This window comes from Streptomyces daqingensis, assembly GCF_014645895.1.
Classification (GTDB): Bacteria; Actinomycetota; Actinomycetes; order Streptomycetales; family Streptomycetaceae; genus Streptomyces; species Streptomyces daqingensis.
This window is the reverse complement of sequence record NZ_BMMP01000003.1, coordinates 442969-495805: the sequence shown is the minus strand read 5'-3', so window position 1 is coordinate 495805 and position 52837 is coordinate 442969. Positions and strand designations below refer to the sequence as shown.

Here is a 52837-nt window from a genome sequence, read left to right as displayed (position 1 = left end):
CCTGAGCCAGGATCAAACTCTCCGTGAATGCTGCAAACAGCACACACGAGAGCGGCACAACCAGGAGGAATAATCCCAGTGTGCACAGCATCCTCGCAGTCTGTATCAAAGAAATCCACGCCCCCCACAAACAAGGGGACGGGGTATCAACATATCTGGCGTTGACTTTTAGCACGCTGTTGAGTTCTCAAAGAACGGACGCTTCCTTCGCAACCCTTTCACAGGCCACTCCGGGCGCTTCCCTCTCGGTGATCCCGACGCTATCAAACTCCTTGCCCCGTAAGGAAATTGGGGCTTCAGGTCCGAGGCCGGGGGCTCGGACCGAGGGACGACAGTAGCGGTCCCCGGGAGCGGGAGCAAATCGGCCGGGTGGAGAACGCCTGGTGGGCGGGGGTGGGGAGGCACACGCCACATGCCGCGCTCACACGGAGCGGGCCGTTGCGATGACTTACTCTGCAGATCGGTGCGCCGTCCAGGCCTGATGGAGACGGCGGCTGCTCGTCCCCCTCGGGAGGCATCCCATGACCACTGTGACGTCCCCCCTCTCCGGTGCCGCTGTCGGGCTTTCCGCGGTGCCCGATCCCGTCTTCTCCGGCTCGATGGTGGGCCCCGGCACCGCTGTGGACCCCGTGCGGGAGCCGACCGTGGCTGTCTCGCCCGTCGACGGCATCATCGTCTCGCTGCATCCGCACGCCTTCGTCGTGGTCGACACCGACGGACGCGGGGTGCTGACCCATCTGGGCATCGACACCGTCCAGCTCAACGGCGAGGGTTTCGAACTCCTTGCCGCCAAGGGGGACTCGGTGGAGCGTGGACAGTCCATCGTGAGCTGGAACCCCGTCGCGGTCGTGGACGCGGGCAAGTCGCCGATCTCGCCGGTGATCGCTCTCGAGGCCTCCCCGGACGCACTGGCGGCCGTCGTCGAAGAGGGACCTGTCGAGACGAGTACGACGCTCTTCAAGTGGAAGTGACGCCGTGCCCTGCCGTCGCGGGGTGAGGCCGGGTACCCGTGAAGCCCAGCGGTGACGGACCCACCGCATCGACAGGAGATGAGAGAGATGGACGCAGCCCTGCGAGGCGTCGGCGTGAGTCACGGAGTGGCGATCGGTGAGGTCCGGCACATGGGAACGGCCGTGCTGGAGCCGCCGGCCGAGCAGATCGCCGAGTCCGAGGCGCCGCGCGAGCAGCAGCGTGCACGCCAGTCCGTCGATGCCGTGGCCAACGACCTGTCCGCGCGGGGCAATCTGGCGGGTGGAGAGGCGCAGGCCGTCCTCGAGGCGCAGTCGATGATGGCGCAGGACCCCGAGCTGATGGCCGACGTCGAGCGCCGTATCGCTGTGGGGAGCACCGCGGAGCGGGCCGTGTACGACGCGTTCGCCGCCTACCGGGCTCTGCTGGCGGGTGCGGGCGAGTACCTCGCGGGGCGTGTGGCGGACCTCGACGACGTACGCAACCGGATCGTCGCGCGGCTGATGGGGGTCACCATGCCGGGAGTGCCCGACAGCGACCGCCCGTTCGTGCTCTTCGCGCGTGATCTGGCTCCTGCGGACACGGCCCTGCTGGACCCGGGCCTCGTGCTGGGTTTCGTGACGGAGGAGGGCGGTCCGACGAGTCACAGCGCCATCCTGGCCCGGGCGTTGGGGGTGCCCGCCGTGGTCGCTCTGCCAGGGGCGTGCGAGGTGGCGGAGGGCACGGTCGTCGCTGTGGACGGGAGCACGGGCGCCGTCTCCGTCTCCCCCAGCGAGGAGGAGCAGGCCGCACTGCGGGCCGAGGCGGCGGAGCGGAGGGCAGCGCTCGACGCCGCGAAGGGGCCGGGAGCCACCTCGGACGGGCACAGGGTGCCGCTGCTGGCCAACGTCGGCGGGCCGGGTGACGTCCCCGCGGCCGTGGAGGCGGGCGCCGAAGGGGTGGGGCTGTTCCGGACCGAGTTCCTGTTCCTCGAGGACAGTACGAAGGCGCCGTCGGAGGAGAAGCAGGTCACGGCGTACCGGCAGGTGCTGGAGGCGTTCCCGGAGGGGCGCGTCGTGGTGCGGGTGCTGGATGCGGGGGCGGACAAGCCGCTGGACTTCCTGACGCCGGGGGACGAGCCCAATCCGGCGCTCGGAGTGCGGGGGTTGCGGACGCTGCTGGACCACCCCGAGATCCTGCAGGGCCAGCTCACGGCGCTCGCGAAGGCCGCGGAAGGGCTGCCCGTGTACCTCGAGGTGATGGCCCCGATGGTGGCGGACCGCGCGGACGCCAGGGCGTTCGCCGAGGCCTGCAGGACGGCCGGGCTGCAGGCGAAGGCCGGGGTGATGGTGGAGATTCCGTCCGCGGCTCTGCGTGCACGGGCAGTGCTGCAGGAGGTGGAGTTCCTCTCTCTGGGCACGAACGACCTGGCGCAGTACACCTTCGCGGCGGACCGGCAGGTCGGTGCCGTCTCCCGGCTGCAGGATCCCTGGCAGCCCGCGCTGCTGGACCTCGTCGCGTCGGCCGCCGACGCGGCCCGGGCCGAGGGGAAGAGCTGCGGGGTGTGCGGCGAGGCGGCGGCCGATCCGCTCCTGGCGTGCGTGCTGACGGGGCTCGGCGTGACCAGTCTTTCGATGGGGGCCGCGTCGATCCCCTATGTACGGGCCACTCTTGCGAAGCACACTCTCGCTCAGTGTTCGCGCGCCGCGGACGCCGCCCGCTCGTCGGACAGCGCGCAGGAGGCCAAGCTGGCCGCGCAGGCGGTGCTCTCCGGCGAATAGGCAGCCGCCGCCCCTGCCGGAGAGCACAGCGGCTGCCCGCCGGGCGGTCTGCGTCAGCAGTGCATCGGGCCTCCCGGGTGAGGCAGGCCGAACCCCGGGGCGTGGTCGACGCCGGGTTCGGGGGCCAGGGGCTCCCTCGTCGCGGGATCGGTGCAGTAGGCGGTGAAGACCTCGGATGCCGTGAGCGGGCGCAGCCAGCACCCGGCTTTGTCGAGGGACCATCCGCGGACGGTGTCGCGCGCCGGGCCCGTCTCTCCCTCCGCGCCGGCGTCCGTGCGGAGGACGACGCCTCCGGCGCTCGCCGTCGCGAATCCCGCCGCCAGTGCGGTGGCCAGGGCGAGGGCCGCCTGTTCGGGGGCGCGGAGTTCCCCTCGCGGCGTACGGCGCACGTCCAGCGCGGTGACGAGGGGCGCCCCCGGGACCGCGACGCTCGCGACGAGATGGTGGGTGCCGCAGCCTGCCCGCTCCAGCAGTGACGTCAGGGCGTGGGCGGCGCGGTCGAACGCGGCTTTGCCGATGTCGGTTCCGCACCGTGCGCACGAGCCCGAGCGGGCGAGGATCTCCGTGCCCGCATGCCAGGTGAGCCGGCATGCGTGTGCTTCTCGGAGCGCCGGGAGCAGGTGCCGGAGCGCCTGGCCGCGGTAGGGCATCGCGGTGCCGGACGCGGCGACCTCTGCGACGTAGCGGACGCGGCTGTCCGGCGTGTCCGGGTCGATCTCCTGGGCCTGGCAGAACAGTTCGTAGTCGACGGGGTCGAACAGCACTACGTGGGCCGGGATCTTCTGGGCTCTCAGCGCGCGCAGCAGCCCTTCCAGCCGGCGCAGGTACCTGCCGTGCTCCTCGAAGGCGAACGAGTCGTACGCGCGCATCCGCGCGAAGTGCGCACCGTCCGCGAGCACCGGGACGATGCTGGGCACTTCGCGGCGCAGCGAACGGCGGGCCCTGCGCTTGCGGCTGCGGGTGTGAGCCATGGTCTCCCCCTGATTCCTGCGGTCACTGCTCACTCACAGTAATCAGGGGGTGTGACAACGGCGTGCCGCCGGCGGGTCAGCCGGTGCGCTCCTTCGACAGCTGCTCGTAGAAGCGCAGCAGCTCCACGTCGTCCACGGAGCCCGGGTTGACGGCCTTGTCCAGGCGGGCGCCCTGCAGGAGGCGCTTGACCGGGACTTCGAGGCGCTTGCCGGTGAGGGTGTGGGGCACGCCCCGGACCGCGATGACCTCGTCGGGTACGTGCCGGGGTGAGAGCGCCTCGCGGATGGTGGCCTTGATCCGGTCCCGCAGGGCGTCGTCGAGTACGGCGCCTTCGGCGAGGTGGACGAAGAGCGGCATCCAGTAGCCGCCGTCGGGCAGTTCGACGCCGATGACCAGGGATTCGCGGATCTCGGGGAGCCGTTCGACCGCTTCGTAGATGTCGGCCGAGCCCATCCGCACGCCCTGCCTGTTGAGCGTGGAGTCGGAGCGGCCGTGGATGACGACGGTGTTGCGGCCGGTGAGCGTGATCCAGTCGCCGTGCCGCCAGACGCCCGGGTACATCTCGAAGTAGCTGTCGCGGTAGCGCGATCCGTCGGGGTCGTTCCAGAAGCGGACCGGCATGGACGGCATCGGCCGGGTGACGACGAGCTCGCCGACCTCGTCGGTGAGGGGTTCGCCCTGCGGGTCCCAGGACTGCAGGTCGGTGGCGAGCGAGGGTGCCTGCAGCTCGCCGGTGTGGACGGGGAGCGTGGGGACCGCTCCCGCGAAGCAGCTGCACACGTCGGTGCCGCCGCTGACGGACGCGATCCACATGTCGTCGGAGATCTCGTCGTGGATCCAGCGGAAGCCGTCGGGCGGCAGCGGCGAGCCGGTGGTGGCGACGCACTTGACGCGGGAGAGGTCGAGGTCGCGTCCCGGGTGGATGCCGGCCTTGCTGCAGGCCATGACGTACGCGGCGGAGGTGCCGAAGAAGGTCGTCCCGGTGAGTGCGGCGACGCGCCACTGCCCGGAGACGTCGGGGTGGCCGGGGCTTCCGTCGTAGGTGACGACCGTGCATCCGGTGAGCAGGCCGGAGACGAGGTAGTTCCACATCATCCAGCCGGTGGAGGTGTACCAGAAGAACCGGTCGCCGGGGCCGATGTCGTTGTGCAGGGACAGCTGCTTGAGGTGTTCGAGCAGGATGCCGCCCTGCGACTGGACGATGGCCTTGGGAAGGCCGGTGGTGCCGGAGGAGTAGAGCACCCAGAGGGGGTGTTCGAAGGGCACCTGCTCGAATACGGGCGAAGCGTCCTCGGAGCCGGCCGGGGCGGCGACGAGGCCGGACCACTCGAGCGTGCCTTCGGGGGCGTCGGTGCCGAGGAGCGGCACGTGGACGACGGCGCGCAGAGTGGGCAGCTCGCGGCGGAGTTCGGCGACGGTCTCCCTGCGGTCGTGCTCCTTGCCGCCGTACCGGTAGCCGTCGACGGTGAACAGCACGACCGGCTCGACCTGCTGGAAGCGGTCGAGGACGCTCCGCGCGCCGAAGTCGGGTGCGCAGGAGGTCCACACGCCGCCGACCGCGGCGGTCGCGAGGAGCGCCACCGCGGCTTCGGGGACGTTCGGCAGGTAGCCGCTGACCCGGTCGCCGGGCCGCACGCCGAGGCGGCGGAGTTCGGCGGAGAGCGAGCCGACCTGACGGCGCAGCTCGCTCCAGGTCACGGTGCGCGGCTCGTGCTCCTCGTCGACGTGCAGCAGGGCCGGCTCACCGGCCCGTGCGGGGTCCTCGGAGGCGCGCAGCGCGTGCTCGGCGTAGTTGAGCGTCGCCCCGGGGAACCAGGTCGCGCCGGGCATCGCCGAGTCCGCCAGCACGGTCTCGTACGGGGAGGAGAAGCGCACCTCGAACCACTCGGTGAGGGCCTTCCAGAAGGCGGCGAGTTCGTCGACGGACCAGCGGTGCAGCGCCGCGTAGCTCGCGGCGGGGTCGTCCGGCACGGCGGCGGGGGCGCCGTGGTGCTCGGCCGCCCAGGACTGGAACCGTGTGATCTGCGCAGCAGCGACGCGGTCCGGGCCCGGCTGCCAGAGGGGCTCCGGCGTGACGGGCTGCGGCTGCGGTGTGCTGTGCGCGGTGGTCATGGGGGCGGCTCCCGGTCCGGCTCGTCTGGCGGTACTCCGCATGGGCGCGGCGTACCGGTGGGCGTACGTACGGATGGTCAGGACGATGCCACGCGATCACCCCATGCGCCAGGGCGGACGCCACATGCCTCCTTGATCCGGAATGTGGCGCCACCACGGTCCGGAGTGCTGGACGCGGCGGCAGCACGGCCCGGGCGGTCCCGAGTGGAGCAAGGCGTTCCGGGGGCGCAGGGGCGCACGTCAAGAGCTGATGGGGGCTGGATGAACGCCAGTTGAACGCCCCTGACGGGCTCCCCCGGTCCTGGCACTCTGAGGAGCATGGATGCGCGTGACCTCGTGCGGTCGGTGATATGGGTCGGGACGGCATGGCGGGAGAGGCAGGCGCGCACTCCGTGGGGACGCCGGCGCGAGGGTGCCGAGGCGCTGCGGCAGGCCAGGACGGAGCGGGCCCGGGTCCCCGGGGCCGCGTGCGGCGCGCAGGCGCGGCCGGGCGGCGGGGTGATCCGGTTCGAGCGCTCCACGCTGTGCGTACGGGTGGCGGTCGGCGGTGCCGTCTTCCTCGGCTGGGACGGGGCGGAGCCGGCGCCCTCGTACGCGCTGGCCGATCCCGTGCCGGAGCCGGACGGGCGGGCGGAGCTGGAGCCGGACAAGGCAGGCGGATGGCGGGTGGTCTCCGAGCGGCTGCTGGTGACGGTCTCCCGGCACGGGGCGGTGGAGGTGCGCACCCCGGGGGGCGAGCTGCTGCGCAGGGAGCTGCCGCCGCGGTGGTGGGAGAGCACGGCGACGGGCGGGGAACGCGGTCCCGCCGGCGGGCACCGGCCCGGAGGTGGCCCCGTAGCGCCCGGTCACACCGGCGGTGGGGAGCCGCCGCCCGGCTCCGCGGGGCGCGCGAGGTGGCTGCAGCGGTCCGAAGTCGCCGCCGACGCACGCTTCTTCGGGCTCGGTGCGCGAGCATGCGGCCCTGCGCTGCGCAACGGCTCGTACCGCCTGTGGAACGCGGACCACGGCCCGGCGGGTCCGGACACCGGTCCGCTGCCCGTCACGATGCCGCTCCAGCTGGTCGTCGCGGACGTGGGAACCCATCTGGTCTTCCACGACAACTCCTGGGACGGACGGGTCACGATCGCGGAGGGCGAGGAAGGGCGCGGCTCGGGGCACGACCGTCCCGGCCGGAGCGAGACCCGGATGGACGGCGGTCCGCTGCGCTACTGGGTGATCGCCGGTCCCCCGGCGCGGGTGCTGCACGGATGGGCGCGTCTGTCCGGTGCGCCGGCGCTGCCGCCCGGCTGGGCGCTGGGGCATCAGCACAGCGGCAGCGGTACGGGCACCGAGCGGGAGGTCCGTGCCACCGCTGCCGCCTACCGGGACAGGGGGCTCCCTCTGGCGGCCGTGCATCTGGGTGCCGAACACCTCGACGCCTGCCGCGCGTTCACCACGGACACCGCGCGCTTCCCCGATCTGCCGTCGCTTGCCGGGGAGTTGAGAGCCGGTGGCGTGCGTCTGGTGTCGGTCGTGGATCCCGCGGTGGTGCCGGAACCGGGCAACGCCGTGTACGACAGCGGCACGGCCGTGGACGCCTTCGCGCGGGACGGAGACGGACGGCCCGTCCAGCCCGTGCCGCGGCGCCCGGGGAAGGCGCTGCTGCCGGACTTCACCGAGCCGCGCGTACGGCAGTGGTGGGGCGAGTTGTACGCGGAACGGCTGGCGCAGGGCTTCGCCGGAGTGGCGCACGAGTTGAACGAGCCGTCCCGCCAGGCGGCCCCGGGCGGTGACGAGCGGACGATGCCTCGGCCCGCGCGGCATTCGATGGAGGGGCGGGGCGGGGACCACCGCGAGGCGCACAACGTGTACGCGCTGGCGATGGCGCGGGCCGCTCATGCGGGGCTGATGCGGCTGCGGCCCTCCGAGCGCCCGTTCCTCCTGTCGCGGTCGGGCTGGGCGGGCATGCAGCGGTACGGCGGAACCTGGCCGGGAGAGTCCGCCGCCGACTGGCAGGCGCTCCGGGCGTCGCTGGCATGCGTGGTGGGACTCGGGCTCTGCGGGGTGCCCTATTCGGGGCCGTACATCGCGGGCGTCGCATCCGCACCGTCGCCGGAGCTGTATCTGCGCTGGTTCCAACTGGCCGCATATCTGCCGTTGTTTCGCACCCGCGGGGCCAAGGGTGCGGGCATGTCCGTCCCTTGGGGGTTCGGGACGCAGGTGCTGGCGCACTGCTCCGCCGCGATGGCCGAACGGGAGCGGCTGCGCCCGTACTTCAGCACGCTCGCGCAGCTCGCCCACCGCACGGGAGCGCCATACGTACGTCCACTGTGGTGGCAGCATCCGCGTGACCGCGCGCTGCGCGAGTGCGGCGACGCGTTCCTGCTGGGCGACGCGCTGCTCGTGGCGCCGGTTTTCGAGGCCGGGGCGCGGCGGCGGACGGTGCGGCTGCCCCACGGCCGCTGGTACGACACGGCCACGCGCGCGGTCCACGAGGGGCCGGGCGAGGTGCAGTTGGACGCTCCGCTGTCCCGTATTCCGGTACTCGCGCGGGCGGGCGCGGCCGTGCCGGTGGCGAGTCCGGAAGGGGGCACGGAGCTGGAGGTGTGGCCGCCCGCACCCGGGCGCAGAGGCAGCGGGCTGGTGATCCCCGACACGGGCGAGGGCTGGGAGCGGCAGCCGCCCGAGCGGTTCACGGTCTCCGTGGAGGAGGGCAGGACGGTGGTGACCCGGCAAGACGGCACCGCCGCGGGGTACCCCGTGCGGGTGCGCAACTGATAGACGATGGCCATGCCATTCAAAGGATCGTTCCGCGCGGCACGACTCGCCGCCGCACTGCTCGCCTTCACCGCCCTCGCGTCGGCCGCGCCCGCTGCCGCGGCGCCGTCGGCGGGAACCGTCCAGGACGCCCGGGACCGCGGCACGGCCGAGACCGGGCGAGGGGCCGAAGAGCCCTCCGCCCCCGAAGAGTTCGTCGCTCTCCGGGACGTCGCTCCGACGATCCTGGAGGAGATGCGCTACCGCACGCGGCACAACTTCGTCGGTGAACGCGTCGACGGATACCGGCAGCCCATGTGCATCGTCACCCGGGACACGGCGAAGGCGCTGAGCGCCGCTCAGCACGCCTTCCTGCGGAAGGGCTACTCGCTGAAGGTCTACGACTGCTACCGGCCGCAACGAGCGGTCGACCAGTTCGTGGACTGGGCGAAGGACCTGGACGACGAACTGATGAAGGACGAGTTCTATCCCCGGGTGGAGAAGGACCGGCTGTTCGAGGACGGTTACATAGCGGAGAAGTCGGGGCACAGCCGCGGCAGCACCGTCGATCTGACCCTCGTCGAGCTGCCTGCGAAGCCCACACGGCCGTACCGGCCGGGAGAGCCGCTCGTCTCCTGCTTCGCGCCCCAGAGCGTCCGTTTCCCGGACAACTCCATCGACATGGGCACCGGTTACGACTGCTTCGACACCCTGTCGCACACACTCGATCCCCGGATCAAGGGAAAGCAGCGCGAGAACCGGCTGCTGCTGAAGGACACCCTGGAGGGGGCTGGCTTCACCAACCTCCCCGAAGAGTGGTGGCACTTCACGCTGGAGGACGAGACGTTCCCCGAGACGTTCTTCGACTTCCCCGTCTGGCGGCGGGCGTTGCACAGGCATTGAGCAGGACCGTCCCGGCCGGATGTGTTCTCCGCGCGGCCGGGGCGACGGCGGCACGGAATCACCCCCGTGGTTCCCGTGCCGCCGTCTGCTGATGGGGGACGCCGCGACACGGGCTGTGGTTCGGCTCACCCCGCGTCCGGACACGCGTGTGCGCCTTCGGTGACCTGCCCGTGACACTTGTTGCCGCGGTGCAGCTCAGCGGCCGTTCCGCAGCCGCCCCGGCGGCACGGCGGCACGGCGCTCCCGCATGACGCGAGCGTGAGCGGGCCCGCGCGGGCCCGCTCACGGCGTCAGAACGGGTAGTGGGCGTGGTTGCCGGCGAGGGTGACCCAGCGGGTGTTGCTGAAGGCCTCGATCCCCCAGCGGCCTCCGAAGCGGCCGTACCCGGAGGCTCCGATCCCGCCGAACGGCGCCTGCGGTTCGTCGGCGACCGACTGGTCGTTGACGTGCACGATGCCGGTCCGGATTCGGCGTGCCACGCCGAGGCCGTGGGTGGCGTTCTCGGTGATGATGCCGCAAGTGAGGCCGTGCTCGGTCGCGTTGGCGAGTTCGACGGCCTCGTCGTCGTCGGCGAACGTGGACAGCGCGCACACGGGGCCGAACGCCTCCCCCTCGTACAGCTCCATCTCCGGCGTGACACCGGTGAGGACGGTGGCCGGGTGGACGGCACCGCTCGGCTCCCCTCCCCCGGTCAGCACCTTCGCGCCCTTCTCGACGGCGTCCCGGACGAGGGCCGCTACGCGGCGGGCCGACGCGGAGCTGACCAGCGGGCCGATGACGGTACCCGGATCGGTGGGTGCGCCGTGCGGCAGTGAGGCGACCTTCGCGGTGAACTTCTCCGTGAACTCCTCGGCCAGGGAGGCGTGTACGAGGATCCTGTCGCCCGACATGCATATCTGGCCGGCGTTCATGAAGACGGCGAACGTGGCGGCGTCGACGGCGTAGTCCACGTCGGCGTCCTCGAGTACGACGACGGAGTTCTTGCCGCCCAACTCCAGTACGGCGGGCTTGAGATGCTGCGCCGCCAGGTTCCCTATGCGACGCCCGACGCCGGTGGAACCGGTGAAGTTGACGGCGCGCACGGCCGGGTGGGCCACGAGCGCTTCGGCGACCTCGGCCGCGTCCTCGGGGGCGTTGCTGACGACGTTCAGCACGCCGTCCGGCAGTCCGGCCTCGCGCAGTACGTCCGCGACGAAGTACGCGCAGGCGAGCGGGGCGTCCTCGCTGGGCTTGACGACGACCGTGTTCCCCGCCGCCAGGGGTGCGGCGACAGCGCGGGTGCCGAGGATCACCGGCGCGTTCCACGGGGCGAACGCGCCGACGACACCGACGGGTTCGCGGACGGCGAGGCTGAGCGTCCCCGCGTCCTGGGAGGTGAGGACCTCTCCCCTGGGGGCGGTGACCGCCGCGGCGGCCTCCCGCAGCATTCCGGCGGCGAGCTGCACGTTGAACAGCGCCCAGGGCCGGGTGCCGCCGGCCTCGCGGGCCATCAGCTCCGCTGCTTCCTCCGCCCGGGACTCCAGGACGTCCGCGGCCTTGAGGAAGATCCCGCGGCGGGTGGCGGGGGCCGTGGCGGCCCACGCGGGGAACGCGGCGTCGGCCGCCGCGGCGGCGCGGGCGACGTCCTCCGCACGTCCCGCCGCGACCGTGGCGCAGGCCTCGCCGGTCGAGGGGTCGAGGTCGTCCGCGGTGCGGCCGGAGGCCGCCGGGACCTCCTGGCCGCCGATGAGGAGGTCGCGGTGGTCGGTCATCGTCGGTCCCCTTCCGAGGCGGCGTGCGGTCGTGCCGGTCCGCGCTCCGTGCCGGCGCTTCGGGCCGTCTCCCGGCCGGAGGTGTCCCGGGCGGGAGGAGCGGGACCGCGGTCGCCCGGGCCGGTGGATCAGCGCCGGGCTCGCCGGAGTCTCCGGCCGCGGGTGTCCCGTGTCAACGGTACTTGCGACTTCAACCGTCCGGCGGGCTCCGTACGCGGCGTCCGACCCGCTCCGTCACCCCGGCTCCGGACGACTTCGCGGGGACGGACGCGGAAGGATCCGGCAGATCCCGGCGGTCATTCCGGGGCCCTGCCGAATGCCGGCCGGGCCCCGCCGGAATACGGGGGAAATACGTCTCCGATCACGCCGACACGGCAGGGATGTCAATGACCGGCGCTGTCTCCACGATTCATGATGTCCCTGGCCACGACGGTCTTTTCGCTGTGCAGAACGACGAACAGCCGCACCGCCGGAAAAGGCCGGCGGGACGCGGGTCACGACGCCGGCCGCACCCGACGTCCGCGCCCCGTGACCAGCTTCGGAAACCGTTCGCGAGGGCCTGGCCAGGACCGGGAGCCGGGCGGGCCGGATTCGGGCCGGCGCCCGGCCGAGACGACGAGGAGCCGTGATGAGAGCACGCCGATACGGGCTCCCCGCCGGTCACGTCCCGCCTCCGTCGCCCGGCAGGCGAAAGGGCTCTCCGGAACCACCACGGCGGCGCCCCGCAGCCCGCTTTCTGATTCTCCCGGGGCCTGCCGGTCCTCCGGGCATTCCTCAGCAGTAGATCCGGAAAAGGGGAACGCGTTCATGTCGGACAAATTCGTCGCCGCCATCGACCAGGGCACCACGTCCAGCCGCTGCATCATCTTCAACCAGGACGGCGCGATCGTCGCCGTCGACCAGCGTGAACACCGTCAGATCTTCCCCAAGCCGGGCTGGGTGGAGCACGACGCCACCGAGATCTGGTCGAAGGTGCAGGCCGTCGTGGCCGGCGCGATCGCCAAGGCGGGTCTGCGGGCCGACCAGCTCAGTGCCATGGGCATCACCAACCAGCGCGAGACCACGGTCGTGTGGGACAGGAAGACCGGGAAGCCGGTGCACAACGCCATCGTCTGGCAGGACACGCGGACCGCCGGCCTGTGCGCCGAACTGGGCGGCTCGGACGGCCAGGACCGCTTCCGCGACCGCACGGGCCTGCCCCTGGCGAGCTACTTCGCCGGGCCGAAGGCGCTGTGGCTGCTGGAGAACGTCTCCGGACTGCGGCAGCGCGCCGAAGCGGGCGAGCTCGCTTTCGGCACCATCGACTCCTGGCTCATCTGGAACCTCACCGGCGGCACCGACGGCGGCGTCCACGTCACGGACGTCACCAACGCCGGGCGCACCATGCTGATGAACCTGGAATCGCTGGAGTGGGACCAGTCGATCCTGGACGCCATGCGCATCCCGGCCTCGATGCTTCCCGAGATCCGGTCGTCCTCGGAGGTGTACGGGACGGCTGTGGGCCAGCTCGCCGGTGTTCCCGTGGCGTCCGCGCTGGGCGACCAGCACGCCGCGCTCTTCGGGCAGACGTGCTTCTCGGTGGGCGAGGCCAAGAACACCTACGGCACCGGTTCGTTCCTGCTGCTCAACACCGGGGCCCGCCCCGTCGCCAGCAAGAGCGGGCTGCTGACCACGATGGGCTACCAGCTCAGCGGCGAACCGCCGGCGTACTGCCTGGAGGGGTCGATCGCGATCACCGGCGCGCTCGTCCAGTGGTTCCGCGACCAGCTGGGCATCATCCGGGAGGCCGCCGAGATCGAGACGCTGGCGGCGAGCGTCGAGGACAACGGAGGCGCGTACATCGTCCCCGCCTTCTCCGGGCTGTTCGCCCCGTACTGGCGCTCGGACGCGCGGGGCGTCGTCGCCGGGCTCACCCGGTACGTCACCAAGGGCCACCTGGCGCGTGCCGTGCTGGAGGCGACGAGCTGGCAGACCAGGGAAGTCGTGGACGCCATGTACAAGGACTCCGGAGTGGAGATCACCAGCCTCAAGGTCGACGGCGGCATGACCGGCAACAACCTGCTGATGCAGCACCAGGCGGACGTCCTCGGCGTGCCGGTGATCCGGCCGGTGGTGGCGGAGACGACGTGCCTGGGAGCGGCGTACGCCGCGGGGCTGGCGACCGGGGTGTGGTCCGACCTGGACGAGCTGAGCGCCCACTGGAAGCGGGACGCCGAGTGGACGCCGGACATGACGCCGGAGGTGCGGGAGCGGGAGTACCACAACTGGCGCAAGGCGGTTCAGCGCAGCTTCGGCTGGGTCGAGGACGGCGACTGACACGGGCCGCACGGCGGTACGGCGTGCGGGGCCGGGCGGCCGCGCGTCGCATGGGACGGGACGGGGCCGCGGCCTCGTCCCGTCGCCGCGTTCAGCGCGCGGGAGCGGGTTCGTGCTGCTGGGCGGCTGACGTCGCCCTCCGCATCGCGTGTTCGACGACGGAGACCAGGATGTCGCGCGCCGATTCGCGGTTCCGCGCGTCCCCCACCATGATCGGCACCTCGGGGTCGAGGTCCAGGGCCTCGCGCACCGTCTCGGCGGGGTAGACGTCGGCCCCGTCGAAGTGGTTCACCGCCACGGTGAACGGGATACGCCGGCGTTCGAAATAGTCGATCCCGGCGAAGCTGTCCTCGAGTCTGCGGGTGTCGACGAGGACGACGGCGCCCAGGGCGCCCTGGGCCAGCTCGTCCCAGAGGAACCAGAAGCGGTCCTGCCCGGGCGTCCCGAACAGGTAGAGCACCAGGCTGTCGTTGATGGTGATGCGGCCGAAGTCCATGGCGACGGTGGTCGTGGACTTCGCCTCCACGCCTGCCGTGTCGTCCACGGGGCGGCTTGCCTCGGTGAGCGTCTCCTCGGTGCGCAGCGGTTTGATCTCGCTGACGGATCCGACGAGGGTCGTCTTGCCGACGCCGAATCCGCCCGCCACCAGGATCTTCAGCGTCACCGGCTCTGCAGGCGACGCCGCGGCGCCGCGCTTAAAGCGCCCGAAGGCCATCGATTACCTCTCTGAGAATGCTTTCGTCCGGCAGCTCCGCCGGAGGGACGGGGCGGCTCACGCGCACCCATTCGGAGTCGATGAGGTCCCCGACGAGAACGCGCACCACACCCACCGGCAGATCGAGTTCGGCGGCGAGCTCGGCCACGGACTGCGGCGCATGCCGGCAGCGGAGGACGATGTCGACGTGCTCCGGGGCCAGCGTGCTGTCCGCGATCACGTCGGCGTCGCGGTGGCTGCCGCCGTCGGGACGGACGGCCGCACCGCCACCGTCACCCTGCCCCGAACCGGCGGCGTCCTCCTGGGGTTTCGCGTCTCCTTCACCGTCCGGACTCTGCGCGATCACCAACGCGATGAGGTCGAGACGTGCCTCGTCCGAGCTGCTGCGTGTGCGGCCGCGCGTCATGGCGTACGGCCGCACCACGGGCCCTGCGGCGTCGTCGAACCAGGGGTCCGTCATCACTGCGTCCCGTCAGATCCCCTCGGCGCCTGCTTGCGTCACCCTTCGGACCCCGAGCGGGGAGCGGTGCCGAGGTGCACGCCGACGCGCTTGACGAGGAGCGTCATCTCGTAGGCGATCAGGCCGACGTCGGCGTCGGCTTCCGCGAGCACGGCGAGGCAGCTGCCGTCGCCCGCGGCCGTGACGAAGAGGAAGGCGTCCTCGAGCTCCACCACCGTCTGCCGTACGCCACCCACGTCGAAGTGGCGGCCGACGCCCTTGGCGAGGCTGTGGAAGCCGGAGGCGACGGCTGCCAGGTGCTCGCCGTCCTCACCGGTCAGCTCCTGCGAGGCTCCGCGTGCCAGTCCGTCCCCGGAGAGCACGAGTGCTTTGCTGATGCTGCCGACGCGCTGGACCAACTCGTCCAGGAGCCAGTTGAGTTCACCGCTTCCCGGGGCAGTGTTCGCTGTGGCTTTCGGTGCGGTCATCGACCGTTCCCCTCCGGTGTCGTTCCTGGTGCTGACTCCGCCGCTTCGTCGGCGGACTCCTCGGCGTTCTGCCGGCGGCCCCGCTGCCAGCCCCGCTGCAGCGAGGCCATGCGGTTGCGGACCTCTTCCGCGTCCCGGTCCGACAGGCCGTCGGAAGCCGTCCCGCGGTCGTCCTGAGCTGACACGCCGTCGCCTGTGTCCCGCTTGAGCTGAGGTGCGAGGCTCGCCTGGCGCACACGGCGCGGCAGACCGCTGACCGTACCGGATCGTGTCCCTCCGGCCGACCGACCGGGTGCCGCATCCGTCTCCGGCGGGCTCTCCGGGCGTTCCCGCCGCTCTTCGCTCTCGCGGCGCTCGGACGCCTCACCGGAGGCGCCGGCGCGAGAGGGCCGCTTCCCGCCTCCGACGGTGCGGCCGTGATCCGAGACGAGCACAGGGGTGTTCGGGCGCCGCCGCGGCAGGGGGGCGAGGCCGTCCCTCCGTGCCTCTCCCTCACCCGAGGGCCGGGCGGACTCGGGCTCGTCGTCCGCCTGCTGGTGCTGCTCCAGCCCCGGCCTGGGCGCACGCAGCGGCACGGGGCCGGAGCGGCGCACGGGCGTGGCGGCCCCGTCGTCGTCGGACTCCGGCGTGCTGTCGCCGTCGACGGCGAACGGGCGCGAGGCGACGCGGTCCGCCTCCTCCAACTCCCCCAGCGGGCCCTCGAGTTCGATGGGTCCGTCCAGGGCGGGCCGGCTCCCGGAGTCAGAGCCGTGCAGCGACGCGGCCGGCTCCTTGCGGGTGAGGGCCTCGAGCCGCTGCCCGGTGACACCGCCCCGGAACGGGAAGCTGCCGGTGTCGCGGCCGGACTCGGACTCCGGCGCCCCGGAGCTCTCGGAGAGGATGCGGCCGGGGATGAGGACCACGGCCGTGGTCCCTCCGTACGGCGAGGGCTGCAGGGAGACCCGCACGCCCTGCCGCTGGGCGAGGCGGGCCACGACGAAGAGCCCGAGGCGGTCGGTGTCGGAGAGCTCGAACTCGGGTGTCTCGGCCAGCCGCAGGTTGGCTTCGAGGAGCGCGTCGGCCGCCATGCCCAGTCCCCGGTCGTGGATCTCCAGGGTGAAGCCGTTGGCGACGCGCTCGCCGAGCACCTGCACGGCGGTGTGCGGCGGGGAGAACACCGTGGCGTTCTCGAGGAGTTCGGCGATGAGGTGCGTGAGGTCGGCGACGGAGCCGCCGTCGACGGCGAGACGGGCCAGGCGGCGCACCTCGATGCGCTCGTACGCCTCGACCTCCGCGACGGCCGCCCGTACGACGTCCATCAGCTGGACCGGCTTGCGCCACTGCCGGGACGGAGCCGCCCCGGAGAGGATGACGAGGCCCTCGGCGTGCCTGCGCATGCGGGTCGTGAGGTGGTCGAGCCGGAAGAGGTCGGCCAGCTCGTCGGAGTCCTCGGTCCGCCTCTCCATGTGGTCGAGCAGCGTGAGCTGGCGGTGGAGCAGGACCTGGTTGCGCCGGGCCAGGTTGACGAAGACCTCCGAGACGCCACGGCGCATGCCGGCCTGCTTGACCGCCGCCTCGACCGCCGCGCGCTGCAGGGTGTTGACCGCCTGGCCGACCTGCCCGGCCTCGTCCTGCGGGTACTCCAGCCGCGGAGCCTCGGTCTCGATGTCGATGGTCTCTCCGGCCGCGAGGCGGCGCATGATGCTCGGCAGCCGGACTCCGGCGGCCTCCTGCGCCTCCCTGCGGAGGGTGCGCAGATCCCGAACGAGGCTGCGGCCGACCCGGAAGGAGATGACGATCGACGCGAGGACCGCCGCGGCGCCGAGCACCGCCGCCGCCCCCGCCTGGATCAGCACCTTGGTGGCGGCGGGCTGCACGCGCTGCTCGTACCGGTCGCCTGCCTCGAAGTTCATGCGCTCGAGGTCGGTGAGGACGGTGGACGTCGCGGACGACCACCGTTCCGCGTTGACGCCTTCCGTGCCCCGGGCGCCGGCCGCGATGATGGCGTCCTCGTAGCTGCGCAGCGTGCGGCCGTCGGTGCCCTCCCAGTAGGTCAGGTAGATCTGCCGTTCCTCGGCGGGCAGTTCGGAGAGCGTCGTGGTGTAGGTGAGGCTGCGCTCGGCCACCCGGTCGGAGAAGGCCCGCCGGTCGCCCTTGGTCATCTTGCCCGAGGCCAGCGCCGCGGCCATCAGCGCGTCCTCGCGGGCGAGATATTCGCGGGCCCTGTCCAGGCCGACGAGGGCGCGGCCCTGCTTGTCGAGGTCGACGTCGTTCAGTCCGCCGAGAGCGGCGACGAACGCGTAGCAGGGGTCGACGAGTTCGTTGTACGCCTGGAAGGCGCCGCCGCGGGTGATCGTGTTCTCCTCGACCTTGCCGCGGATGTCCTCGAGCTCGCCGAACTTCTCCAGCATGGAGTCGAGGCGGGCGTGAGCGTCGATGGAGAGGTTCGAACGCATGCCGGGTTCGCGGGCGTTGGCGCGGAGCCTGCCGACCTGGCGGTCCGTGGCCTGCTGTTGCTTCTTGAGCAGGGTGAGCGCTTCCGAGCCCCGCGGGTCCGCCAGGTAGACCAGGGTCCGCCGCCGCTCCTGCTGCACCGCCTGGGCGGCCTCCTGCGCCGGATCACCCACCTCGTCGACGGTGTTGACGACGTTGAGGAGCTCCTGGGCCTCGAGCCCGGTGATGTAGGTGGCGAAGGCCCATATGGACACCAGTGACAGCAGCGGCACCAGCAACAGCGCCACGATCTTCCGGCGGATGGACCTACCGCGAAAGCGCATGGCCTCCCCTAGTCAACCCCCTCCGCTTGGGGGCGAGTTTCGACAGCAAACGGCGTGAGCCTACTACTGACGCGTGACGTAGTCGTAGATGTGTCCGAGGGGCAAATCCAGCCGTCCAGGGTGCCTCGTCCACAGATGTCACCTGATGCCCGGACCTGCTCAGCCGATTGTGGCGCACGCGACGCCGGTGGAAACGTGCAAGCATGTGGGAGTTGTTGAGCGGGGAAGTGAAGAGACCATGTACGCAAAGCCTCGGCTGCCGGATCCGGTTCGTACGGCCGCGGTACGCGCGCTCCTCATAGTGGCGGTCACGCTGGTGCAGCTGATGGTCGCCGTGCTGTGCTCCCTCGCCGCCGTCTGGCTCGCCTTCCCGATGGTGATCTCGACGGTGGCGAGCACGGTCGTGGCGACGTGGGCGGTGCTGGACGTGTGGGTGACGCGGCAGGTGTGGCGGCAGCGGCACGGCGTGCTGTCCGAACCCAGCAGTGCGGCTCGTCCGCGCCCGCGCGTGCGGGTGAGGCGCGGCGGGGCCGACTGACGGCAGCGCCGCGGCGGTTGAGGGCGGGCGGACGAGCACACCGGCGGGGCGGGAGCGTGGACGTCGGGGCGGAGCGACGTGTCCGCCGGACCGAGCGGCCGGGGCCCGGGGACGGCGCCCGGGCTCGGCGGCTCGCCCCCTCAGGACTCCCCGCGCGGGTCCGCCTGCGAGGGGACCCTGGGCCGCCCCTCCCCCGCCTCCGGGCGGCGGAACATGCGCGTCGCCGTGATCTCGCCGTGCACTGTCTCCCCTTCGGGGTCCTGCGACGGCAGCCCGGGACGCAGATGCTCCTCGACGCTGATGTACTTCAGCCCCGCCCGCAGGTCGGCGTCGTTGCGCAGCCGGATGACGAGGGGGAACTCAGCGAGCGCCGTGGTGTCGAACAGTCCCGTCGTGTACAGCAGTTGGACGCCGAGCGCGTCCGCGACCGCGCGCTGCAGCTCCAGCAGATACGTGGCGTTGGCGCGTCCGATGGGGTTGTCGAGGAAGAGCGTGCCCGCGTGCCGGTGCCGGTCGTGGCCGCGGTCGTTGCTCCGCAGCGCGGCCATGGTGCAGTACAGGGCGATGGCGGCGGTCAGCAGCTGCCCGCCGGAGAAGACGTCTCCCATCTGGCCGACCGGCACGCGCTCCGCCCGCAGCACCGCGTCCGGTTTGAGGATCTCCACGGACACGCCGCGCGGCTCCAGCGCGGCGTGAACTCCCCGCAGGAGCAGTGACATTCCGTCCCGCCGCAGGTCGGAGTTCTTGCGCACGGCGGCGCGCGTGGCCTCGTCGATCACTTCGCCCAGCCGCTCCGCGAGCAGGGCCTGGTCGGGGTCCTCGAAGCGGATGCGCAGAAACTCCTGTCCCGACCACTCCCCCAGCCCCTCCGGCAGCCGCGACAGCCGCTGAGCCGCGCGGAGCGTCGCCAGCGACGACTCCACCAGCCCGCGCAGCCGGTCGACGATGCTGTCGCGGTTGCGCTCCAGCTGCTCCAACTCGTCGGTGAGGACACGCAGCCGGGGAGCGAAAGCACCGGCCCACGCCGCGGCGTGCTCCGGCAGTGCCGACGCGGGCAGTTCGCGGATCTGCTGCCGCGCGGGCGTGCGGACCTGCTCGAAGCGTGCCGAGTTGGCGTGCCGTACGAGCACCTCGCAGGCCTCCCTGACCGCCTGCTCGGCCGTCGACAGGTCTGCCGCGCACCCGCGCAGCGACCGCCGCGCCTCGGCCGCCGCCTGACGGGCCTCCACGGGTGTGCCGGGATACGGCTCGGGAGGCTCCTCGTCGTCGGCGGCTGCGGCGCTCTGCGGATCGCGCAGCAGGTCGCGGAGCATCGAGCCGGTCTCCTCGAAGCCTTCCGCGGCGTCGAGGGCGGCCTGGTGGGCGCGGGTCAGCTGCGCGTGGGCAGCACGCGCGGCGTCCAGTTCGTCGCTGCGGGCGGCGAGTTCGCTGTTCGCGGTGCGCAGCAGGCTCTGGGCGTGCTCCGCGTCGTCGGGGACCAGGGAGTCCGGCAGTGCGGTATGGGCGTCGCCCTCGGCCGGGGCGAGGCGCTCCGCCTCGCCCCGCAGCCTGCCGAGCTGCTCGCTCGCCGCGGCGGCACGGGTCTCCAGCATCTGGACGAGGGACTCCGCTCGCGCCGCGGCTGCCTGCCGCGCCGGCCCGTCCGCCCCGTCCGGGCCCTCCAGGAGCTGTGCGGCGCGGGTGCGGACCTTGTTAGTGAGCCGGTCCAGGGCGGCGAGCGCCGCGGACTCGTCCCCCTCCGCACGCGCCTGTTCGGCTCGCAGGTCGGCGCCGACGCCGACCTGCTCGTACAGCTGGGAGGCGGACCTGTAGGCCTCCCGCAGCGCGGGCAGCGAGCCCTCCGGCGGCGGCGCGCTCTCGTCGACGTCGTCGGGCACGCCCGCGACCTGAGCGCGCTCGGCGCGCAGCGTACGTGCCGTCCGGCGGGCGTCGTCCGCCGCGCGCTGCGCGGCGCGCCGGTCCTCGTCGGCCGCGCGCGCCCGCGCGAGGCAGGACTGTGCGCGCTCCTCCGCCTCCGCCGCCTCGTCGGCAAGGCCGCGCAGCCTGGTGAGCCACTTCGCGCGTTCGCGCAGCCGGAACGCCAGCCCGGCCAGGGCGTCCGCCGCGCGCCGCGCGCGCTGGGCCGCCTCCTGCTTCTCGTCCCGTACGCGGGCGGCTTCGGCGGCCGCCTCCTCGGCTTCCTGCCGCGCCGTGCGGGCCTGGACGAGGTGGCCGCGGGCCGCCTCGGCGGACTCGCGGCTCTCCTCCGCCGCTGCCGCCAGCTCCGCGAGGCGGCCGGGCGGGCATCCCGTACGCCACGACGCGAGGCGGGCCGCGAGGGTGCGGTCGGCGGCCAGACGCGCGGCGAGGGTGCGGATCTCCTCGTCGCGGGCCTGTGCGCGCAGGCGCAGCTGGGTGCGCTCGTCGTCGGCGGCCAGCTCGTCGTGCATGGCGGGGTTGGGCGGGACGAGGAACACGTCCTCCCGGCGGGCTGCCGCCGCCTCCGGGGAGGGCGTCGGAGCCAGGAGCGCCGCCGCCGTGCCGACCGCAACGGCCGAGCGCGGCAGCAGGGCGGCTCCGGCGAGGACTTCACGGGCGCGGGCGTGGCTGCCGGGGTCGGTGATGATGACGCCGTCGACCAGTTCCGGGCGCGCCGCGAGGACGTCGGCGTGGTCCGCGGGGTCGACGGCCTGCGCGAGGTAGCGCCAGCCGGGAAGGGCCGGGACGCCGTGCTCGCCGAGGAACTCGACCGTCGCCGTGACGTCGGGCCCCGGAGGCAGCAGGCCGCCGTCGCCGAGAGCGCCGAGCATGCGGGAGTCGTCGGCCGCGGCCGTGCGCAGCTCGAAGAGCTGGCGCTCGCACGTGCCGACCGCTGCCTCCAGCAGCTCCGTGAGGGCGTCGCCTCCCCTGTCCAGCTCCTCCGCGGTGAGCGGGGCCGGGGAGACCTCCGCGCCGTCCTGGGCGGAGGACTCCGGGCCCGGCGCGGCGCCGTCCTGTCCGGCGCGGACGTCCCCGGCACGGGGGCCCGGCACGGAGGCGGAAGCGGAGGCCGGCGAGGCGTGCGGAAGCCCGAGGAGCTCGGCGAGGCGCTGCTCGCGGCCGAGTTCCTCTGCCGTGCGGCGCTCGGCGGCGTAGGCGGACGCCGCGGCTTCGGCCGCGTCGTCCGCGCGGGCCGCGGCGAGTTCGGAGCGGGAGAGCTCCGCTGCGGTCTCCTGAGCGCGCTCGGCCGTGCGGCGGGCGGTCTCGCGGGCCTGCTCCCATGCCGCGACGGCGCTCTTCTCGGCGTCGCTCGCGGCGAGGGCCGCCCGTGCGGGGTCGGCTTCGCCGTCGCCACTGCCGGAATCCTCGATCCAGCCCGCCCGCACCGCCTCGTCGGTCTCCCGCTCGACCTCCGCGAGGCGCTGCCGCAGGTGTTCGCTCTCGCTGCGGGCGCGCTGGGCCTCGGTGGCGGCGGCCGTCGCGTCACGGTGTGCCGCCTCGCTGTCGGCCTGGAGAGCCGCGGATCGCTCCTCCTCGGCTGCGGCCGTGCTCTCCCCTTCCTCCGCCGCGGCGTGCAGGGCCCGTACGAGGTCGGCGGCGGCCGTGGCCCTGGCGGCCAGGGCGGGCGCCGCGTCGCGCTCGGCCTCGCGGATGGCGGCGGAGACGCGGGCCGCCCGGTCGGCCGCCGCGCGGTGCTGCAGTACGGTCTCCGCCGCCTGCCACGCCGAGTGCAGCGTACGGGCGTCGGTCAGCTCGCGGCGTTGCGCGGTGGCGGCCTTCTCCGCGCGGGCGAGCGCCAGGGACGCGTGCCTGTAGGCGAGTTCGGCCGCGGTGAGGGAGGCGGTGGCACGGGCGTCCGCGGCGCCGGCCACCGCGCGGTCGGCTTCCCCGACCTGCTCGGCGAGTTCGGCCCCGCGCCGGCGTTCGTCCGCGCCGCGGGCGGCGAGCCGTCGGACGAGGGCCCGGGTGCGCTGCTCCGCACCGGCGTGGATGTCGCGGGCGCGCTCGCGCTGCTGCGCGGATTCCGCGATGCGGTTGAGGAGTTCGAGCGAGCCGGCGGTGAAGTCGCGTTCGGCGGTGAGTTCGCTGCGGCGGCCCAGCTTGTGCGCGAAGCCGTGCAGCAGGTCGGCGAGTCCGTCCGTATCGCGGGTGTCGGTGACGGCACGAAGCAGCAGGTCCGTGAAGTCGGAGTCGTTCTTGACCGCGAAGAGGCCGGCGGCCTCGCCCTCGTCGGCGTTCATCTCCCGCTGGTAGCGGAAGAGTTCGGGGTCCAGGCCCAGCCCCGTGAGACGTTCCGTCCAGCGTTCGTGGATCTCCTCCCAGGCCACGTCGAGGTTCGGGTACGCCTTGCCCGTCTCCGTCAGGACGTCGCGGAAGCCCTTCATCGTGCGGCGGCGTCCGCGTGCCGTCGAGGTGCCCTCGACCGCCGGGCGCAGGGCGGCCGACTCCGCCACGGGCAGCGAGTCCAGGTTCATGCCGGGGCCCGGCCGGAAGGAGTACCACGCCTCCGCGAACTTCCGCGGATCGTTGGAGACCTGGCGCCCGCGCCACTCGCTGACCTTGCCGACGACGACCGTCTCGCCGGTGCGGGTGTGCTGCCATTCCAGCGCCACGTGGCCGCAGTCGTCGGCGAGCAGGAACTTGCGCAGCACGCCGGAGCTCGCGCCGCCGAGGGTGTTGCGGTGCCCGGGGAGCATCACGGAGAAGATCAGCTTCAGCAGTACGGACTTGCCGCCGCCGTTCTCCAGGAAGAGGACCCCGGCGGGAGCCGGGCGGCACGGGGGCCCGGCCGGCTCGTCCTCGAAGAAGTCGGCCTGGGCGGGGGCCGGGCTGGGCACCGGGCCGCCGACTCCGCGCAGGTCCAGGACGGTGTCGGCGTAGCGCGCACCGGCGGGCCCGATGGAGTAGAGGCGGATCCGGGACAGCTCGTACATGGCGGGGGCTCTCGTCGTGTGGATAAGGAACTTCGTGCGGGCGGACGGACGGTGCTTGCGTCGGGCGGACAGCGGGACGGCGGGACGTGGTGCGAGCGGACCGGGGTCCCTCGCGGCCGGGGCGGTTCAGGAGTGGAAGGGAAGCGCGGCGTCCCCGGCGATCTCCGCTTCGCCCTCGCCCGGCGGCAGCAGGCTCGCCGTGCCGTCGCTGACGGATACGACGCCCAGCTCCAGCAGCTCCGACATCGCGGCGCTGCCCGCCATGTCCCGGACCTGCAACTGGTAGCGCGGCGTGGTGCGGTAGGTGCCTCCGGCGTCGTCACCGGTGCGCTGGAGGAAGCCGGAGTCGACCAGGAAGGCCACGGCCTTGCCGATGATGCCGGTCGTCGAACCGGCCAGTCGCCGGGCGTCCTTGGTGGCTCCGGTGGCACTGCGGCGCGCGTACACACGCCAGGCCGCTTCCAGGCCGGGCGCTCCCGTGACCGGGTCGGCGTTCTCCCCCGCCTCCTCGGCGCGCTCCTCCAGCCTGCGGCACGCCTGCCGTACGAAGCCGTCCACGCCGTTGACGGTGATGCGGCCGATGTAGCCGTCGTCGGCCAGGTCCTCGGGACGCGGGAAGGCCATCGCGGCCACGGCGAGGTGCGCGAGCCCGTGGAGGAAGCGGTCGGCGGAATCGGCGGTGGCGCGACGCGAATAGTCGCCCATGCGCACGGCGAAGACCGACTCCTCGTCGGCGGCGAGCGCCATGCCGGCGCGGGTGGAGACCTCCAGGACGACGAGGCCGAGGCCGGTGGCCACGGCGTCCGCGAGGCGCGCGAAGGCGGGCTCGTCCCGGTAGCGCCGGAGCAGTTCGGCGTACTCGGCGTCCCGGGCAGGCAGCAGCTTGGGGTGGAGGCCGAAGGACACGAGGCGGGCGGCGTCGGCGGTGTCGGCCGGCGTGACGGCCGTCCGGCCCGCGTCTCCGGTGTGCCCGGCGCGGCCGGTGTGCTCGGCGCGGTCCCCCTCGGACGAGAGGGCGCTCGCCCCGAAGTCCTCGGTGGGGGTGGTGGCTCCGGCGGCGTAACCGGCGACGGCGTCACCGGCCGGGCCGTCGTCTCGGGCCGCCTCGTCACGGTGGTCGCTCACGGGTGCGGTACTCCTCGTGGATCTCTCCGGCCGCGGACCGTGCCGCGGCCTGCTCGCTGGGTGGGCCGGACGCGAAGGCCGCACGGACCGCCGCGGTACCCCGAAGCGGCGTGCGCCCGAAGGGACTTCGCCAGACCGGGCCGGGGCCGCCTCATGCCACCTCCGAGCGGTCCGAGGCCATGCCCTCCGCGTCCAGCAGGGCCGTGCCGACGATGAGGTCCGCCCCGCCGAACTCGGGGTCGTCCAGCTCCTCGCCGTCGTCAACGGCGAAGAGGAGGCGCTGCTCGCCCTGCCGGTAGGCGGTGCCCACTGGCGGCGAGGCCGCGTGGACCGCCAGCAGGGAGACGAGGTACGGGAGTTCCGGATCCTGACGCCTCGCCTCCGCGAGGAGGCCGGAGAGGCGGCGCGGCGCGTCGGCAGGCAGGTCCAGCAACTCCATGGCCCGCTCCAGCTGTTCCTCGCTGAACCTGCTGTCGTCGGGGGTGGCGATCAGGTCCGGCTCGGGCATCTCGGCACCGAGGTGCTCGCGGGGGGCGGGAGGCGTGAGGAGCAGGTCGATCAGATCGCCGACGCGGACGGCCCCGGGGGTGCGCAGCCCCGCGCCCCGTGCGAAGAAGGCGTCGGTGACCCGGCCCGCCTGCTCCAAGGGCAGCGGCAGCAGGGGGGCGAGCAGTTGCCCGTACAGGTCGAGCCCCGCGCGGGCCGCCGGCGGCGCGAAGGCCTGGCGGTCCTGCTCGGCCCGGAAGAGCGGCCCGGCCGCCAGCAGCCGGGACTGGAGCTGGGTGTGGCGGCGGATGCAGTCCTTCACGATGTCGACGAGCTCGGCGGCGCGCCGCTTGTGGTCGGGACCGCGTTCGGAGGCCGCCTCGTCGCGTGCGCGGCGGATGTTGGTCAGGATCGCGTTCTCGTGGCGGTAACGGTCCGCGACATGCTCCAGCGCCTCGCTGATCATGTCCGGGACGGTGCGCAGCCAGTCGACGGCGCGTACGTCCCGCCGGGTGGCCTCCAGCGTGCGGCGGAGCGTCTCGGCGTACTGGACCGTGCGGTAGCGCGCCTGCTCGGCGGCGAGTTGGGCGTCCGCCAGGCGGCCGCGGCTGATGAGGACCTCCAGCTTGACCTCGGCGGCGATCTGGGCGCTGGTCACGTCCGTGTCGAGGGCGCCGACCAGGACGTTGACCGCCTCGTCGGTCGTGCGGAGGTAGACGCTCCCGCCGGGGCCGGGGACCTCCTCGATGAGCTTGAAGTCGTAGTCGCGGCGGACGTAGGCGCCGTCCGGCCCGAACGTGCCGTAGACGGCCCGGAATCCGCGGTCGACGCTGCCCACGTTGACCAGATTCTCCAGTACCCAGCGGGCGACGCGCTCGTGCTCCGCGCCGGGACGGCCGGGCGCCTGGGCCGCGATGCGGGGCAGCAGCCGGGCCACCACGTCCTCGTGGTCGGCTCCGGTGTCGAAGTCCATCTGGAGGGTGACGACGTCGATGGCGCTGAGAGCGACCTCCGCCATGGCGTAAGTGCTGTACTCCCCCGCGAGGTTGGCCTTGCGGACGTCCAGGTCGTGCAGCGGAGCGGTGCAGGCCAGGGCGCGCAGCCGCCGTGCCAGGCCCTCGTCGGCGGCGGGGCCGGGAGCCGGGGACTGGATGATCGGCGGGGCGTGCTCAGTCACGACGGACACACTATGCGGTCACACCGACAACGCCCGAAACGGCCCCTGATGCGGCGTTACATCCCTCGGGCTAGCCGCCGCACCGGCGGGAAGCCTCCACTCGCGGCGCTCTCGGCGTCCCGCGTCCGGGCCGGATCTTCGGCGTCCCGCGTCCCCGGGCTGAGCCTTCAGCGTCCCGCGTCAGGACTCAGCCTGCCGCGGACCGCGCTCTGCACGCCCGCCTCCTCGGCGGGGTCGGCGGCCAGCCGCCGCAGGCGCTCCACGACCCGCTCGTCCCCCGTCGCCGCGTACTCGGCGGCCAGGGCGCGGGTGGTCTCCTCGCAGTCCCACAGGCACTCGACGGCGAAGCCCGCCGCGAAGGAGGGGTCGGTGAGAGCGAGAGCGGCGGCCGTACGGCCCCGCAGCTGCGAGGAGGCGGTCTCGCGGTAGACGTGCCGCAGCACGGGCGCGGCGCAGTCGACGCCCAGCCTGCCGACTCCGTCGACCAGCGGCCACAGCGCGCCGCTGTCGGGGCCCTCGTCGCGGACGGTACGACGCAGCGCGCGGAGCACGGCGTCGGCGTCGTGCGCGCCGCCGCAGCAGGCGAGCATCTCGGCGGCGGCGGTCTGCAGGCCGCCGGGCAGCGTCCCCTCCGGCGCGGCCGCCCACTGCCTGGCCCGGACGACCGCCGCGGTGCTGCGCATCCGCGCGAAGGAGGCCAGAGCGGCCTGGGAGACCAGCGCGGCGGGGTCGGCGGCGGCCTCCTCGATCAGGGTGAGGGCGTCTTCGTCCCCCCGCTCGGCCAGGTGGCGCAGCGCGGCGGCCCGTGCGGCCTCGCGCGGCCCGCGGGCGGCGGCGAGCAGCTCGGCGCGGTCCTCGGGGCCGGCCACGGCCGACAGGCAGCGGGCCGCCGCCGATTCCCGTGCGACGCGCGGATGCTGGTCGTGGCCCTCCTGCGCCCAGTCGAGGACGGCGCGGACGCTCCAGCCCGGGCGGGGGCCGGAACCCCGCAGCTGCCGCTGCCAGCGGTCGAAGGAGCCGTGTTCGCGCACGCGCAGCAGCCGCTCGCCCTGGCCGGGACGTGCGGAGTCCTCCGCCCACAGCCGCCAGGGGCGAGGTTCGAAGGCGTTGCGGGCCGCGGCGGCCAGCGCCACGTCTCCCCGGCGGTCCTCCGGGAAGCGAGCGAGGACGGCCGGGCCGAGCGCGCGGAGCGCCTCGTCGTCGTCGCGCACTGCCAGTTCGTCCAGAGCCCACTGCCAGTTCGCGCCGGACTCGGCGTAGCGGCGCAGCAGTTCGAGCGCGCCGCCGTCCCGGTAGGAGGCGAGGTGGCCGAGCACGGACAGCGCGAGACCCGTGCGCACTTCGGCGTCGTCCTCGGCGGTGAGCTGGTCGTCCGGATGGAAGAGGTGCTCCTCGATGTCGTCGAGGGCGGCGTCCAGCTCCATGTGCAGACGCGCGTAGTACAGGGAGCGGTGTTCGATCTGCCAGTCGCGGCGTGGGTCGTTGAGTACGCACTGCCTGAGCGCGGCAAGGGCTTCGGCACGCGGCGCCGCCAAGGCGTGCAGCGTGCCGTCGCCGCGGCCTCGCTGCAGGAGGCCGAGCAGCGTACCGCTGGGCGCTATGTCTGAATCGACGGGCTCGACGAACATGAGGTCAGCATCCGGTGCGGGGTCTCCGACTGGCAACGGGATTTCCGTTGACCAGCATCCTTGCCGTTGCACGCGGTTCTACTCCTGGGTTTCCCGGCGGTGCGGAACGCGCGTGTCCGGCGTCGGGAGCCTACCGGGAATCAGCCCTTCCGCGACGCGCCGAGGACCCTTCCCCGGCTCCAACCGGCCCCGGGCCGCGGACAAATGCCCGCAGCACCACCGGATCGGGTATGGCAAAACCACTTACGGCCGGTCGCAGCCTGTGCAACAGTCGTAACCGAGCCCTCATCCCGTATCGGAGAGAACGCATGCCCTCCCACCTCGATGCGGACCGCCCGGCGTCCCAGCCGCCCGAGCGCGGCACGCTGGACTCGCTCATCACGCAGGCGCGCCGACTGCGCGGCGGGATCGACGCAGTCCGCTCGAGCGCGGCGGGCGCGGGCGGGGAAGAGGCGGGCGACCCCACATCGCGGTGGAAGCGGGCGCTGTGCGATCTCGCCGCCCGCCACCTGGACGGCCTGGGCGAGCACTTGGGCCAGCTCCGCGCGGGCGCCCCGGCAGCGGGCGCGGACGCCCCGGAGTGGCACGGCGCGGACGGCGGGGCGGCGGAGGGTCTCGCAGCCGCAGGTCAGGCGCCTCCCGGAGACCGGTTACCGGCGCGGTCCGGCAGCGCCGAGTGGAACCTTCTGACCGACGACGTCTCCTGGTCCGCGGAGCTGTACGCCATCTTCGGGCGCGCACCGTCCGAGGGCCCGCTCTCCCTGGACGAGCTTCCCTCGTGGGTGCTGCCGGACGACCAGCCGCTGCTCGCCGCGGCGGTGACGGACTGCCTCGTGGACAGCCGCCCCATCGACCGCGAGTTCCGCATCATGCGGCCGGACGGCGCCGTACGCACGCTGCATCTCCTCGGGGAGCCCGTCCTCGACGACCACGGCGGCACCGCGGCCATGTGGGCGGTCGTCCGGGACGTCAGCGAGCTGCGCCGGAGCGAGCTGGCCGTCCTCGAGTCGCGCGAGACGGTGCGGCACGAGCAGCACGCGGCGCAGGCCGAGCGGCGCATCGCCGTCGAACTGCAGGAGTCGGTGCTGCCGCAGTGGAGGGGCTCCCGGCGCTTCTCCCGCTCCGACGGCTCCCTCGACATCGCCTCGCACTACCTCCCCTCGGCGACGAGCACCCTCATCGGGGGCGACTGGTACGACGCACTCGAACTGCCCGACGGCGCCACGCTGCTGTCCGCGGGCGATCTGACCGGCCACGGAGTCGCGGCGACGTCGGGGATGGCCATGCTGCTGGGCGCGGTCCGCGGCATGGCGGTGGCGGGCGTCGAGCCGGGGGCGCTGATGGGTCACCTGAACCAGCTCCTCGACTCCGCCGCACAGCCGGCCCTGGGCAGCGCGGTGTGCTGCCGCTACCGGCCCGCGGACCGCACCCTGACGTGGTCGCAGGCCGGGCATCCCGCACCGCTGCTCTTCCGCGGGGGCGAGGGGCGGGTGCTGCGGCCGCCGGAGGGCGTGCTGCTGGGCGCGGCCCCGGGCGCCGCGTACGGGCAGCGCACCGAGGTGCTGGAGGCGGGCGACCTGCTCGTCCTGCACACCGACGGACTCACCTCGTACGGCGACGCGCCCTCCGGGACGGGCCTCGATCCCCTGCTGCCCGGCGGGCACGTGCAGGACGGCGGCTCACAGCGGCTGCTGGCTCTCGCCGGCCGGTTCGCCGCGGCGCGTACGGCTCAGGAGTGCGTTCGCGCCGTCGTCGAGGAGTTCGGCGACCGCGAGGGCCGGGACGACGCCTGCGTGCTGGTCGCCCGGGTCGGCGGCTGACGCCTGAAGGCCGGCGCCCCACTGCCGCGTCCGGTGTGTGCCTCCCGCGCAGGCGCCGCGCGTCCGCAGTCCGAGGGCCGGCCGTCGCGAAACCGACCCCCGGCAGCCCTTGACACTGCCTGGCTCAACTTTTATGCAGGAAGTGTAGGCATTCGCCGCGGCCTTGCGGCAGTGGGGCGCGGCAGACCGGTCCCGGTACCGGCCATGGCCCGTTCGCCTGCTGCTCCGGGGCCGCTCGCCGATTTTCGCGACGGTGACGGCGTAGGAGAGGTGAGTCGAGGTGGCCCGAGCAGTCGGAATCGACCTGGGGACCACGAACTCCGTGGTGTCCGTACTCGAAGGCGGTGAACCCACCGTCGTCCCGAACGCCGAAGGAGCCAGGACGACCCCGTCCGTGGTGGCCTTCGCCAAGAGCGGGGAGGTCCTCGTCGGCGAGGTCGCCAAGCGGCAGGCGGTCACGAACGTGGACCGCACCGCGCGGTCGGTGAAACGCCACGCCGGAGATCCGGAGTGGCGCTTCCCGGAGTCCGGCGACGTGGACGGCAACCGGTTCACCGCGCAGGAAATCTCCGCCAGGGTGCTGCAGAAGCTGAAGCGGGACGCCGAGGCGTACCTCGGGGAGGACGTGACCGAGGCGGTCGTCACGGTCCCCGCCTACTTCAACGACTCCCAGCGCACCTCCACCAAGGAGGCCGGCGAGATCGCGGGCCTGAACGTCCTGCGGATCATCAACGAGCCGACGTCGGCGGCCCTGGCCTACGGGCTGGACAAGGAGAACGACCACACGGTCCTCGTCTTCGACCTCGGCGGCGGCACCTTCGACGTCTCGCTGCTGGAGATCGGCGAGGGCCTGGTGGAGGTGAAGTCGACCTCCGGCGACACCGGGCTCGGCGGCGACGACTGGGACCAGCGGGTCGTCGACCACCTGGTGAAGCAGTTCAAGAACGGCCACGGCATCGACCTGTCGAAGGACAGGATGGCGGTCCAGCGGCTGCGCGAGGCAGCCGAGAAGGCGAAGATCGAGCTCTCGTCCGCGACCGAGACCAACGTCAACCTCCCCTACATCACGGCCACGGACGAGGGTCCGCTGCACCTGGACGAGAAGCTCACGCGCGCCCAGTTCGAACAGCTCACCGCGGACCTGCTGGAGCGCTGCAAGGAGCCGTTCCACGCGGCGGTGCGGGACGCCGGCATCGAGGTGTCGCAGATCGACCACGTGATCCTGGTCGGCGGCTCCACGCGGATGCCGGCCGTGACCGGCCTGGTGAAGGACCTCACGGGCAAGGACCCGCACAAGGGCGTCAACCCCGACGAGGTCGTCGCCATCGGGGCCGCGCTGCAGGCCGGAGTGATCAAGGGCGACGTGAAGGACGTGCTGCTGCTCGACGTCACCCCGCTGTCCCTCGGCATCGAGACCAAGGGCGGCGTCATGACCAAGCTCATCGAACGCAACACGACCATCCCGACGAGGCGTTCCGAGGTCTTCACCACGGCGGCGGACAACCAGCCGTCGGTGACGATCCAGGTCTTCCAGGGCGAGCGCGAGATCGCGGCGTACAACAAGAAGCTCGGCTCCTTCGAGCTGACGGGACTGCCCCCGGCGCCGCGCAACGTCCCCCAGATCGAGGTCACCTTCGACATCGACGCCAACGGGATCATGCACGTCTCCGCCCGCGACCAGGGCACGGGCAAGGAGCAGAAGATGCAGGTCACCGGCGGCTCCAGCCTGCCGAAGGAAGAGATCGACCGCATGATGCGGGAGGCGGAGCAGTACGCGGAGGAGGACCGCCGGCGCCGCGAGGACGCGGAGACGCGCAACCAGGCCGAGCAACTCGTCTATACGACGGAGGACTTCCTCAAGGAGAACCAGGAGAAGGTCCCGGGCGACGTCAGGTCGGAGGTGGAGGAAGCCGTCGCGGACCTGAAGGAGCGCCTCAAGGGCGAGGACACCGCCGCCATCCGCCACGCGAGCGAGCGGGTCGCCGCCGTCAGCCAGAAACTCGGCCAGGCGATGTACGGCGACGCCCAGGCGGGCGGCGCGGGCGGTGCCGCCGCCGGCGGGGCAGCGAGCGGGACCGAGCCCCCCGGGCCCGGCGGAGAGGACGCCCAGGAGGACGTCGTGGACGCCGAGATCGTCGACGACGAGAAGGGGGAGGGCACGGGGGACGAGAAGGGCGCCGCGTAACCGTCCGCCCCAGGTCGTCGGGCAAAGGCCGGAGCGCCGGGCACTCGCCCCGAGTGCCCGGCGCTCGGCGTGCGTCGAGAACCTTGACGGCGGCTCACCCGGAAAGGGGGCCGGCGCCTCAGGCGGACGGAGCGGACAGCCGGCGTGCGTGGGGTCGACAGCCTCGCTTCGCCCCGGCCCCGCTGCCGGGAGCCGGGTCGGGAGCCGGACCGGGCTCGGGACCCGGCGTCGGGGGCTGCGGGTTCGGCGGTACGGGATCGGGCCCTCCCGGCCCCGGCGGAGGCGGCGGCACCGGATCCGGGCCGGGGGCGGGGGCCGGTCCCGGTGCGGGTCCGGGCTCGGGACCCGGAGGGCCCGGCCCCGGACCGGGTGTGGGAGGGGCGGGTTCCCTCAGAGCCGGGCGCGGCGCCCCGTTCGTCCTCGTCGCGCTTTCGCGGGTGGACGGCGTCATCTGTCCTCCTCGGTACCTTCGGCCGCGCGCACCCTGCGGCGGCCGTACCGGACCGGGTACCCGGAATCCGGGGCGCGTGCCCCCGCCGGCACCGGAATGGCAGCGCTTCGCGGAGGGCGCCGGTGTCACCCGAGGCCTGCCGCCCCGCGGCGCCGGCAGCCAGGCGTCCCCGGTCCCCGGTCACACACCGGGAGCCCGGCCCGTCCGACTCCCGGGCAGCGCCGCCGTCTTGCGAAGAAGGAGGGCCAGGGAAAGGGGTGAGCGGTCCGCGACAGCGGAGCGCTCAGGGGGCGATGTGCGGCGGCCGGCGGGTTTGCCGCGGTACGCCGCCGGCAGCTGTGCGCCGACGTGGAGCCGTACCGCCGCAGCGTGGATCGGCGGGGCAGCCAGACGCCTGCGCAGCGGTCCCCTGACTGCCCGCCGGTAAGCGGGACATGCCGTGCACTCCTCTCAAATTCCGCTTCCGCGTTCATAGTTTGGAGTCACACCAGGCTCTCTTGACGCAGAGGTCTTCCGAGGTAAGGCTTTCGCTCACTCATGCGGAGGCCGTCAGGACGGACGCCTTCACATGGTGAACACATCTGAACGGGCCTTGTGGGGGCCCGACTTCACGCCTCACCTGGAGGACGCGTGTCTACGAACTCCCGCCGGAACTTCCTCCGAGCCGCACTCGTGGGGGCGTCGGCCATCGCCGCCCCCGTGCCGCTGGCCGGCACCGCCTCGGCAGCCGGGCAGTCCGGTACGCGCAGCGGCGCGGCAACAGCGGCAGGGGAAGCACCGGGAGGTCCGGGCAAGGACGCGCGCTTCGACCCGGCGGACAAGGTCGGGTTCGGCACCGCCCGCGGAGAGCGCAGCCTCGCGTGGTTCACCCTGCAGGGCGGCAGGATGAGCGAGACCTACTACCCCGACCTCAGCACGCCCGCCAGCCGCCACACGGAGCTCGTCGTCACCGACGGCAGGACGTTCGTCCAGCGGGTCGGGCAGGCGGACACGCGTACCGAGCTGGTCGGCCACGGCGGCGCCCCCCGGTACCGGCAGACGAGTCAGGGCGAGGGCTGGTGCGCCGTGACGCACTACGTCACGGACCCGGAGCGCTCCAGCGTCGTCATCGACGTCGAGGTCCGGTCCCAGAACGGCACGCCGCTGCAGGTCTACGTGCTCCACGACCCCGCGCTCTCCGGTGACGGCAACGACGACGAGGCGTACCCGCAGGACGGCGCACTCGTCGCCCGGGACAAGAACGCCGCGAGCGCGCTGCTGGCAGAGGACGGCTTCGCCGAGTCGACCGTGGGCTATCTCGGCGTGAACGACGGCTGGACCGAACTCTCCGAGAACGACGGCCGGTTGAAGAACCACTACGCCACCGCGGGACCCGGCAACATCGTCCAGCTGGGACGGCTGAGGATGGACGGCCGCTCCCGCACCCGGCAGACCGTGGTGCTGGGTTTCGGCAAGCGCGCCGACGACGCGGTGAAGACGGCCCGCCGTTCGCTGCGGTCCGGGTTCCACGCCTCCGCACATTCGTACGACGCCGGGTGGACCGCCTACCTCGCGACCCTCCCGCAGCCGCCCGCGTGCCTGCGCACTCCGGGGGACCGCGCGCTCTACACGGCGTCCGTGGTGACGCTGGCGGCGAGCGAGGACAAGAAGAACCCCGGCGCGTTCATCGCCTCTCCCTCCATGCCCTGGGACTTCGGCTCCCGCCACGTGGTCCCGGAGACGGGCCCCTACCACCTCGTCTGGCCGCGCGACCAGTACCAGATAGGCACCGGGCTCCTCGCCGCGGGCGACCGCGCGGCGGCCGGCCGCGCACTGGACTACATGCTCCGGACCCAGCTTCCCGACGGGCACTGGCCGCAGAACTGCAAGGTCGACGGCGAGCCCTTCTGGACGAACATCCAGCTCGACGAGACGGCCGCGCCGATGCTGCTGGCCTGGCTGCTTGACCGCCACGACGACAGCACGCTCGAACAGCTGGAGCGGGCTGCGGACTTCATCCTCGGATACGAAAGCGAGGAGGGCTACAAGGCGCCCTACACCCAGCAGGAGCGCTGGGAGGAGCAGTCGGGCTACTCGCCCGCGACGATCGCCTCCGTGATCGCCGGGCTGGTCTGCCTCGCGGACCTGCTGGACCGCGGCGGCCAGGGCTCCAAGGTCGCCAAGTACCTAGAGGCCGCCGACAAGTGGCAGGAGTCGGTCGAGAAGTGGACCGTCACCACCAACGGCCCCGACTCGGACGAGCCCTACTACCTGCGGCTGACGAAGAACGGGAAGCCGAACTCCGGCAAGAAGTACGAGCTCGGCAACAACAGCGAGACCCCCGTCGACCAGCGCACCGTCGTGGACGCCGGCTTCCTGGAGCTCGTCCGGCTGGGAGTCAAGGCCGCCGACGACCCGGTGGTCCTCAACTCCCTCGACGTCGTCGACCGCAAGATCGCCGTCGACACGCCCTCGGGCCGCCACTGGTACCGCTACACCGGCGACGGCTACGGCGAGCAGCCGAACGGCGAGCAGTGGACCGTCAACCGCCCTGAGGTGAAGACCACGCACGGCCGGCTGTGGCCGATCTTCGCCGGTGAGCGCGGAGAGTACGAACTGCTCCGCGGGGACCGGCGATCGGCGGCGGGCAGGCTGCGCGACATGGCCCGCACCGCGAGCGAGACGCTGACGCTTCCGGAGCAGGTCTGGGACGAGCGGCCTCCGGTTCCCCGCGAGAAGCCGGGCACAGCCACCGCCTCGGCGACTCCTCTGGCGTGGACGCACGCGCAGTACCTGCGTCTCGCGCGGTCGCTCGAGCACGGCGCGCCGGTGGAGTTCCCCTCCGTGGTCGCCGAACGCTACGTGCGCCGCTGACGCACACGGGAGACCCCGCTACGGCTCCCCGGCCCGCTCCGGTGCCCTCCGGCCTGCGCTCAGACGCTGCGCAGGCCGCGAGCGCCGGGCAGGCGGGGAGGCGCCTGCTTGTGGTGCCTCGGCATCGCGAGCTGGATCTCCTCCCGCAGGTCCGCGATTCCCGCGTGGCTCGCGTACTTGCCCGTCAGCCGGTACATCTCCCGCAGCCGGTCCCACGTGCGGTGGGAGGAGTTCTCGCCGATGCTGACGAGGGCCAGCCGGGCGTAGCGGTCCGCCTGCTCGGGTTCGTCGGCGATGAAGTAGGCCGAGGCCAGGGAGATCCAGTCGAAGATCTTCGAGCGCTGCCGCTCGTGCGCCCGCAGCTGCAGCGCCTGCTTGGCGTGGCGTTCCGCGGAGCCGGCCGCGGCGGGCTCGTGATCGGCGAGCGTGCGGTAGGCCAGCGCCTCCATGCCGTGCAGATCCGCCTCGTCGAACATCTGCATCCAGCTCGGCGGCGGTACGTCGCCCTTGTCCGACGCGAACAGCTCCTCGGCCTTGCCGAGGGTGCGGCGCATCGCCTGGCCGCGCCCCATGGACGCCTGCGCCCAGGCCTCGATGGTGTGCAGCATCGCCTGCGTACGCGGCAGCGTCTCCTCGCCTGAGCCCGCTCGCGCGAGCTTCATCAGGTCGAGGGCCTCGTCCGGGCGTCCCAGATGCACCATCTGGCGTGCCGCGCGGGAGAGGGCCTCGCCCGCACGCGGACGGTCCCCGCCCTCGCGCGCGGCGTGCGCGGCGATGACGAAGTACTTCTGCGCGGTGGGCTCCATGCCCACGTCGTGCGACATCCACCCGGCGAGCACTGCCAGGTTGGCGGCGACGCCCCACAGCCGCCGCTGGAGCCGGTCGGGATGGTGGTACGCGAGCATGCCGCCCACCTCGTTGAGCTGGCCGACCACGGCCTTGCGCTGGAGTCCTCCGCCGCGGGCCGCGTCCCAGGCGCGGAAGACCTCGACCGAGTGCTCCAGCGCCTCGATCTCCTGGGACCCCACCGGGGCCGCGTCGTACCTGTCGATGGCGGCCTGGTCCGCGTAGCGGACCGGGCCGGGGCCGAAGGAGCCGGAAGCGGGGGCCGGCGCCGTACGGAGCCAGTCGTACATGGCACTGGTGAGTGCCGATCCTGCGGTGAGCGCGGCGCCCGCACCCACCAAGCCGCGTCGGTTGAGCATGAGGTCCATTCCCGTGAATTCGGTGAGGACCTCGGCTGTCCGGTCGGGTGCCCACGGCATCCCGTCGAGACCGGAATGCTGCCGTCCGGCAGCTCTGCCCGGCTTGCTGAACCCGAGGTCCTCGATGGTCACGACACGGCCGAGTCGCTCGGTGAAAAGAGCCGCAAGCACCTTCGGCACCGGATCACGCGGGGTCTCCCCCATGTCGATCCACCGCCGCACCCGCGAGGTGTCGGTCGCCAGCTGCGCGTGGCCCATGGCCGCCGACTGCCGGTTCACGAGTCTCGCGAGTTCGCCCTTGGACCATCCGGCCAGCCCGAAAAGGTCCGCGAGGCGGGTGTTGGGTCCCTTGGTCACGTCAAGCCCCCAGGTTCTCGGCTTAGTTGACATTAACCCCCGCCCAACTGCCCCGGAACTATTCGCCAGGGTTCGCCAGGGTCCGCCAGATGGTGTGCCACCCGCGCGCCCGGGTGTGCTGTATGCACGCGCCACTCCGGCCAGGTCCCGGGACGGCCCGCATTCCCCAGGGTGCGGACCGCACGGGGCCGTCCGGCGGGCGCGGCGACCTGCCGGCGCACGAAGGGACCCTGCTCACCATGCATCCAGCGACGTCCTCCGTGTCCGCACCGTTGCGGCCGCTCGGAAATCCGACCTACGCCGGAGGCTCTCCGGCGTTCCCTCCCACCACGGGCCGGGGCCCTCTCACCCGCGGGCCTGCGCGGGGCAGGCTCTCCGGCGCCATCGGAGCCCAGTCCGTCAGCGGGAGGCTGGACCTGACCGGCCCTCAGGGCGAGCGGATCCGCGCGGCCCTCGACTCGGTCCAGCGCATCTGCCCGGAGTTCCAGCCGGTCCAGGTCCTGCGCCGCGTCGGCCGCTCGGTGCTGGTGGCGGGCACGGCCGGGCGCAAGAGCGTGGTCGCCAAGTGCCTCGTGGACCGTGCGCAGCTTCCGACAGAGCGCTTCAGGCACGAAATAGGGGCCTATCGCACATTCGTGCGGCACCGTCCCCCCGTGCGTGTGCCGAAGCTCGTGGCCGCCGACCCCGAGGAGTGCGTTCTCGTCATCGAACGGATGCCCGGGCGGGTGGCGGCCATGAGGCGCCATCTGCTCGACGCGCCGCCCCGCTCTGATCTGCGCGCCGCTCTCGGGGCGGTCTGCAGGCTCAACCTGTGGCAGCCTCCCGTCTCCGGATTCGAGCGGCCCGTCGACTATCCGGCGAAGCTCAGCCGCTACCACGAGCAGGGGCTGCTGACGGACCGCGACCTCGGCGATCTGCAGAAGCTGCTGCACGGGATCGCCCGTACGTACGGGAGCGGCACGCCCTGGCAGTTCTGCCACGGGGACGCACTGCTGACGAACGTGCTGCTGGCCCCCGCCGGCCCGGCGCTGGTCGACTGGGAGCACGCGGGCTGGTACCTGCCCGGTTACGACCTGGCGACGCTGTGGGCGGTTCTGGGTGACGCGCCCATAGCGCGCCGGCACATCAGCCAACTGGCGCAGGCTCAGGGACGCGCGGCCCGGGACGCCTTCCTCGTGAACCTCATGCTGGTGCTGACCCGGGAGATCCGCCACTACGAGACGGCCGTGCAGCGCACCATGCGCGAGCCCGCGCCTCCCGTCGCGTCGCAGGGCGCGGCCGAGCGGCCCGGCGGTATGGCCAGGGGTGAGGAGCAGCGGCTTTTACTCCGCAGGCTGCACGACGACTGCGCCCAGGCGCGGGGTGCCGTGCGGGCGGCTGTCGGCACCCGCTGAACGGGCGGCCGCGCACCGGGCGTTGACGATCCGGGGGGGGCGGGGCGAGCGGGGCGCCATCGGTCCACACCGATGACGCCCCGCAGGCCCGGCCGCCGCCGGCCCTGACGTCGTGCCCGCCGGTCCTCACCACCGCGCCCGCACGGATCGGAACCGTGAGGCAGAGGGGACGGGGGCAGAGGAGCCGGGGGGGGGCCGAACGTACGCCGCTGACGTGCGACTTGTGCCCACCCCACGGTCATTGACGGATGATCGTACAACCGATACCTCTGAGGCCTGCTCGCGTCCGCCGCATGCGACGAGCCCAGTCCGAGGAGGCTTCCTTGCCCGGTTTCCATGAATCGTCCGGCCCCGTTCCCGACGCCCCAGACCCTCTCAGACGCCGCCTCAGGCGCGCACTGGACCGGCTGCCCGTGCGGGGGCGCTCCGCGCGCGCCCTCACGGTCACCGCCGCCGGTGCCGCGGCGGCGGCGCTGCTGCTGCCGCTCGCCTCGCCCGGCCCGTACGCCACGGCCGGACAGCGCGACTCGTCCAAGCTCCAGCAGCACTTCACCGACGCCGCGGAGCAGTACAAGGTGCCGCGCAGCGTCCTGCTCGGCGTCTCCTACCTGCAGTCACGCTGGGACGCACACGACGGCGCGCCCAGCGTGACCGGCGGCTACGGCCCCATGCACCTCACCGACGCCCGTACGGCACTCGCCGAAGCGTCACCGGCGGGCCACGGCCACGCGGGCACGGAGGACGCCCGCGGCGACACCGCGCGCGCGGCCCGCACCGCGGCCGCCCACGCGGCGACGCTCGGAAAGGGGAAGGTGCCCGCCAGGCTGCGCACCGCCGAACGGGCGGCCGAACTGACCGGGCTCTCCCGGAAGGAGCTTCGCAAGTCGGAGGCGGCCAACGTGCGCGGCGGTGCGGCGCTCCTCGCCGACGCGCAGAAGCGGCTGGGCCGCCCGCTCAGCTCCGACCCGGCGGACTGGTTCGGCGCTGTGGCCGCCTTCCCCGGCGCCTCGGAGCGCGCGGCCGGTGAGGCCTTCGCGAACGACGTCTTCGACGTGCTGCGTTCGGGCGCGCGGCGCACCAACGACACCGGCCAGCGGGTCACGCTCGAAGCGGCGCCCTCGCTGCGCGCCGACGACGCGCGGACGGCCGGGGACACGTCGAAGCGGGAGGGCTCCGCGGCGGCGAAGGCCGGCCCCGAGTGCCCGCGGAACGTGTCCTGCGAGTGGCTCCCCGCCCCGTACGAGGAGTACACGGACGACGAGGGCGAGCCGAACTACGGCAACCACGACAAGGCGAACCGGCCCCGGTCCGCCTCGATCGACTACATCGTGGTGCACGACACCGAGGGCCCCTGGAACGTCGTGATGGACCTGATCCAGGACCCGACGTACGTCTCGTGGAACTACTCGCTCCGCTCCTCGGACGGCCACATCGCCCAGCACGTCCGTGGCAAGGACGCGGCGTGGCACGCGGGCAACTGGTACGTCAACGCCAAGTCGGTGGGTCTGGAGCACGAGGGCTTCCTGACCGACCCCGACGCGTGGTTCACCGAGGCGATGTACCGCTCCTCCGCGCGGCTGGTGAAGTACCTGGCGGCGAAGTACGACATCCCCCTGGACCGGCAGCACGTCATCGGCCATGACAACGTGCCCGGCACCACCTCCGCCAACATCCCCGGCATGCACACCGATCCGGGCCCGTACTTCGACTGGCAGCACTACTTCACCCTGCTCGGCAAGCCCTTCAAGCCCGGTGGCGGCGCCGGCAGCGACCTGGTGACGATCAGGCCGGCCTACGGCAAGCACCAGCCGGAGTACACCCGGTGCGACGACTCGGGCGACCCGTGCCCGGCGCACGGCTCGGGCGCCGTACGGCTCCACACCGCACCCGACGCCTCGTCGCCCCTGGTGAAGGACGCCGGCCTGCGTCCCGGGGGCGAGGACTCCACGACCGGCGTCAACGACACGGGTGCCCGTGCCAGCACCGGCCAGCAGTACGCCGTCGCCGGGCGCAAGGGCGAGTGGACCGCGGTCTGGTACCTCGGCGAGAAGGCCTGGTTCCACAACCCCCGGAAGCAGCCCACCGCCGTCCCGGCACGGGGCCGCATGGTCACCCCGAAGGCGGGCAAGGACGAGATCCCGGTGTACGGGCGGGCCTACCCCGAGAAGGAGGCGTACCCGGCGGACATCCCGTTCCAGGAGCTCTCCCCCCTGCCGTACAAGATCGGCAAGGGGCAGGCGTACGCCGTCGGCCTGAAGACGCGCGGCGAGTACCTGTACGCGAAGGACTACGACCCGAAGGCGGAGAAGTTCAAGGTGGTTCGCGGCGACCTCGTGTACTACCAGATCCAGCTCGGTCACCGCGTGGCGTTCGTCAAGGCGGACGACGTGAAGCTGATCCGTTCCTCCTCGTAGCCTCACCGGTCGCCACGAGGGCCCGGCATCCCCGCGGGGGTGCCGGGCCCTCTGCGCGGCGGCACTGCGTCTGCCGGGCTTGGTCCTAGGGCGTGTCTGACAAATCCCGCCTGGCTCGCCCCGCCCTCCGGGCGAACGGCGCCATTTGTCAGACAGCCCCTAGTGCTGGAACATCTCCGCCGGGAGCGGCTTCAGCAGGGCGTAGAGGTCGTTGGTGATCGGACGGTCCCAGCTCGCGATGGTCACGAGCACGCCGTCGCTGCGGTCGAACTGCACGCAGGAGATGCGCTCCTCCGTGCACTTCACGCGGCGCACGATCAGCAGGTTGTCCTCGTGCATGACGGGGTCGTCCTCGACTTCGGTGACCTCGACCGGCTCGTCGTTCTCCAGCGCGGACATCAGCTGGGCCACCTCGAAAGGCACCTGGCTGCCGCTCACCTCGCGGGCCGGCGAGCCCTCCGGCAGATTCCCGATGATCATGGCCGGTCCGCGGCCTCCGAAGAGGTCGTAGCGCAGGAAGACGCCCTGGCAGCTGCCGTCCGGGGCGGGCAGCAGACCTGCCCCGAGATTGCCCGGCCAGTCGGTCGGGTCCATGGCCAGGACATCGAAGTCGGGGCCCGCGGGCACGGACGCACTGCGACGGCGGAGGAACGACATGCGGACATGGTACGTGCCCCGGCAGGACGCCCCGCCGGGCGTCCCCGCTCACCGGACGCGGGAACCGGGGCGCCCGTGCGGCCCGGAGCCTCCGGGAGCCGATGCCACACCCGGCACTCCGTGCGCGCCGGGCCGGGACCGCGGAGCGTCCCGCGGGCGTGTGCGCGCGGGGCAGACCGCTTGGGAGACGCGGCACGCAGCCGGGACTGCGGGGGAAGGAGCGGCAGTGCCGTACGGGAGTACGCGAGATCGGGTGACCGCTGACCGCTGACGCGGAACACCGGAGCTGTTAAGCTCGACGGTTCACGTGCATCAACTTCCTTGCACAGCACGTCCGTTGAGGAGTTTAGCATCCCCATGACCGAGAGTCAACCGGCGGCCCCTCTGGCCGCGGCCCTGCATCAGGAGCAGAGATACGCGGACCTCCTCTACGACCGGCTCGAGGAGGAGCGCGCCGCCACGGCGAAGGTGCTCGCCGAAGTGCACGCCCGCGGTACCGACGGCGGCACACGTCAGGCGGCGACCGAGCGCGAGGCGCTCTCCGACGAGTACTCCCGCCGCCTCGCCCAGCTCGACTCCGTGGAGAGCGGACTGTGCTTCGGGAGGATCGACGCGGTGGACGGCGAGGCCCTCTACGTCGGCCGCATCGGCCTGCGCACGCCCGCGATGGACCCGCTGCTCGTCGACTGGCGGGCCCCGGCGGCCGGACCCTTCTACACCGCCTCGCCCGCCCGGCCCTCCGGCCTCGCGCGGCGCCGCCACCTGCACTCGCAGAACCGAACGGTCACCGGCATCGACGACGAGATCCTCGACCCGCGGCTGCTGCGGGAGCCGGGCCCGGAGTCCGGCGACGAATCCGGGCTCGTCGGCGAGGCGGCGCTGCTCCAGGCACTGGACGGCGCGCGGACGGGCAGGATGACCGACGTCGTGGCCACGATCCAGGCCGAGCAGGACCGCGTGATCCGCTCGCCCCTGCAAGGGGTCCTCGTCGTGCAGGGCGGCCCGGGGACGGGCAAGACGGTGGCCGCGCTGCACCGTGCGGCCTACCTCCTCTACACGCACCGCAGCACGCTCGCCCGCCGGGGCGTGCTCGTCGTCGGGCCCAACGCGGTCTTCCTCCGCTACATCGGCGAGGTGCTGCCCTCCCTGGGTGAGACGGACGTGGTGCTCACGTCCCTCGGCGGGCTCTTCCCCGGTGTGGAGACGAGCGCGGAGGACACCGCCGCGACAGCCGTGATCAAGGGCTCCCTGCGGATGGCCCGGGTGCTGGCCGAGGCCGTGCGGCTGCACCAGCACGTCCCGGACGGCGACCTGCCGGTGCCGCTGGACGAGGAGGAGACCAGCGTCCGCGTGCCCCACGAGGTGTGCTTGCGCGCGCTGCGACGCGCGCAAGCGCTGGAGACGCCGCACAACGCGGCACGCAAGCGCTTCGTCACGGACATGCTCGCCGCCCTCGTACGGGCACGCGCGGAGCACACCCAACGTCCGCTGGACGACGAGGAGTTGCGGCACGGCCCCCGAGAACTGTGGCGGCAGCGATCCGTGCGGTCGGCGCTGGACCGGCTGTGGCCGCTGCTCACTCCGGCCCGGCTGGTGGACCGGCTCCTCTCCGACTGCTCTCTGCTGGCCGGGGCGGCGGCGGACCTGCTCGATGACACCGAGCAGGCTGCGCTGCTGCGCCCGCCGGGCGCCGAACTCACGGTCGGTGACGTGCCCTTGCTCGACGAGGCCGCCGAACTGCTGGGCGAGGACGACTCGTCCGCGCGTGCCCGCGCTCGCGCGGCGCGTGCTGAGCGGGCCGAGGAGGAGCGGTACGCCCGGGAAGTCCTGCAGATTTTGGGGCTCGACGAGTCCGGGCTGGTCGAGGCCTCGGACCTCGCCGTCGGGATGTGCGGCCCCGGGGCGGCGCGTACGACTGCGAACCGGGCGGTGGCCGACCGGAGTTGGGCGTACGGACATGTCATCGTCGACGAGGCGCAGGAGCTGTCCCCCATGGCGTGGCGCATGGTGATGCGCAGGGCACCCTCACGCTCGATGACGCTCGTGGGGGACGTGGCACAGACCGGTAACCCGGCCGGCGCCCGCAGCTGGGAGGGGGTGCTCGCCCCGCACGCGGCGGGCCGCTGGCGGGAGGAGCGCCTTACGGTCAACTACCGCACGCCCGCCGAGGTGATGGAGCCGGCGGCGCGCGTGCTCGCTGCCGTGTCGCCGGACCAGGAGCCGCCCGGGTCGGTGCGGCAGGAGGGCGTACGCCCGCACGCGGTGCGCTGCGAGACGGGATCGCTGGCCGCCGGGGCCGTACGGTGCGTGACCCGTGAACACGGGGCGCTGCGCGAGGCGGGCGGCGGCAAGCTCGCGGTCATCGCCCCCGACGACCGGGTCCCCGCCCTGTGCCGGGCCCTGCCTCGGGCGGCCACGGGCAGCGGCAGCGCCGCGCTCGACGCCGAGGTGGCCGTGCTGAGCGTGGCCCAGGCGAAGGGCCTGGAGTTCGACCGGGTCGTGCTGGCCGACCCGGCGGGCATCCTCGCCCAGTCACCGCAGGGCGGTCACGACCTGTACGTGGCGATCACGCGGGTCACGCACCGGCTCACCGTCGTGTACGAGGGTCATCTGCCGGAGGCGCTGGTGCAGTTGGACCGGTCGGCCCGAGGAGACAGCCCGCAGGCGCACGCCCCCTGGGATCCGGACCGGGCACCCTAGGTGAGGTCGAAGCGCCCGTCGCGCGCGCCGAGGACGAAGGCGTTCCACTCCCCGGGGGAGAAGATCACGGCCGGAACCTCGGGTGTGCGGCCGTTGCGCATGGCGATCCAGCCCTCGACGAAGGCGATCTCCACGCCGCCCATCTCCTGGGTGCCCGACTGCCAGCGGGCGTTCGTCAGGTCGAGGTCCGGCCTTACCGCCGTGCTGGTCACGGTGCGCTCCGCCACGTGCGATCCTCCCGCGTCTCGCTGTCCGGACGATCAGCGTAACCAGCGCGGGCGGCGCCCCGACAGGCCTGTGCGGGCCCGGTTCGCCCCGGGCCCGCACACGGGGGCAGGTCAGACGATCTTGTTGCCGTCGAAGAGGCCGAGGTCCTCTCGGTACAGCTCGACGGGGACGCCGTTGGGGTCCCGCAGATACAGGCTCTCCTCCACGCCGCGGTCCGGGCCGGCGTACTCGATGCCCGCCTCGTCCAGGGCGCGGCGGGCCGCCGCGTGCTCCGGGCCGTCCATCGCCAGGGCCAGATGCTGCACGCCGCCCACCGTCTCGGTGAAGGGGGGATGGTCGTGGCCGGGGAAGTCGAAGAACCCGAGCAGGTTGCCGTTGCCGATGTCGAAGAAGAAGTGCGTGGAACCGCGGTAGTCGCGGTTCTCGACCATCTCGACGAGGGGGAAGCCGAGCAGGTCCTGGTAGAAGCGGACGGTCTCCTCGACGTCCCGGCAGATGAAAGCCACGTGGTGGACTCCGCGCGCCGTGGTCGCCGGTCGCTGCGCGCCGTCTCGCAGGTAACGCGTGCGCACAGCCTCACGCCTGACACGCAGTTCCTCCAGCGCCGTGCCTTCGGGCTCAGCCATCAAGGACCTTCCTCGCAGAAGTGCTTTGCTGTTCAACTATCACTCTACGGGTGTCCACTGCCCCGCACGGGAAAACCGTCAGCGACTGACTCGTCGAAGCCGGACCGTCGTAGCGGACCTTCCGGTGCCGGACCGCCGGCGAGGCGGAGGGGCTGCCGCTGCCTGCCTGCGCGGCGGCCGCTGACCTGCGGGCACCGCTCCGGACGTCACCTGCCGGAGGGGGAACCGCCCGCGAGGAAGGTCTGCACGGCGGCCGCGAACTCCCCCGGCCTGTCCTCGTGCACGAGGTGGCCGGCGTCCTCGACGGTGACCAGCGAGGCCTCCGGAATGCGCTCCGCCATGACCGCCATGTCCTCCTGCGGGAGATGGCTGGAAGGACCGCCGCCGATCAGCAGCGTCGGAGCGGTGATCTCCGTGAGCCCCTCCCACCAGCGCGGGTCCGGGTCGTTGCGCTGGCGGTCGAACTGCCTGCGCACCTCCCAGTCGAAGGCCTGCGGCCCGTCCGGCTTGTCGCGGATCTCCCGCGGCGGGTCCAGCGGCAGCATGGCGGGTGTCTCCTCGAGGACGAGCCGCTCCACGCGGGACGGGTGCTTCCCGGCGAGGATGCCCGCGACGACCGACCCGTAGGAGTGGCCGATGAGGATGACGCGGTCCAGACCCAGCACGTCGAGGAAGGCGAGGACGTCCGCGCTGACGGCGTCCAGCCCGTACTCCCCCGGCCAGTCGCTGCGGCCGTGCCCTCGCAGGTCCGGGGCGAAGACCGGGTGAGCGGCCGCGAGCCGGCTGATCAGCGGACCGCGCCAGTCCTCGCCGTCCTCGCCGAGGCAGTGGAGCAGCACGACGGGAGTGCCCTCCGCGTTGTCCTCCGCCCAGGTGCGGTAGGCGATTCGGAGGCCGTTCACGGAGACGGTGCTGACTTCCTCACTCATACGCCCGACGCTACTCCTTGCCCACGCCTGTCTCCGGCGGCCGCCCGGCCAGCTCCGAACGGCGGTAGGAGTACCCGAAGTAGATGACCAGGCCGATCAGCAGCCAGACGGCGAACCGCAGCCACGTCTGCCAGGCCAGGAACGTCGTCAGCCACAGCGAGAAGCCCACGCCGATCGCCGGCACGAAGGGCATGCCGGGGGCGCGGAAGGTGCGGGGAAGCTCCGGCCGCCGATAGCGCAGCACGATCACCGCGGCGCACACCACGACGAAGGCCAGGAGGATGCCGATGTTGGTGAGTTCGGCGACCTGCTCGATCGGCAGGAAGCCCGCGATGGCGGCGGAGGCGACGCCCACGATCCAGGTGACGCGGGTGGGCACGTGACGCGTCGGGTGGGTTTTGGCGAACCACTTCGGCAGCAGCCCGTCGCGGCTCATCGAGAACCACACGCGGGTCACGCCCAGCATGAAGGTGAACATCACGGTGAGGATGCCGATGATGGCGCCCACCGCGATGAGGTCCGCGATACCGGACAGGCCGACCGACTTGAAGGCGGTGGAGAATCCGCTCTCCTTGTCGATCTCGGTGAAGTTCTGCATGCCCGTCAGGACGAGGCAGGCCAGCACGTACAGCACCATCGAGATCGCCAGCGAGTAGATGATCGCCTTGGGCATGTGGCGCTGGGAGTCCCGGGACTCCTCCGCGGCCGTGCTCATCGCGTCGTAGCCGAAGACCGCGAAGAAGACGGTGGCCGCGCCGGTGAAGGCGCCGGAGACACCGAAGGGGAAGAAGGGTTCGTAGTTCGCCGTGTCGACGTAGAAGAAGCCGACCACGACGACGAGCAGGACGACCAGCACCTTCAGCGCCACGACGAAGGTCTCGAACCGGGCGGCGCTCTTCATGCCCCGGCTGAGCAGGAAGGCGATCAGCAGGCAGAGCACGACGGCGAACAGGTCGACGCGGTGCCCGTCCCCGGTGCCAGGAGCACCGAGCATCCACGCGGGCACCTCGGCGCCCGCCTGCTGCACCAGGAAGGAGAAGTAGCCGGAGATGCCGATCGCGACCACCGCGACGATGGCCGTGTACTCGAGCAGGAGGTCCCAGCCGATGAACCAGCCGGCGATCTCGCCGAGAACGGCGTACCCGTAGGTGTACGCGGAACCCGCCTTGGGGATCAGGCCCGCGAACTCGGCGTAGGAGAGGGCCGCGGCGGCGCTGGCGACCCCGGCGATGAGGAAGGAGACCAGGACGGCGGGCCCCGCCTTCCCGTTGGCGACGGTGCCGGCGAGCGTGAAGATGCCGGCACCGATGATGCCGCCCACGCCGATGGCCGTCAGCTGCCACAGGCTGAGCACCCGTGTCAGCTGGTGAGCGGCCCCGTCCTCACCCTCGCCGATCTGCTCGATGGGTTTGCGTCGCAGGACACCCTGCGTGCTCCAGAGCCCGGCCATCGAGGTCCTCCTCAAGGTGTCTGTGCCGACGGCAGTACCGGCCCGCCCGTCGGACTCATCATGGCGGGCGCCCGCGCCCGGACGAAGGCACCGCACTGTGCCCGTGACCAGCGGTCACGGGCATCCGCTCGCCGCGCCCGTCGGGTTCCCCTCGCCGTGCCGCCCTCAACGAGGGCAGCACCGGCCCGGCACCGCCTCCGTGCGCCTACTTGTCGTTTCCTTCGTTCTCCAGTACCGCCATTGCCGCGTTGTGTCCACCGATGCCGCTCACTCCGCCGCCCCGTACGGCTCCCGCCCCGCAGAGCAGCACGTTGGCGTGCGCGGTCTCGACGCCCCAGCGCCCGGTGCCCTCCCCGGCGACGGGGAAGGACAGGTCGCCGTGGAAGATGTGCCCGCCGGGGAGGCGCAGTTCGTCCTCCAGGTCCATCGGGGTCTTGGCCTCGATGCAGGGGTTTCCGTCCTCGTCCAGGGCGAGGCAATCGCGGATCGGCTCCTGGAGGTGCTCGTCGAGTTCGGCGAGGGTCGCCGCCAGTGCCATCTCCTTGAGCGCCTTGCCGTCCTGTCCGTCCCCTGCTGACGGCTCGAAGCACTCGGGAGGCGTGAGCAGTCCGAAGAGCGTAAGCGTCTGGTAGCCCTCGGAGGCGAGTTCGGACCCGAGGATCGAGGGGTCGGTCAGCGAGTGGCAGTACAGCTCCGACGGCGGCACCTCGGGCAGAGTCCCCTGCTGGGCCTGCCGGTACGCGTCGGCCAGCTGCTCGTAGCCCTCGGCGACGTGGAAGGTGCCGGCGAACGCCTCCCGTGCGTCCACCGCGGAGTCCTTCAGGCGGGGGAGCCGCCGCAGCAGCATGTTCACCTTCAGCTGGGATCCGGCGGCGGACCCGGCCCGGTCCGCCGGTGTCTCTCCGAGCATCTCCGCGAGCGCCTCGGGCGAGGCGTTGACCAGCACGCGGCGCGCCGGCACGCTGCCCTCGCCCTCCTCCGTGCGGTAGTGGACCTCGGCGGTGTTCCCGTCGGTCTCGATGCGGAGCACGGTGTGGCCGGTGGCGATGTCCGCCCCCGCCGCCCGCGCGGACTCCGCGAGTGCCTCGGTGAGTGCGCCCATCCCGCCGACGGGGACGTCCCAGTCCCCCGTGCCTCCGCCGATGACGTGGTAGAGGAAGCAGCGGTTCTGCAGCAGAGACGGGTCGTGGGCGTGGCTGAAGGTCCCGATGAGGCCGTCGGTGAGCACGACGCCGCGCACGAGGTCGTCGGTGAACCGTTCCTCCACGGTCTCGCCCAGCGGCCGCTCGAACAGCGCGCTCCAGGCGGCGTCGTCGCCGACGCGCTCCTTCAGCTCTTCCCGGGTGGGGAGAGGCCCGGTGAGGGTGGGGAATACGCGCTGGGCGACGCGCTGCGTCATGGCGTAGAAGTCCTCCCACGCCTCGAACTCCCGCGTTCCTCCCGTGAGTCGGGCGAAGGACTCCCTTGTGCGGGCGGTGCCTCCGCCGACGAACAGGCCGGTCCGCCTGCCGTCGCGTACGGCGGGCGTGTAGGAGGAGACGCTCCGCTTGCGTACCGCGAAGCGCAGCCCCAGGTCGTCGACGATCTGCGGGGGAAGCAGGCTCACCAGGTAGGAGTAGCGGGACAGCCGCGCGTCGACGCCGGCGAACGGCCGGGTCGACACGGCGGCGCCGCCCGTGTTGCCGAGGCGTTCCAGTACGAGGACGCGCTTTCCGGCACGGGCCAGATAGGCGGCGGCTACGAGGCCGTTGTGTCCTCCGCCGACGATGACGGCGTCGTGGACTGCTGAGTCACCGGAGGTGCGGTGGGGGGCGTCAGGCATGCTTCTTCGTAGCACGTCACGAGCCCGTCCCACACGCTCATTCGTCGAGATCGGCTTCGAGCGAGACGTCCATGCCCAGGACGCCCGGGGTGTTGAACATCTCCGACGCCATCTGCCGTACGTCGGCGGTGCCTTCCAGACGCAGCACGACACGGGCCGTCTCCGCCGCCTCCTCTTCGAGGGGTTCCTCGCCGGTCGTTCCGAACCTGCCCCGCTGCGGTGCGCGGGGCAGCCGGTCGACCCTGACCCCCAGGATGCGGAAACCCCTTTCCGTGCACATCTCCATCAGCTGCGGCAGCAACGCCTCGCCCGTGCGGTAGCGCAGCCGTAGCGCGGACTGCGCCGGCGTCCTTCCCGCCGCGAGCCGCGAGGCGACCAGGGGGTAGCCGCGGACGACGAGGAAGTGCAGCGCGGTGGTCACCGTGGCGAGCAGCGCCAGCCCGCCGCCGCAGGCCATGCCGACCGCGCAGGTGAGCCAGACCGTGGCGGCCGTGGTGAGACCGCGGACAGCTCCTCTGCTGACGAAGATCAGTCCGCCGCCGATGAAGCCGATACCGGTGATGATCTGCGAAGCGACCCTTGAGGGGTCGAAGGAGGCGTTCTCCACACCCAGCACGGCGCTGAATCCGAACTGGGAGATCTGCATCATCAGAGCGCTGGCGATGCCCACCAGGGCGTGCGTGCGCAGCCCCGCGCTCTTCTGCTGGGAGCCGCGTTCGAAACCGATGAGCGTGGAGAGCACGAGGGCGAGGCCCAGCTCGCCCAGTTCCCGCAGTCCCTGATTGTTCTGCACGTCCCACAGAGGAGCCGCCAACTCCTGCACGAGCGCCTCCTTTTGAATGGTTTCGTCCGGAAACTACCAGCACCTGAGCCGCGAAAGCGGAAGTGGCCCGCATCACACCGGGGCGTGTCATACGGGGAGGCGGCCGCGCACGTGTGGCGGGTACAGGCCCGGACCGCCCGCAGTGGAATCCGAAACGGCACGACCGCAGCGGGAGAGGCTCCGGAACCGCGTGCGGACTCCCTCCGCACGCCCAACGGGAGGAGAAGCACCATGCAGCGCACCATGCGGAGCAGGAGGGCGACGGCCGCGGCAGCGGCGGCACTCGTCGCGGCGGGCACCCTGCTCACCGCCCCGTCGGCCGTCGCCTCCCAGTCCGGTACGGCCGGCTCGTCCGCCTCCGCCGAGGACTCGGGGCACGGCCTGGAGTGGTTCCAGGCGAAGCACGGCCTCAAGACCACGGGCGAGGTCGACGGGGCGACGGCCCGGGCGCTCCAGGACGCCCCGGACTCGGAGTTGCACAAGGTGTTCGTGACACCGGCGGACCTCGGACCGGAGGAACTGGCGAACGCCCGGACGGTGATCGGCGTGGGCAAGGGCGCGCAGATACCCGAACAGGGCCAGGTCATCGCGTTGATGACGGCGATGCAGGAGTCGAAGTTCGTCAACTACACGGAGCCCGTCGACCACGACTCGCTGGGCATCTTCCAGCAGCGCCCCAGCACCGGGTGGGGTACGCCTGAGCAGATCACGGACGTCCCCACGTCCTCCAAGTCCTTCTACGGCGTCGCCCCGTTCGGCAGCAATCCCGGCCTGATACAGATCCAGGGCTGGGAGACGATGCCTCCCGGCGAGGTGTGCCAGGCCGTTCAGAGGTCGGCCTATCCGGACCGGTACGCGCAGTGGGAGCAGTTCGCGCGGGACCTTCTCGCCCAGGAAGGCCCGACGGTCCCGCCGATTCCCTGACGGATCGGCACGCTCCGGGCCGCGGCCCCTCCCCGCGCCGCCTCGGCGGCGCCGGCGGAGAGCCGCGGCCGCCGGAGCCTCCGCCGCACCCCTCTCCCTGACCGCCGCGTGAGGCACCGGAACTTGAGAGCGCTCTGAGAATTCCCGTAGCGCGACCGCCTATCCGACGGGCGGCAACTGAAAAACCACGCAGGGAAAGTTCGATTTTCAAGGAACAGCAATCCCTTACTACTCGAACAGCCCTCCCGGCACCGCTGTCGAAGTCGCAGTCGCCCGCTTCGGCCACTCCGCGAAAACGCTGTACTCACCACGCGTGTTCGGCTCTCCGGATGTGCGCCGGCCACTGCCGAATTGGCGCAGCAGCGGGCTGACATATGCTCACCACATACCCCAACCCCCTCTAGAGGCCCAGAGGAGACACCTAAGTGGGGAGGAATGGGCAGCGTTGCCATAGCGATACGGATCGGAGGTTCCGGTCCGTCATGACGCTGAGTAGGGTGTGCGTTGCTGCCAGGCACTGGATGAGTTCCGGTCGAATTCGGCTTGCCCGAATTGTGCGCATGGGGGCGGCATCGGCGGAGACGGCAGATTCGGCAGGAGAGCATGACCGCGGGCTTTTTCGAGGGGCAGTACCAGTGGCACCCGGCGGCCGATGACCGCCAGCTGGCACGCGCCTGCGTGGACGTGCGGGCCGGCCGCTACTTCAGCGCCAACGAGGCGCTCAAGGACGCCCGCACGGACAACGGCCTGCGCGCACACCGCTCGCTCGTGCTCGCCTCGGAGGCCGCCGACTCCGACCTCGCCGAGCGGTGGCTGGCCGAGGACCCGAGCAGGGAGGCCGCACTGCTGTGGGCACGCGTGGCCTCGCTGCGGGCCCTGAGGGCCGCCGACACCGAGGACAGACGCGCCCCCAACCTCGGACGCATCGCCTTCGCCGCCTGCCAGCGCGCCGCGCTGATGGCCCCGAGGGACCCGACACCGTGGGTCACCCAGCTGTCGCTGGCCCGTCTGCAGCGCCCCCGCGACCCCGCACCGCAGGGGCTCCTCACCGCACCGACGGGCCCCTGGACGCTCTTCTCCCACATCCTCCGCCTCGACCCCTGGCACCGGGAGGCCCATCACCGGTTCCTGTCCTTCTTCTTCGCCCGGTACGGCGGTTCGACCAACGCCGCCTGGGACGTCGCCGCCTTCCTCGGCCAACGCGCCCCCGCGACCTCGGCGTTGCGGCTGCTGCCGCTCGTGGCGCTCGTCGAGGGGCACGACCCCTCCTCGCTGCTCGCGAGCCGCACCTGGGAGCAACCCCAGTGGAAGGCCACGGCGTTGGGTGCCTACCAGCACTGGCTTCCCGAGGTCGCCGGTTACGAGTTCACCCCGGTCATCGACCTGTCGTACCTGGCACACGCACTGCTCATGGCGCAGTGCGAGTTCGAGGCCCGGCCGGTCTTCGCCGCCATGGGGCCGTACGCCGCGCGAATGCCGTGGAGCGCGCTGGGCGACCCCGAGGAGCAGCTGACCAAGGCCCGAAGGGCGTGCGGACTGCCGGTACCCAACTCCCGCTGAGGCAGGGCCGCTTCGCGCCGGGACACGCCCGGGCCGGGCTCACGGCGCATCGGACGGCCCATAGCCGGCCCTCCCTAAGACGCTTCTTCTCTGACCCACCCAGAAAGGTTCTCCGTGCCCGACTCCTCCTTCCTCACCCGTGCGAGGACGCGTCAGCGAGAGGCTCCCCCGGCTCTCGACGACGACGCCACACTGCACGCGATGGGATATCCGCGTAAACTCACGCGCCGATTCCGCGCGTTCGACAATTTCGCCATCTCGTTCACCATCATCAACATCATCTCCGGAATCTTCTCCTCCTTCGGATTCGGAATGAACGCGGGCGGTCCGCCGATTCTCATATTCGGCTGGATCGGCGTCTCGGTGATGGTGCTCTTCATCGGCGCCTCGATGGCGGAGATCGCCTCGGCGTATCCGACGAGCGGCGCGCTGTATTTCTCCGCAGGAAAGCTCGCGAAGAAGCACAAGGGCGCGTGGTCCTGGTACACGGGCTGGCTGAACTTCGTGGGCCAGGTGGGAGGAACAGCGGCCACGGGCTTCGCGGCTGCCACGTTCCTCCAGGCCTTCTTCGCGATGCAGTGGCACACGTACGAGGTGACGATCCAGAAGACCGTCGTCATCACGGCGGTGATCCTGCTGCTCCAGGCGCTGGCCAACACCTACACGGTCCAGCTCG

Annotated in this window: 34 protein-coding genes (1 of these 34 cut by a window edge); 15 read left to right on the top strand and 19 right to left on the bottom strand. The window is 72.5% G+C overall.

The annotated features are described in order from the left end of the window. Window positions 1–521 precede the first annotated feature (521 nt). On the top strand, window positions 522–971 hold the full coding sequence (locus tag IEY56_RS07135; protein WP_189036204.1) for a PTS sugar transporter subunit IIA: 450 nt from the start codon (window positions 522–524) through the stop codon (window positions 969–971). An 87-nt stretch (window positions 972–1058) separates the two neighbouring features. Next, window positions 1059–2729, top strand: a complete 1671-nt coding sequence (ptsP, locus tag IEY56_RS07130) for a phosphoenolpyruvate--protein phosphotransferase (RefSeq protein ID WP_189036203.1) — start codon at window positions 1059–1061, stop codon at window positions 2727–2729. A 53-nt stretch (window positions 2730–2782) separates the two neighbouring features. On the opposite strand, the gene IEY56_RS07125 is transcribed toward ptsP, so the two are convergent. Both IEY56_RS07125 and IEY56_RS07120 read right to left on the bottom strand, forming a co-directional pair. Then, entirely contained in the window at window positions 2783–3700 is a 918-nt protein-coding gene (locus IEY56_RS07125) for a DUF8829 domain-containing protein (RefSeq protein ID WP_189036202.1), read from the bottom strand. Between the two features lie 76 nt (window positions 3701–3776). After that, window positions 3777–5813: an acetoacetate--CoA ligase gene (locus tag IEY56_RS07120; RefSeq protein WP_189036201.1), complete on the bottom strand. Its 2037-nt coding sequence runs from the start codon at window positions 5811–5813 to the stop codon at window positions 3777–3779. A gap of 318 nt (window positions 5814–6131) precedes the next feature. Here IEY56_RS07120 and IEY56_RS07115 point away from each other — a divergent pair, with 318 nt between their 5' ends. Both IEY56_RS07115 and IEY56_RS07110 read left to right on the top strand, forming a co-directional pair. Beyond that, window positions 6132–8570, top strand: coding sequence for a glycoside hydrolase family 31 protein (locus IEY56_RS07115; protein WP_189036200.1), 2439 nt, complete (start codon window positions 6132–6134; stop codon window positions 8568–8570). A 12-nt stretch (window positions 8571–8582) separates the two neighbouring features. Further along, window positions 8583–9452 carry a M15 family metallopeptidase gene (locus IEY56_RS07110; protein ID WP_189036199.1) on the top strand — a complete coding sequence of 290 codons (870 nt, stop codon included), beginning with the start codon at window positions 8583–8585 and terminating at the stop codon, window positions 9450–9452. Between the two features lie 290 nt (window positions 9453–9742). Here IEY56_RS07110 and IEY56_RS07105 read toward each other — a convergent pair whose 3' ends face one another. After that, the gene (locus IEY56_RS07105) at window positions 9743–11203 is read right to left on the bottom strand and encodes an aldehyde dehydrogenase family protein (protein WP_189036198.1); all 1461 of its coding nucleotides are present in this window, start codon (window positions 11201–11203) and stop codon (window positions 9743–9745) included. An 807-nt stretch (window positions 11204–12010) separates the two neighbouring features. On the opposite strand from IEY56_RS07105, the gene glpK reads away from it, so the two are divergent. Beyond that, complete coding sequence (gene glpK / locus IEY56_RS07100; RefSeq protein ID WP_189036197.1) at window positions 12011–13519, top strand: glycerol kinase GlpK; 1509 nt, start codon at window positions 12011–12013, stop codon at window positions 13517–13519. A 91-nt stretch (window positions 13520–13610) separates the two neighbouring features. Here glpK and IEY56_RS07095 read toward each other — a convergent pair whose 3' ends face one another. From IEY56_RS07095 to IEY56_RS07080, 4 genes are read right to left on the bottom strand one after another with little or no spacing between them, the layout of a single operon-like run. Next, window positions 13611–14234, bottom strand: a complete 624-nt coding sequence (locus IEY56_RS07095) for a GTP-binding protein (protein ID WP_189036196.1) — start codon at window positions 14232–14234, stop codon at window positions 13611–13613. Then, entirely contained in the window at window positions 14215–14694 is a 480-nt protein-coding gene (locus tag IEY56_RS07090; RefSeq protein WP_189036195.1) for a DUF742 domain-containing protein, read from the bottom strand. Before IEY56_RS07090 ends, IEY56_RS07095 begins: the two co-directional genes overlap by 20 nt. A gap of 38 nt (window positions 14695–14732) precedes the next feature. Then, window positions 14733–15161, bottom strand: a complete 429-nt coding sequence (locus IEY56_RS07085) for a roadblock/LC7 domain-containing protein (RefSeq protein ID WP_045865623.1) — start codon at window positions 15159–15161, stop codon at window positions 14733–14735. Further along, a complete protein-coding gene (locus IEY56_RS07080) occupies window positions 15158–17917 on the bottom strand; it encodes a sensor histidine kinase (RefSeq protein WP_189036194.1) in 2760 nt (919 codons plus the stop codon). The genes IEY56_RS07085 and IEY56_RS07080 overlap by 4 nt, the downstream gene beginning before the upstream one ends. A 238-nt stretch (window positions 17918–18155) precedes the next feature. Between IEY56_RS07080 and IEY56_RS07075 the strand changes: the two genes are divergently transcribed. Continuing rightward, window positions 18156–18455: a hypothetical protein gene (locus tag IEY56_RS07075; protein WP_189036193.1), complete on the top strand. Its 300-nt coding sequence runs from the start codon at window positions 18156–18158 to the stop codon at window positions 18453–18455. Window positions 18456–18595: 140 nt separating this feature from the next. Here IEY56_RS07075 and IEY56_RS07070 read toward each other — a convergent pair whose 3' ends face one another. The 4 genes from IEY56_RS07070 to IEY56_RS07055 all read right to left on the bottom strand — a co-directional run bounded on the left by IEY56_RS07070 (window position 18596) and on the right by IEY56_RS07055 (window position 27763). Then, window positions 18596–23347 (bottom strand): hypothetical protein, encoded by a 4752-nt coding sequence (locus IEY56_RS07070; RefSeq protein ID WP_189036192.1) that lies wholly within the window; start codon window positions 23345–23347, stop codon window positions 18596–18598. Between the two features lie 126 nt (window positions 23348–23473). Beyond that, window positions 23474–24472 carry a hypothetical protein gene (locus tag IEY56_RS07065; protein ID WP_229711672.1) on the bottom strand — a complete coding sequence of 333 codons (999 nt, stop codon included), beginning with the start codon at window positions 24470–24472 and terminating at the stop codon, window positions 23474–23476. 151 nt (window positions 24473–24623) lie between these two features. Beyond that, window positions 24624–26135 carry a hypothetical protein gene (locus IEY56_RS07060; RefSeq protein ID WP_189036191.1) on the bottom strand — a complete coding sequence of 504 codons (1512 nt, stop codon included), beginning with the start codon at window positions 26133–26135 and terminating at the stop codon, window positions 24624–24626. Window positions 26136–26302: 167 nt separating this feature from the next. Continuing rightward, complete coding sequence (locus IEY56_RS07055) at window positions 26303–27763, bottom strand: HEAT repeat domain-containing protein (RefSeq protein ID WP_189036190.1); 1461 nt, start codon at window positions 27761–27763, stop codon at window positions 26303–26305. 308 nt (window positions 27764–28071) lie between these two features. Between IEY56_RS07055 and IEY56_RS07050 the strand changes: the two genes are divergently transcribed. From IEY56_RS07050 to IEY56_RS07040, 3 genes are all read left to right on the top strand, one after another. Further along, a complete protein-coding gene (locus IEY56_RS07050; protein WP_189036189.1) occupies window positions 28072–29583 on the top strand; it encodes a PP2C family protein-serine/threonine phosphatase in 1512 nt (503 codons plus the stop codon). A gap of 280 nt (window positions 29584–29863) precedes the next feature. Then, on the top strand, window positions 29864–31768 hold the full coding sequence (gene dnaK / locus IEY56_RS07045) for a molecular chaperone DnaK (protein ID WP_189036188.1): 1905 nt from the start codon (window positions 29864–29866) through the stop codon (window positions 31766–31768). 1081 nt (window positions 31769–32849) lie between these two features. Further along, window positions 32850–35072, top strand: coding sequence for a glycoside hydrolase family 15 protein (locus IEY56_RS07040; protein ID WP_229711671.1), 2223 nt, complete (start codon window positions 32850–32852; stop codon window positions 35070–35072). Window positions 35073–35131: 59 nt separating this feature from the next. Here the strand turns inward: IEY56_RS07040 and IEY56_RS07035 are convergent, their stop codons facing one another. After that, the gene (locus tag IEY56_RS07035) at window positions 35132–36634 is read right to left on the bottom strand and encodes a DNA-binding protein NsdB (protein WP_189036187.1); all 1503 of its coding nucleotides are present in this window, start codon (window positions 36632–36634) and stop codon (window positions 35132–35134) included. 239 nt (window positions 36635–36873) lie between these two features. Here IEY56_RS07035 and IEY56_RS07030 point away from each other — a divergent pair, with 239 nt between their 5' ends. Together IEY56_RS07030 and IEY56_RS07025 are read left to right on the top strand one after the other, a co-directional pair. Then, the gene (locus tag IEY56_RS07030; protein WP_189036186.1) at window positions 36874–38028 is read left to right on the top strand and encodes an aminoglycoside phosphotransferase family protein; all 1155 of its coding nucleotides are present in this window, start codon (window positions 36874–36876) and stop codon (window positions 38026–38028) included. Window positions 38029–38321: 293 nt separating this feature from the next. Further along, on the top strand, window positions 38322–40442 hold the full coding sequence (locus tag IEY56_RS07025) for an N-acetylmuramoyl-L-alanine amidase (RefSeq protein WP_189036185.1): 2121 nt from the start codon (window positions 38322–38324) through the stop codon (window positions 40440–40442). A 159-nt stretch (window positions 40443–40601) separates the two neighbouring features. Here the strand turns inward: IEY56_RS07025 and IEY56_RS07020 are convergent, their stop codons facing one another. Continuing rightward, window positions 40602–41099 carry a hypothetical protein gene (locus tag IEY56_RS07020; RefSeq protein WP_189036184.1) on the bottom strand — a complete coding sequence of 166 codons (498 nt, stop codon included), beginning with the start codon at window positions 41097–41099 and terminating at the stop codon, window positions 40602–40604. A gap of 357 nt (window positions 41100–41456) precedes the next feature. Between IEY56_RS07020 and IEY56_RS07015 the strand changes: the two genes are divergently transcribed. Next, entirely contained in the window at window positions 41457–43799 is a 2343-nt protein-coding gene (locus IEY56_RS07015) for a HelD family protein (protein WP_189036183.1), read from the top strand. Here IEY56_RS07015 and IEY56_RS28310 read toward each other — a convergent pair. The 6 genes from IEY56_RS28310 to IEY56_RS06985 all read right to left on the bottom strand — a co-directional run bounded on the left by IEY56_RS28310 (window position 43796) and on the right by IEY56_RS06985 (window position 49677). Then, window positions 43796–44026, bottom strand: coding sequence for a DUF397 domain-containing protein (locus tag IEY56_RS28310; protein WP_045865610.1), 231 nt, complete (start codon window positions 44024–44026; stop codon window positions 43796–43798). The two genes, IEY56_RS07015 and IEY56_RS28310, sit on opposite strands and share 4 nt — an antisense overlap. Before the next feature lie 111 nt (window positions 44027–44137). Continuing rightward, the gene (locus tag IEY56_RS07005) at window positions 44138–44653 is read right to left on the bottom strand and encodes a VOC family protein (RefSeq protein ID WP_189036182.1); all 516 of its coding nucleotides are present in this window, start codon (window positions 44651–44653) and stop codon (window positions 44138–44140) included. A 206-nt stretch (window positions 44654–44859) separates the two neighbouring features. After that, window positions 44860–45582, bottom strand: a complete 723-nt coding sequence (locus tag IEY56_RS07000) for an alpha/beta fold hydrolase (RefSeq protein WP_189036181.1) — start codon at window positions 45580–45582, stop codon at window positions 44860–44862. 10 nt (window positions 45583–45592) lie between these two features. Beyond that, window positions 45593–47032, bottom strand: a complete 1440-nt coding sequence (locus tag IEY56_RS06995) for an amino acid permease (protein WP_189036180.1) — start codon at window positions 47030–47032, stop codon at window positions 45593–45595. Between the two features lie 205 nt (window positions 47033–47237). Then, a complete protein-coding gene (locus tag IEY56_RS06990; protein ID WP_189036179.1) occupies window positions 47238–48854 on the bottom strand; it encodes a phytoene desaturase family protein in 1617 nt (538 codons plus the stop codon). Window positions 48855–48891: 37 nt separating this feature from the next. Further along, a complete protein-coding gene (locus IEY56_RS06985) occupies window positions 48892–49677 on the bottom strand; it encodes an MgtC/SapB family protein (RefSeq protein ID WP_189036178.1) in 786 nt (261 codons plus the stop codon). 231 nt (window positions 49678–49908) lie between these two features. Here IEY56_RS06985 and IEY56_RS06980 point away from each other — a divergent pair, with 231 nt between their 5' ends. From IEY56_RS06980 to IEY56_RS06970, 3 genes are all read left to right on the top strand, one after another. Further along, on the top strand, window positions 49909–50601 hold the full coding sequence (locus IEY56_RS06980; RefSeq protein WP_229711670.1) for a peptidoglycan-binding protein: 693 nt from the start codon (window positions 49909–49911) through the stop codon (window positions 50599–50601). A gap of 603 nt (window positions 50602–51204) precedes the next feature. Next, window positions 51205–52161 (top strand): hypothetical protein, encoded by a 957-nt coding sequence (locus IEY56_RS06975; RefSeq protein WP_189036177.1) that lies wholly within the window; start codon window positions 51205–51207, stop codon window positions 52159–52161. Between the two features lie 201 nt (window positions 52162–52362). After that, window positions 52363–52837: the 5' portion of an amino acid permease gene (locus IEY56_RS06970; protein WP_189036260.1), read on the top strand. It continues 977 nt past the right edge of the window; the window shows 475 of its 1452 coding nt (coding positions 1–475); the start codon lies at window positions 52363–52365; the stop codon falls past the right edge of the window.

What these genes read in the sequence shown, in the direction of transcription:
- IEY56_RS07135 (WP_189036204.1), top strand. Translation starts at nt 522, where the DNA reads ATGACCACTGTGACGTCCCCCCTCTCCGGTGCCGCTGTCGGGCTTTCC.
- ptsP (WP_189036203.1), top strand. Translation starts at nt 1,059, where the DNA reads ATGGACGCAGCCCTGCGAGGCGTCGGCGTGAGTCACGGAGTGGCGATC.
- IEY56_RS07125 (WP_189036202.1), bottom strand. Translation starts at nt 3,700, where the DNA reads ATGGCTCACACCCGCAGCCGCAAGCGCAGGGCCCGCCGTTCGCTGCGC.
- IEY56_RS07120 (WP_189036201.1), bottom strand. Translation starts at nt 5,813, where the DNA reads ATGACCACCGCGCACAGCACACCGCAGCCGCAGCCCGTCACGCCGGAG.
- IEY56_RS07115 (WP_189036200.1), top strand. Translation starts at nt 6,132, where the DNA reads ATGGATGCGCGTGACCTCGTGCGGTCGGTGATATGGGTCGGGACGGCA.
- IEY56_RS07110 (WP_189036199.1), top strand. Translation starts at nt 8,583, where the DNA reads ATGCCATTCAAAGGATCGTTCCGCGCGGCACGACTCGCCGCCGCACTG.
- IEY56_RS07105 (WP_189036198.1), bottom strand. Translation starts at nt 11,203, where the DNA reads ATGACCGACCACCGCGACCTCCTCATCGGCGGCCAGGAGGTCCCGGCG.
- glpK (WP_189036197.1), top strand. Translation starts at nt 12,011, where the DNA reads ATGTCGGACAAATTCGTCGCCGCCATCGACCAGGGCACCACGTCCAGC.
- IEY56_RS07095 (WP_189036196.1), bottom strand. Translation starts at nt 14,234, where the DNA reads ATGGCCTTCGGGCGCTTTAAGCGCGGCGCCGCGGCGTCGCCTGCAGAG.
- IEY56_RS07090 (WP_189036195.1), bottom strand. Translation starts at nt 14,694, where the DNA reads ATGACGGACCCCTGGTTCGACGACGCCGCAGGGCCCGTGGTGCGGCCG.
- IEY56_RS07085 (WP_045865623.1), bottom strand. Translation starts at nt 15,161, where the DNA reads ATGACCGCACCGAAAGCCACAGCGAACACTGCCCCGGGAAGCGGTGAA.
- IEY56_RS07080 (WP_189036194.1), bottom strand. Translation starts at nt 17,917, where the DNA reads ATGCGCTTTCGCGGTAGGTCCATCCGCCGGAAGATCGTGGCGCTGTTG.
- IEY56_RS07075 (WP_189036193.1), top strand. Translation starts at nt 18,156, where the DNA reads ATGTACGCAAAGCCTCGGCTGCCGGATCCGGTTCGTACGGCCGCGGTA.
- IEY56_RS07070 (WP_189036192.1), bottom strand. Translation starts at nt 23,347, where the DNA reads ATGTACGAGCTGTCCCGGATCCGCCTCTACTCCATCGGGCCCGCCGGT.
- IEY56_RS07055 (WP_189036190.1), bottom strand. Translation starts at nt 27,763, where the DNA reads ATGTTCGTCGAGCCCGTCGATTCAGACATAGCGCCCAGCGGTACGCTG.
- IEY56_RS07050 (WP_189036189.1), top strand. Translation starts at nt 28,072, where the DNA reads ATGCCCTCCCACCTCGATGCGGACCGCCCGGCGTCCCAGCCGCCCGAG.
- IEY56_RS07030 (WP_189036186.1), top strand. Translation starts at nt 36,874, where the DNA reads ATGCATCCAGCGACGTCCTCCGTGTCCGCACCGTTGCGGCCGCTCGGA.
- IEY56_RS07025 (WP_189036185.1), top strand. Translation starts at nt 38,322, where the DNA reads ATGCGACGAGCCCAGTCCGAGGAGGCTTCCTTGCCCGGTTTCCATGAA.
- IEY56_RS07020 (WP_189036184.1), bottom strand. Translation starts at nt 41,099, where the DNA reads ATGTCGTTCCTCCGCCGTCGCAGTGCGTCCGTGCCCGCGGGCCCCGAC.
- IEY56_RS07015 (WP_189036183.1), top strand. Translation starts at nt 41,457, where the DNA reads ATGACCGAGAGTCAACCGGCGGCCCCTCTGGCCGCGGCCCTGCATCAG.
- IEY56_RS07005 (WP_189036182.1), bottom strand. Translation starts at nt 44,653, where the DNA reads ATGGCTGAGCCCGAAGGCACGGCGCTGGAGGAACTGCGTGTCAGGCGT.
- IEY56_RS07000 (WP_189036181.1), bottom strand. Translation starts at nt 45,582, where the DNA reads ATGAGTGAGGAAGTCAGCACCGTCTCCGTGAACGGCCTCCGAATCGCC.
- IEY56_RS06995 (WP_189036180.1), bottom strand. Translation starts at nt 47,032, where the DNA reads ATGGCCGGGCTCTGGAGCACGCAGGGTGTCCTGCGACGCAAACCCATC.
- IEY56_RS06990 (WP_189036179.1), bottom strand. Translation starts at nt 48,854, where the DNA reads ATGCCTGACGCCCCCCACCGCACCTCCGGTGACTCAGCAGTCCACGAC.
- IEY56_RS06980 (WP_229711670.1), top strand. Translation starts at nt 49,909, where the DNA reads ATGCAGCGCACCATGCGGAGCAGGAGGGCGACGGCCGCGGCAGCGGCG.
- IEY56_RS06975 (WP_189036177.1), top strand. Translation starts at nt 51,205, where the DNA reads ATGACCGCGGGCTTTTTCGAGGGGCAGTACCAGTGGCACCCGGCGGCC.